General features: G+C 45.7%; 51 protein-coding genes, 1 riboswitch and 1 other annotated feature (1 of these 53 only partly in view). Of the genes, 45 read left to right on the top strand and 6 right to left on the bottom strand.

The features are described 5' to 3' along the window. The first annotated feature begins 80 nt into the window (after positions 1 to 80). From A8708_RS18800 to A8708_RS18760, 9 genes are all read left to right on the top strand, one after another. Positions 81 to 842 carry a LamB/YcsF family protein gene (locus A8708_RS18800; protein ID WP_068666200.1) on the top strand — a complete coding sequence of 254 codons (762 nt, stop codon included), beginning with the start codon at positions 81 to 83 and terminating at the stop codon, positions 840 to 842. 986 nt (positions 843 to 1,828) lie between these two features. Beyond that, on the top strand, positions 1,829 to 2,116 hold the full coding sequence (locus tag A8708_RS18795; protein WP_065858955.1) for a CD3324 family protein: 288 nt from the start codon (positions 1,829 to 1,831) through the stop codon (positions 2,114 to 2,116). Positions 2,117 to 2,219: 103 nt separating this feature from the next. Then, positions 2,220 to 2,603: a gamma-glutamylcyclotransferase family protein gene (locus A8708_RS18790; RefSeq protein ID WP_068666198.1), complete on the top strand. Its 384-nt coding sequence runs from the start codon at positions 2,220 to 2,222 to the stop codon at positions 2,601 to 2,603. A 79-nt stretch (positions 2,604 to 2,682) separates the two neighbouring features. Next, positions 2,683 to 3,057, top strand: coding sequence for a response regulator (locus tag A8708_RS18785; protein WP_068666196.1), 375 nt, complete (start codon positions 2,683 to 2,685; stop codon positions 3,055 to 3,057). 59 nt (positions 3,058 to 3,116) lie between these two features. Next, positions 3,117 to 4,880, top strand: coding sequence for a GGDEF domain-containing response regulator (locus A8708_RS18780; protein ID WP_068666194.1), 1,764 nt, complete (start codon positions 3,117 to 3,119; stop codon positions 4,878 to 4,880). 201 nt (positions 4,881 to 5,081) lie between these two features. Next, a complete protein-coding gene (nikR, locus tag A8708_RS18775) occupies positions 5,082 to 5,573 on the top strand; it encodes a nickel-responsive transcriptional regulator NikR (protein ID WP_068666192.1) in 492 nt (163 codons plus the stop codon). Positions 5,574 to 5,628: 55 nt separating this feature from the next. After that, on the top strand, positions 5,629 to 6,033 hold the full coding sequence (locus A8708_RS18770; RefSeq protein ID WP_068666190.1) for a DUF2203 domain-containing protein: 405 nt from the start codon (positions 5,629 to 5,631) through the stop codon (positions 6,031 to 6,033). 13 nt (positions 6,034 to 6,046) lie between these two features. Further along, positions 6,047 to 7,699 (top strand): copper resistance CopC/CopD family protein, encoded by a 1,653-nt coding sequence (locus A8708_RS18765; protein WP_204787592.1) that lies wholly within the window; start codon positions 6,047 to 6,049, stop codon positions 7,697 to 7,699. Between the two features lie 45 nt (positions 7,700 to 7,744). Next, positions 7,745 to 7,930, top strand: a complete 186-nt coding sequence (locus A8708_RS18760) for a hypothetical protein (protein WP_068666188.1) — start codon at positions 7,745 to 7,747, stop codon at positions 7,928 to 7,930. An 86-nt stretch (positions 7,931 to 8,016) separates the two neighbouring features. On the opposite strand, the gene glsA is transcribed toward A8708_RS18760, so the two are convergent. Continuing rightward, positions 8,017 to 8,970 carry a glutaminase A gene (gene glsA / locus A8708_RS18755; RefSeq protein ID WP_068666186.1) on the bottom strand — a complete coding sequence of 318 codons (954 nt, stop codon included), beginning with the start codon at positions 8,968 to 8,970 and terminating at the stop codon, positions 8,017 to 8,019. Positions 8,971 to 8,994: 24 nt separating this feature from the next. Continuing rightward, complete coding sequence (locus A8708_RS18750; protein WP_068666184.1) at positions 8,995 to 9,915, bottom strand: aldo/keto reductase; 921 nt, start codon at positions 9,913 to 9,915, stop codon at positions 8,995 to 8,997. A 203-nt stretch (positions 9,916 to 10,118) separates the two neighbouring features. Here A8708_RS18750 and lepB point away from each other — a divergent pair, with 203 nt between their 5' ends. Further along, on the top strand, positions 10,119 to 10,646 hold the full coding sequence (gene lepB / locus A8708_RS18745) for a signal peptidase I (RefSeq protein ID WP_068666182.1): 528 nt from the start codon (positions 10,119 to 10,121) through the stop codon (positions 10,644 to 10,646). A 51-nt stretch (positions 10,647 to 10,697) separates the two neighbouring features. On the opposite strand, the gene A8708_RS18740 is transcribed toward lepB, so the two are convergent. Then, complete coding sequence (locus A8708_RS18740; RefSeq protein WP_082927624.1) at positions 10,698 to 12,344, bottom strand: MDR family MFS transporter; 1,647 nt, start codon at positions 12,342 to 12,344, stop codon at positions 10,698 to 10,700. Positions 12,345 to 12,374: 30 nt separating this feature from the next. Next, positions 12,375 to 12,803: a MarR family winged helix-turn-helix transcriptional regulator gene (locus A8708_RS18735; RefSeq protein ID WP_068666180.1), complete on the bottom strand. Its 429-nt coding sequence runs from the start codon at positions 12,801 to 12,803 to the stop codon at positions 12,375 to 12,377. Between the two features lie 208 nt (positions 12,804 to 13,011). Continuing rightward, positions 13,012 to 13,267: a binding site (T-box leader), on the top strand. Between the two features lie 70 nt (positions 13,268 to 13,337). On the opposite strand from A8708_RS18735, the gene pheS reads away from it, so the two are divergent. The 6 genes from pheS to A8708_RS18705 all read left to right on the top strand — a co-directional run bounded on the left by pheS (position 13,338) and on the right by A8708_RS18705 (position 21,413). Continuing rightward, the gene (gene pheS, locus A8708_RS18730; RefSeq protein WP_068666178.1) at positions 13,338 to 14,372 is read left to right on the top strand and encodes a phenylalanine--tRNA ligase subunit alpha; all 1,035 of its coding nucleotides are present in this window, start codon (positions 13,338 to 13,340) and stop codon (positions 14,370 to 14,372) included. 26 nt (positions 14,373 to 14,398) lie between these two features. Beyond that, positions 14,399 to 16,891, top strand: coding sequence for a phenylalanine--tRNA ligase subunit beta (pheT, locus tag A8708_RS18725; protein WP_068666176.1), 2,493 nt, complete (start codon positions 14,399 to 14,401; stop codon positions 16,889 to 16,891). Between the two features lie 94 nt (positions 16,892 to 16,985). Next, positions 16,986 to 19,454 carry a cell division protein ZapA gene (locus A8708_RS18720; RefSeq protein ID WP_068666174.1) on the top strand — a complete coding sequence of 823 codons (2,469 nt, stop codon included), beginning with the start codon at positions 16,986 to 16,988 and terminating at the stop codon, positions 19,452 to 19,454. Between the two features lie 6 nt (positions 19,455 to 19,460). Further along, positions 19,461 to 20,015, top strand: a complete 555-nt coding sequence (locus A8708_RS18715; protein WP_068666172.1) for a CvpA family protein — start codon at positions 19,461 to 19,463, stop codon at positions 20,013 to 20,015. Positions 20,016 to 20,480: 465 nt separating this feature from the next. Next, entirely contained in the window at positions 20,481 to 20,741 is a 261-nt protein-coding gene (locus tag A8708_RS18710; RefSeq protein ID WP_068666170.1) for a hypothetical protein, read from the top strand. 39 nt (positions 20,742 to 20,780) lie between these two features. Beyond that, positions 20,781 to 21,413 carry a transposase gene (locus A8708_RS18705; RefSeq protein ID WP_068666168.1) on the top strand — a complete coding sequence of 211 codons (633 nt, stop codon included), beginning with the start codon at positions 20,781 to 20,783 and terminating at the stop codon, positions 21,411 to 21,413. 59 nt (positions 21,414 to 21,472) lie between these two features. Here A8708_RS18705 and A8708_RS18700 read toward each other — a convergent pair whose 3' ends face one another. After that, positions 21,473 to 21,898 carry a cupredoxin domain-containing protein gene (locus A8708_RS18700; RefSeq protein WP_068666166.1) on the bottom strand — a complete coding sequence of 142 codons (426 nt, stop codon included), beginning with the start codon at positions 21,896 to 21,898 and terminating at the stop codon, positions 21,473 to 21,475. Between the two features lie 175 nt (positions 21,899 to 22,073). Further along, the gene (locus A8708_RS18695) at positions 22,074 to 22,442 is read right to left on the bottom strand and encodes a phage holin family protein (protein WP_068666164.1); all 369 of its coding nucleotides are present in this window, start codon (positions 22,440 to 22,442) and stop codon (positions 22,074 to 22,076) included. Between the two features lie 240 nt (positions 22,443 to 22,682). Here A8708_RS18695 and A8708_RS18690 point away from each other — a divergent pair, with 240 nt between their 5' ends. The 29 genes from A8708_RS18690 to A8708_RS18550 form a co-directional block, all read left to right on the top strand. Then, the gene (locus A8708_RS18690; protein ID WP_068666162.1) at positions 22,683 to 25,043 is read left to right on the top strand and encodes an endonuclease MutS2; all 2,361 of its coding nucleotides are present in this window, start codon (positions 22,683 to 22,685) and stop codon (positions 25,041 to 25,043) included. Positions 25,044 to 25,135: 92 nt separating this feature from the next. Then, on the top strand, positions 25,136 to 25,816 hold the full coding sequence (locus tag A8708_RS18685; RefSeq protein WP_068666160.1) for a PspA/IM30 family protein: 681 nt from the start codon (positions 25,136 to 25,138) through the stop codon (positions 25,814 to 25,816). Positions 25,817 to 25,934: 118 nt separating this feature from the next. After that, entirely contained in the window at positions 25,935 to 26,354 is a 420-nt protein-coding gene (locus tag A8708_RS18680) for a DUF350 domain-containing protein (RefSeq protein ID WP_068666158.1), read from the top strand. Between the two features lie 227 nt (positions 26,355 to 26,581). After that, complete coding sequence (locus A8708_RS18675; protein WP_068666156.1) at positions 26,582 to 27,082, top strand: hypothetical protein; 501 nt, start codon at positions 26,582 to 26,584, stop codon at positions 27,080 to 27,082. Positions 27,083 to 27,205: 123 nt separating this feature from the next. Continuing rightward, complete coding sequence (locus A8708_RS18670; protein WP_068666154.1) at positions 27,206 to 28,441, top strand: MFS transporter; 1,236 nt, start codon at positions 27,206 to 27,208, stop codon at positions 28,439 to 28,441. Positions 28,442 to 28,503: 62 nt separating this feature from the next. Next, positions 28,504 to 29,424, top strand: coding sequence for a cysteine synthase A (gene cysK / locus A8708_RS18665; protein WP_068666152.1), 921 nt, complete (start codon positions 28,504 to 28,506; stop codon positions 29,422 to 29,424). A gap of 198 nt (positions 29,425 to 29,622) precedes the next feature. Beyond that, positions 29,623 to 30,114: an Lrp/AsnC family transcriptional regulator gene (locus A8708_RS18660; RefSeq protein ID WP_068666149.1), complete on the top strand. Its 492-nt coding sequence runs from the start codon at positions 29,623 to 29,625 to the stop codon at positions 30,112 to 30,114. A gap of 15 nt (positions 30,115 to 30,129) precedes the next feature. Continuing rightward, on the top strand, positions 30,130 to 31,332 hold the full coding sequence (locus A8708_RS18655) for an aminotransferase class I/II-fold pyridoxal phosphate-dependent enzyme (protein ID WP_068666147.1): 1,203 nt from the start codon (positions 30,130 to 30,132) through the stop codon (positions 31,330 to 31,332). Positions 31,333 to 31,400: 68 nt separating this feature from the next. Further along, on the top strand, positions 31,401 to 31,667 hold the full coding sequence (locus A8708_RS18650) for an aspartyl-phosphate phosphatase Spo0E family protein (protein WP_068666145.1): 267 nt from the start codon (positions 31,401 to 31,403) through the stop codon (positions 31,665 to 31,667). Between the two features lie 62 nt (positions 31,668 to 31,729). Beyond that, the gene (locus A8708_RS18645; RefSeq protein ID WP_068666143.1) at positions 31,730 to 32,257 is read left to right on the top strand and encodes a hypothetical protein; all 528 of its coding nucleotides are present in this window, start codon (positions 31,730 to 31,732) and stop codon (positions 32,255 to 32,257) included. A gap of 37 nt (positions 32,258 to 32,294) precedes the next feature. Then, a riboswitch (cobalamin riboswitch) is annotated at positions 32,295 to 32,447 on the top strand. A 237-nt stretch (positions 32,448 to 32,684) separates the two neighbouring features. Further along, positions 32,685 to 33,695, top strand: a complete 1,011-nt coding sequence (locus A8708_RS18640; protein ID WP_068666141.1) for an ABC transporter substrate-binding protein — start codon at positions 32,685 to 32,687, stop codon at positions 33,693 to 33,695. Continuing rightward, positions 33,695 to 34,732: a FecCD family ABC transporter permease gene (locus A8708_RS18635; RefSeq protein WP_068666139.1), complete on the top strand. Its 1,038-nt coding sequence runs from the start codon at positions 33,695 to 33,697 to the stop codon at positions 34,730 to 34,732. Before A8708_RS18640 ends, A8708_RS18635 begins: the two co-directional genes overlap by 1 nt. 5 nt (positions 34,733 to 34,737) lie before the next feature. Next, the gene (locus A8708_RS18630; RefSeq protein WP_068666137.1) at positions 34,738 to 35,514 is read left to right on the top strand and encodes an ABC transporter ATP-binding protein; all 777 of its coding nucleotides are present in this window, start codon (positions 34,738 to 34,740) and stop codon (positions 35,512 to 35,514) included. Between the two features lie 23 nt (positions 35,515 to 35,537). Further along, entirely contained in the window at positions 35,538 to 36,638 is a 1,101-nt protein-coding gene (gene cobT, locus A8708_RS18625) for a nicotinate-nucleotide--dimethylbenzimidazole phosphoribosyltransferase (RefSeq protein ID WP_068666135.1), read from the top strand. Positions 36,639 to 36,664: 26 nt separating this feature from the next. After that, positions 36,665 to 37,219 carry a bifunctional adenosylcobinamide kinase/adenosylcobinamide-phosphate guanylyltransferase gene (gene cobU, locus A8708_RS18620; protein WP_068666133.1) on the top strand — a complete coding sequence of 185 codons (555 nt, stop codon included), beginning with the start codon at positions 36,665 to 36,667 and terminating at the stop codon, positions 37,217 to 37,219. Positions 37,220 to 37,769: 550 nt separating this feature from the next. After that, positions 37,770 to 38,771, top strand: coding sequence for an adenosylcobinamide-phosphate synthase CbiB (gene cbiB / locus A8708_RS18615; protein ID WP_068666131.1), 1,002 nt, complete (start codon positions 37,770 to 37,772; stop codon positions 38,769 to 38,771). Continuing rightward, positions 38,747 to 39,568, top strand: coding sequence for an adenosylcobinamide-GDP ribazoletransferase (cobS, locus tag A8708_RS18610; protein WP_068666129.1), 822 nt, complete (start codon positions 38,747 to 38,749; stop codon positions 39,566 to 39,568). Before cbiB ends, cobS begins: the two co-directional genes overlap by 25 nt. Positions 39,569 to 39,597: 29 nt before the next feature. After that, entirely contained in the window at positions 39,598 to 40,713 is a 1,116-nt protein-coding gene (cobD, locus tag A8708_RS36535; RefSeq protein ID WP_239696770.1) for a threonine-phosphate decarboxylase CobD, read from the top strand. Continuing rightward, positions 40,706 to 42,298, top strand: coding sequence for a cobyric acid synthase (locus A8708_RS36530; protein WP_068666125.1), 1,593 nt, complete (start codon positions 40,706 to 40,708; stop codon positions 42,296 to 42,298). Before cobD ends, A8708_RS36530 begins: the two co-directional genes overlap by 8 nt. A gap of 1 nt (position 42,299) precedes the next feature. Further along, positions 42,300 to 42,869, top strand: a complete 570-nt coding sequence (locus A8708_RS18595) for a cob(I)yrinic acid a,c-diamide adenosyltransferase (RefSeq protein WP_068666123.1) — start codon at positions 42,300 to 42,302, stop codon at positions 42,867 to 42,869. After that, entirely contained in the window at positions 42,866 to 43,807 is a 942-nt protein-coding gene (locus A8708_RS18590) for an RluA family pseudouridine synthase (protein ID WP_068666121.1), read from the top strand. Before A8708_RS18595 ends, A8708_RS18590 begins: the two co-directional genes overlap by 4 nt. Before the next feature lie 127 nt (positions 43,808 to 43,934). Beyond that, complete coding sequence (locus tag A8708_RS18585) at positions 43,935 to 44,300, top strand: arsenate reductase family protein (RefSeq protein WP_068666119.1); 366 nt, start codon at positions 43,935 to 43,937, stop codon at positions 44,298 to 44,300. A gap of 7 nt (positions 44,301 to 44,307) precedes the next feature. Then, complete coding sequence (locus A8708_RS18580; RefSeq protein ID WP_157264881.1) at positions 44,308 to 45,408, top strand: site-2 protease family protein; 1,101 nt, start codon at positions 44,308 to 44,310, stop codon at positions 45,406 to 45,408. A gap of 31 nt (positions 45,409 to 45,439) precedes the next feature. Next, positions 45,440 to 46,615, top strand: coding sequence for an aminotransferase class I/II-fold pyridoxal phosphate-dependent enzyme (locus A8708_RS18575; RefSeq protein ID WP_068666115.1), 1,176 nt, complete (start codon positions 45,440 to 45,442; stop codon positions 46,613 to 46,615). An 88-nt stretch (positions 46,616 to 46,703) separates the two neighbouring features. Then, entirely contained in the window at positions 46,704 to 47,870 is a 1,167-nt protein-coding gene (locus A8708_RS18570; RefSeq protein WP_068666113.1) for a DNA sulfur modification protein DndB, read from the top strand. Next, positions 47,870 to 49,045 (top strand): DNA sulfur modification protein DndB, encoded by a 1,176-nt coding sequence (locus A8708_RS18565; protein WP_068666111.1) that lies wholly within the window; start codon positions 47,870 to 47,872, stop codon positions 49,043 to 49,045. Before A8708_RS18570 ends, A8708_RS18565 begins: the two co-directional genes overlap by 1 nt. Positions 49,046 to 49,219: 174 nt before the next feature. Next, the gene (locus A8708_RS18560) at positions 49,220 to 49,411 is read left to right on the top strand and encodes a hypothetical protein (protein WP_068666109.1); all 192 of its coding nucleotides are present in this window, start codon (positions 49,220 to 49,222) and stop codon (positions 49,409 to 49,411) included. Between the two features lie 177 nt (positions 49,412 to 49,588). Beyond that, positions 49,589 to 49,816: a DUF7667 family protein gene (locus tag A8708_RS18555; protein ID WP_068666689.1), complete on the top strand. Its 228-nt coding sequence runs from the start codon at positions 49,589 to 49,591 to the stop codon at positions 49,814 to 49,816. 81 nt (positions 49,817 to 49,897) lie between these two features. Next, positions 49,898 to 51,122, top strand: partial view of a glycosyltransferase family 39 protein gene (locus A8708_RS18550; RefSeq protein ID WP_082927621.1) — the 5' portion only. Its footprint extends 2,021 nt past the window's final position; only the first 1,225 of its 3,246 coding nucleotides appear in the window; its start codon is at positions 49,898 to 49,900; its stop codon lies off the right edge, out of view.

Below are 51,122 nucleotides of genomic sequence, written 5' to 3'. Positions count from 1 at the left end.
GAGTAAAGAGTAAAGAGTAAAGAGTAAAGAGTAAAGAGTAAAGAGTAAAGAGTAAAGAGTAAAGAGGGAGTGAAAAAGTCATGCTGCGCATTGACTTGAATTGTGACATGGGCGAAGGCTTCGGCGCATATCGCCTAGGCCGTGATGCGGAGCTGCTCGACTACGTCAGCTCCGCCAACATCGCCTGCGGGTTCCACGCAGGCGACCCTGCAACCATGCGCAGCACAGTTCAGCTGTGCGTGCGCAAAGGCGTTGCGATCGGGGCCCATCCGGGCCTTCCCGATCTGCAGGGCTTCGGCCGGCGCGAGATCGCGATCACGCCGGCAGAGGCTTACGAGCTGACGTTGTATCAGCTCGGAGCGCTGCAGGCAATCGTCCACGCCGAAGGCGGACGCCTGCAGCACGTCAAGCCGCATGGCGCGCTCTACCACATGGCCGCGAAGCGCCATGAGATAGGCGCCGCGATTGCGGCTGCCACGGCCAGCGTCAGCTCCGCGCTGACGCTGTATGGCCCGCCCGGCAGCGAGCTGCTGCGGGCGGGCGCCGCCGCGGGGCTGCGAACCGCGAGCGAGGCTTTCGCGGACCGCAGCTACCAGCGGGACGGCTCTTTGACGCCCCGCGACCAGGCCGGGGCGCTGCTAGATAGCGCCGCCGAGGCTGCGGCGCAGGTGGAGCTGCTCGTCCGCGAAGGCAGGGTACTCTCCCGTGAGGGAGAGTACCTGAGCATGCGCGCGGACACGATCTGCATCCACGGCGATGGGAAGCACGCCGTAGAGTTCGCGCGCGATATCCGCGCGCTGTTAGAGAGAGGCGGCATCGCAGTAATGCCGCTGGGGACCTAGCGAATGCGCTAGGTCTTTGTATCAAGTACTCATCAACCCCACCACCATGCGCGTTAGCTCCAAACGGAATTCTCCCGCCAGTCATCACTAAATTTCTATTAATAGTAATTACGCCCCCTTACCACTCATCCCACTCATTGAGCTAGTTAGCAGGATCATTCTACGGATCCTTACCCCAACGAAGTGCTCTGAAAATAACAGGGCAAACGCCAGCAAATCAGAGTGTATTTCATGCATTTCGGGAAACCTGGATTTTCTGCAGCTAGCTATTAACCAGCTATTTTGCTCTTACCGACCTTTGTTGCGCCTAGCCTTCGCTCGCACTCCCTGCCTAGTGCTCCTTCCGCAATCATCGCTCACACCACACATGGGCTGCACACCGCTGGCGCTCTCTCTGCTCCCCGTCCTTCGCTCGCTGTCTTCACGTGGTTATCCTCACTTACAAGGAAAGAATTCCTATAACTATTCTTTCACTTGAGACCCCATCCGAAATATGAGTTAATAGGTATGTAGCCGGCCAGCTAATTCCTACGGAAAGGAGTGATCAAGGTGATTACAACGCAAACAGAGGTGATCTCTGCGTAAGCAGAGGTCACTGTTCCAAGCGGGGGCCGCTAGGCCCTCGCATAAATTTAACATACGAGTAGACAGCGAGAAGCTTTTTACATATAATGAAAAATGTGAACACGAAGTGAACACAACAATAAACTACGGTGAAGGGAGTGCTTTTTAATGAACACAATGACAATGACAGTAGCGATGAATGTTGCGGCCGCCGCAGAGGTACTCGTCTCCTAACTGAATATCATTCGTGGAATAACCGTTCACCTGAATTGTATAATTGCATATACAACCGACAGGCACGATTATGATCGTGTTTTTTTTATTCCATTTTTGAGAATGGTAGGAGGTTAAGGGGCGATGAAGATACTCTCTGCAAATCAGTCAAAGTTAAGCTTTGCGACAATTTGAGGAGGTTTTCATCCATGAGTTATAAGAACGGGAAAGATGTTCTTCCCCCTAACCTATTAAAACAATTACAAGAATATATCCAAGGCGAGATCGTGTATATCCCTAAGAAAGAGCAGAAACGTGCTGGTTGGGGAGAAAATAACGGCACTCGCATTATCATTGAGCGGAGAAATCGTGAGATTTTCCGTTTATATCAAACGGGCTCGACAGTGTTGGAACTGATCAAGGTGTTTCATTTGTCCGAAGACAGTATCCGCAAAATTATCGTCAAAACACGTGAACTAACAGCCAGTCAGGCATAGAAGCAGCATCCATCGTGATGCTGCTTCTTTTTTGTAGGAAATGTAAGATACCATGTAGAAATCATCCATACAACGGTTATAAATGCTTAGGAGGAGTAGAGAGATGATAGCTGTTTTTGTATATGGCACGTTACTGGTGGGGGAAAGCAATCATCATGTTGTCTCACCGTATCTAATGGAAGTGCAACCTGGTACGATCCATGGACGTTTATATGATGTAGGACCTTACCCTGCGTTAGTGAGAACAGACGATACACATGAGGTTGAGGGGGAATGGATTGAAGTTACCGAAGAGGGACTGGCTGCAATGGACATATTGGAAACCTATTTCGGTCCCCATCATGCAGACAATGAGTACGAGCGAATTTGGGTAAAGGATACCACTTCGGAGAAGGAAGGCTGGGTGTATTGTTATCCGAGCCCGCGTGGACTTCCGGCTATTCAGGGCTCCTCTTGGAAATCTCATCAGCGTAATAACCAGATGTGACTTTATTCGATTCTTTCCGACATTTTCTCAGATATGGTGCTATAATTAGTTCTAATTAATGGACTCGAGGAGAGAGAACATGTCATCTTACAGAATTTTGCTAGCCGATGATGAATTGGCACTTCGTTTTCTGCTGACGGAGACGTTATCGGATGAGGGGTATGTCATAACTGAGGTCGAGGACGGTCAACAAGCGATCGAGCAGTTAGGCAAGGAAGCCTACGATTTAATCATTCTGGATTACATGATGCCGGAACGCACAGGCGTAGAGGTGTGCTCCTGGTTGAGACAGAGCGATAATGTGAATAAGAACTTGCCAGTGATTCTACTGACAGCCAAAGCGCTGGAGAAAGATAAAGAGAAGGCGAAGGCAGCGGGAGTCACGACGTACATTGTTAAGCCTTTCAGTCCTCTTCAATTATTGGACACCGTCGGGCAGCTTTTACAGCGATAGATTGAATTGGGATGCGTTAGGATTTATTTGATTAAGCTTACAAAGGGTGATGGTCATCTATGAGCCATAGAAATATAGCGAGAGTCAAGGATTCAGCTTCTGAATCTGAGCGTGATATACGCATTCTCAAACAAGGAAGAAAGTTGTTTATTCGTGAATATGACAAGCAACTGCAACAGCTGCAGTCCTTGTTGACAGCGGTTCAGGAGAAGCCAATGCTTGAGGATTTGCAACAATGTTATCGGATTGCACACACACTCAAAGGGAGTGCGCCAGTCTTTGGGTATACGAGAATTGGTAAACTGGCAGAAGACATGGTGCGCAAATGGGAATGGACCTTAACCATGGAGAAGCAGGAACCTGAGCTGCTGCTTTCGACGAGCCCAGTATCTGAGAGCATTGGACGAACGGTTGAATTATTGTTTGAATTACAAATGGAGCTGGATATCGGCTTAACGGAAATTCAGATGGATGAGGAAAAGGATCCAGCCTCCGGTTCTCTGCTTCGAACCCTCAGAAGTCGTATTTTACTCGTTGATGATGACGATGCACTTCGTTCTTACTTGACGAGACGCTTGCAACTCGATGATTGTATTGTTGATGAAGCATCTGACGTGGAGTCAGCTCAGAAATTACTGCGTGAGCACACGTACGATCTTGTTACGTTAGATCTGATGATGCACCCTCATTCCGGCTACGAGTTGTTTGACTTTCTCAAAGAAGATCCTACGTTGAAATGGCTGCCGCTGATCGTGTTATCTGGTCGTGATGATCTTAGTGATAAAGTTCGTTGTTTTCATTTAGGGGCGGATGATTATGTGACGAAGCCATTTCAATATGAGGAATTGGCGGCGCGCATTTATGGTTTGCTAAAGCGTACCCGGAATTTTGAACAACTGGCATTTCGCGACCCACTGACAGGTGTGTTTAATCGCCGTTATTTTGATCTGCAAATTGGGTTAGAGTTACAGCGAATTGAGCGTTACCCAGCGCCGATTTCTCTCGTGTTTATCGATATTGACAGTTTCAAAAGCGTCAATGACACGTACGGACACCATGTAGGGGATTTGGTGCTCCAAGGATTAGCTCATCTGATGCAGGTTAATCTGCGCTCGACCGATTTATTGGCTCGTTTTGGCGGCGAAGAGTTCGTCATTGCACTCCCGAATACAACGGTGGATCAAGCTAGGGCGATCATGCAAGACATTTTGGACAAAGTTCATGTGAAGCCCGTAGCACAGAATGAGGGCCAAACGTTCTCCATTACGTTCTCAGCAGGCGTAGCCGAATGGCAGGTAGGGATGACAGTTGCCGAGTGGGTAGCGAAAGCCGACGATGCGATGTATCACGCCAAGCAGCAAGGCAAAAATCGTATTGTTCTGGCTGATTTAGAAGATGAGGGCGCACAATTCACCAAATTAGTTGCTCATGCGAACGCCCAGTTGCAGAAGAAAAAGCTCTTGATCGTTGACGATGATCCGATTCTTAGAGCGATTCTGATATCGCAATTGGAGCACTTGCCGATTGTGATTACGCAAGTCTCGGATGGTATTGCAGCATGGCAGCTATTGCGTGATCAAGCTTTCGATGCTTGTATTCTGGATGGTATCCTGCCTGGACTTGATGGTTTTACGATCTTAGAGAAGATCAAGACGGATGCCCAGGAACACTTCAAGGAACTGAAGGTGCTAATGCTTTCTGGTAAGAGGAAGGAAGCCGATGTGGCGAAGGGTCTCTTAATGGGAGCCGATGATTATATGACGAAGCCATTCTCGCTCGTGGAGTTGGAGAATCGCGTCAAACAGCTGATGAATCTTACCTAGCAAAGGAGGGGCTATGTCCTCTCCTTTTTCGTTTTTTTGCCATAGGAATGTGGTTTCTCTGGTTTCTCATCCTAAGAATTTTGCAATTTCGCCATATGATGGTTGTCTATGGTTCAATTTCCCTTGAAGGAGGTTTGCGACACCTGCACTTTCTGATACAGTAGAATCATAGAGGAAGTAACAGATAAAGGAGCAATAGGAATGTCAGAGAAAGACAATCTGGTACGTTTTGGAATTTCGATGCCGCAATCTCTAATCGATCAATTCGACCGGTTGATTGCCTTACAAGGGTATGATAATCGCTCGGAGGCAATTCGTGATCTGGCGCGCAAAGCGCTTTTGACCTCAAGTTCCATGCAACCAACAGAAATGGTCGCGGGCACAATTGTCATGGTGTACGACCACGATAGCCGCGATTTACCGATCACGCTTATGGATCTTCAGCATGACTTCCATCATGCGATCATCTCAACGATGCATATCCATTTAAACCATCAGCAATGCTTGGAAATACTCGTCGTTCGCGGCGAAGTACAGAAGCTCCGAGAGCTGCAGCAGCGTATACAAGTGTTAAAAGGCGTTGCCTATGCGGAGCTGTCTGTTACGCATGTGGACGAGCATGGTCAAAGTCATGGACACAGCCATCATCATGGGCATCATCATCACGTTCAGGATAAGGCTGAGACGGAGTAGAGGAATTCGTAGTGCGCCAATTTTTTTGCTAAAATAAAGGGTATGGAGGTGCGTTATGTCGGAAAAGAAATGGTTCTCTTTGGAAGAAGCTAATGGGTTATTGCCATTTGTTGATGGGGAATTGAAGAAGATGCAAGCTTTGAAACGTGAATTTGAGGAAAAATATATGGAGTTACGACATAAGAAGAATGAATATGCGTCAATGCCTAGCACGGAAAAGGATCCTTTTTTCGTCATGGAAGCCTCACTTGAATTTCTTCAAATTGAAGCGAGAGGGCTTCTTCAAAGCTTTCAAAAGACGGGCATTGAGCTAAAGGATATCGATATGGGACTTGTTGATTTCCCTGCAGTTAGGAATGGAGAAGAAGTGTTGCTGTGTTGGAAGCAAGGAGAGGATGGAATTCGTTATTATCACGGAGAGCAAGATGGGTTTGCTGGCCGTAGACCACTAACGGATTAGAGGGATACTCATGATGGGATACTTGCAAAAACGAACTAAAATGTGGTTCCTGCGACTGCCGATAGGCATGATTGCCCTGTTAGCGATCATGCTGATGAGTGCTGTCCTTGCGCCTCAAGCTGTCTCTGCGCATGCCTCATTAGTTGAAGCGACACCAGAAGCGGGAGCAAAGCTTGAAATCTCGCCTGCTGTTGTGTCCGTGACGTTCAATGAACAATTAGACAGCGGGCTCTTTTATATTAAGGTTTATGATCACAGCGGGGCTGAGGTAACGAAACGCAAAGCGATAATGAATAAGGATCAGATGGGCATTAAGCTGGATGTACCGAAGTTGGAAGAGGGCGTGTATTTAATTAGTTATCACGTTATCTCAGCGGATGGTCATCCTGTGGGTGGAAGCTATCCGATTACGGTCGGGAATCCGCCTCAGGAGGATTTGCTCGATGTACCATCTGCTCATACGGGACACGATCACAGCGCAGGGCCGCTAACGACGAAGGGGTTGCTGCAATACGCCTCTCGGGGCTTATGGTTTCTGATGCTGTTGGCTTTGACAGGGTGGGCATTCTGGTTACGCTTAGTCAAAACCCAAGGTGAAGAAGCGCAGAAATCGCTCTCTGCCTGGACGCTTAATCTGCAACGCGGACATATTGTTGCCCTATTGCTGCTCATTTTCACACATATTGAGGATCTATTGGGCGGCGGCGGTGTAGATGAAATATGGCAACTGCTAAGCGCGACCAATATCGGGATTTCGTGGGTACTGCTTCTTATATTATCTTTCTTAGGTTTTGTACTGCTGGGTAGGGTTGCATGGTTGGATGTATGTTGGGCTTTGGCTCTTCTGGCAGTCAAAAGCTTCAGCGGCCACGCAGCGTCCTTCTCACCATTATGGGCGACAATTGGGCTTGATTTCATTCATCTAGGTGCCGCGGCTTGTTGGGTTGGTGGATTAATTCTGCTGTATGTGAAATGGCGCCATAACAAGACAGGGCTTGGCAGTTATATGCAGAAGTTTTCCAAATTCGCACTGATTTCGATCCTTGTTTTAACCGTTTCAGGGATCCTCTCTGTTCTGCTTTTCTTGCCGAATTTGCGGTATTTAACGTACACAACTTGGGGTATACTCTTGCTAGTAAAAGTGGGCGTGGTGGTGCTTGTCGCCGTGCTGGGGTTCGTAATTCGACTCTTCCTTCGCAAAAAGCAAGTCAATCAATCGATCGTTTGGGTTAAGCTAGACCTATCGCTAATGGTCATCATAGTGGTACTTGTCGGACTGCTTACATACATGGCACCTATTCCTTCTAATGCGCCGCTTCAGTGGCACCAGATGGGAGAGAAAGTCCATGTTTCGGTTGATATTACGCCCAAAATTCCAGGTAATAACAACTTTGTCGCCAAAGTATGGCTGCCTGAAAAGTCAGGTCAACCTAAACAGGTTCTCTTGATTTTGCATAATAAAGATGATGAGCAGATAGCGCCGATTTCGATTCCGCTAACGATGTATACAGATAATAAGGAAGAGGAGTCTTACGGTTTTGCTAAATATAGTTACAAATCGGAAGGGCCTTACCTTCCGTTTATAGGCAATTGGGAACTAGAAATGCGCGTCATGGATACGGAAGACAATGAGACGGTGTATACTAAGGACTTCATTGTGTATTAAACCTGAAAAGGGAAGATTGCATGGTTACCTGTGAGGAGGCTAAACATGGCTTGGGTTCAAATTTTAGATAAAGACCATCTTTCGGTTAAGTTTGATAATAAAGATGATTCCGCTCTTCTTGAAATCAATGACGGCGGTATTTCACCGAACTATGTGACGATTCGATTGAATGAGCAAGAAGTGGATGAATTGATCGAAGCCCTCCAACGTATCAAACAATCAATGCAATAAACGTATACGCATAAGAAAGAACCTTCCACGAGACTTATCGAAAGTCAGAGGGGAAGGTTCTTTTTGTGCGCATGGAGGCAGTTGTGCTAGAACATGCTCCAGTCGAATTCCTGTGACAGAATGCCGAGAAGATGTACACCAGCCGTGCTGTTGCCTTTACGGTTTAACGCGGGGCCAACGATGCCGATGCCATACTGTCCCGGCACCATCGTCAGAATGCTGCCGGATACGCCGCTCTTCGCAGGTAACCCGACATTCAAGGCAAATTCGCCAGAGGCGTTGTACATCCCGCAGGTAAACATGAAGGTCTTGGCGATTTGTACGAAGCGCCGCGGAATAAGGCGTTGTTTGCGAATCGGATCTACGCCATTATGAGCGAGTACAAGAGCCATTCTGGCTAGATCCGTGCAATCCACCTCGATGGAGCAGTGGCTGAAGTACACCCGAAGGACATCGTCAACTTCCTGGTCCAAGACACCGTTATCCTTGAGGAAATAGGCTAAAGAACGATTGCGATGAGCGGTATCCGACTCGGATTTGAATACGTTCTGATTCACGGAAAGCGAAGGATTGTTCGCAATATCCCTGAAGAAATGCAGGATCCGTTCAATCTGTTCATCTGGACTTTGCCCAGCAATTAAAGAAGAAATGGCAATCGCTCCAGCATTGATTAGTGGATTGAAAGGAATGCCTGGCTCGATCAGCTCGAGCTTCAGCATCGAGTTGAAGTCATCCCCCGTCGGCTCCATCCCAACTTTGGAGAAGACAACGTCTTCGCCATTATCCATAAGTGCAAGAATGAGAGAAAAAACCTTCGAAATACTTTGCAAAGTGAAGCGAAAATTAGAATCACCGGATAGGATGGTTTGTCCTTCGCTATCCATCAGGCATATACCGAGAATATCTCCTGAAGCGTTAGCTAGCTCTGGGATATAGGAAGCGACATGACCTTCCAACGTATGTGTTTTACTAACAGCAACCCATTCGTCGATGTGCGTGTGAAGTGTCTTCCAAGTTTCATCGTGGGGTTGGAGAGGCATGCCAAGTCAGTCCTTCCTAGTTCTCTAAGCTTTCCAAGCTTGTGGATGATTGTCGCTGATCAGCTCAGTTGCCGCTGCATTCGCAATCACTTGCTCTGGGTTCTTGCAGCCAGGAATGACGGAAGTTACTGCATCATGCTTCAAGCACCAGGCTAATGCCCACTTCGCCATGTCCATGCCTTCAGGCACTTCATTTTGACTAATGCGCTCAACTTCTTCCAGCTTCTGTTTGACACTTTCCGCATCGTGACGATGACGGACGTCCGTGTTACTGAATACAGCTCCCGGCTTATATTTACCGCTTAAATACCCACTAGCTAGCGGTACACGTGCAAGAACACCAAGATCCTGCTCGATACAGGATTGGAACACTTGTTCTTCAGGCGCGCGTTCCAGTCGATTATAAACAACCTGAATCGCTTTGGAATTCACTTTTGTGGAAGCCGCAGTTTGATGGATATTGGCATTGCTGCCGATTGATGTGCCTAGGTGACGGATTTTGCCAGCTTGAACCTGTTTATCAAGGGTTGTCCATAGGTCATCGTTATCGAATAGAGCATCAGGCCCGGAATGGAATTGGTATAAGTCGATATAGTCCGTATGTAAAGCTTGTAGAGATGCGTCCAGCTGCTTAATGACGGATTCCGCGCTAAACTCATCGGTTCGTGTGAATAAGTCATGGAAATGATGGCCGAACTTCGTTGCTACAACCCATTTATCGCGATCGCGGCGGGATAAATAGTTACCGATAAAGGATTCGGAAAGGTGGTCACCATAGCATTCTGCCGTATCGATTAAGTTGATACCAAGCTCAGCAGCTTGATCGAGAATCGCATCCGCTTCTGCTTGCGTGTAGGTTAATCCCCACTCCCCGCCAAATTGCCAAGTGCCAACACCAACGATTGAAACTTTCAGGTCTGTTTTGCCAAGTCTACGATATTTCATCTTGTGCACTCTCCTTATTAGGGTATCCAAATTAATTATACACCAACATTTTATTTTACCACATTAGATCGCATTTGTTTTATTTTCGTAAACATCCTCGAATGACTTTGATAAAAGTTTATCTCATCTTAATGTAAGAATTTCTTAAATGGGTTACGGTGTAATTAGGAATAATTTAAGCCGAGAGGGTGTTGGTTCTTTTGATGAAGAAATATATGCTAAGCCTATTGAAAGAATGGGTGCCTACTATAGGGTTTGCTGTCATTATTGCGCTTGTAGTTAATACGTATGTTGCCCAAGCGATGACCGTTCCAACGGGATCCATGCTGCCGACGATTCAATTACAAGACGAGCTGATTGTTGAGAAAATGAAGCCATTAACCGACTTCGAGTTCGGGGATATCGTGGTGTTTTGGCCGCCAATTGAGGGAAATGAAGATCGCTATGTGAAGCGCCTGATTGGCCTGCCTGGCGATACAATTGAGGTCAAAGATGGTGCCCTGTACAGGAACGGAGCAAAGGTGGACGAGCCTTATCTTCAAGCACCAATGACCTACACTTTTCATCAGGTTACTGTGCCGGAAGGGAAGTATTTCTTCCTAGGCGATAATCGCAATGACAGCTACGATTCTCACTTGTGGTCAGCGACACCTTTTGTAGCAGAGAAAGATATTATTGGGAAAGTTGTGTTTCGCATTTTTCCTTTTAGTCAAATAGGTACCGTGGATTAATTATAAAGATGAACAGCTCCCAACCTCATTCTGAGGAAGGGAGCTTTTTCTTTAGTGAGCAAGATTAGGGGAAACTTGGTTCTCGTCTTCACCATCTTCTTTTTTCTTCGATTTCCGGTCGGAAAGCTTGATGTTTCCAACGAATAACGTAAGGATCGCGCCGAGTAGTACGAATACCAGACCATAGATAAACACTTGATGAAGAGAGGAAACAAGGGCATCTTTAATGATTGGCAATCTCTCCACTAATTCTTTTGGCAATTTAGCCAATGCCTCTGGACTTAAGAGGGAGGAATAGAGAGTTTGCGGATTCTTATGAATCATGTCAATTATCGGACTGCCTACTTCCGCGGGGAACTGTTTCACTACTGGCTCTAAATTTTGTTCAAGCAAAATCGTTGATTTATGATTCATAATAGCGCCGAGAATCGTCATTCCGAAGGTTCCACCGATTTGACGGAAGAATTGGCTGGATGACGTTACAACACCAAGCTCTGATTTTGGAAAGCTTTCTTGCAAAGCGAGCGTCAGGATCGGCATAACAAGACCCATTCCTAAACCAAGTAGAACCATGTAGCTAGAAGCTATCAACTTTGTCGTTGAAATACCCATTGTGCTAAGGAAAACAAAGCCAACAGCCATGACAATCATACCGATAAGCATTTGTCTGCGAACACCAATCTTATCAATCAATTGGCCTGAAACAACACTGGCAGCAATCATTGTAATCATGAGCGGTGTCATGACGGTTCCAGAAGCGGATGCACTTATACCGACAATTCCTTGCATGAAGAGAGGAACGAACATAATTGCACCGAACATACCAACCGCCATCAAGAAACCTACGCCGTTAATGGTGGAGAAAGTTCTATTTTTGAACAAACGAACTGGAAGGATGGGCTCATCAGCTTTGCTCTCAATAAATACGAAGCTAACTAACGACACTACAGCTAGTAAGAACAAGCCAATAATCTGCCAAGAACCCCATGCGTACTCACTACCGCCAAACGTGAGAGCAAGAAGTAAACTAACTACACCGACAATCATCGTGACGATGCCTGGGACATCAAACTTAACTTTCCCTACTGATTTATGCTTCGGCAAGGCAATAGAGATGAGAATAACAGCTAGGACACCAACAGGCAGGTTGATATAGAATACCCAGCGCCAGTCCCAAGCATCTACGATCCAACCGCCGACTTGCGGTCCGATAACAGAGGATAAACCAAAAATCGCTCCGAAAACGCCTTGCCATTTGGCACGCTGCTTACCTGTGAATAAATCCCCGATAATAATCATGGCCATTGGCATCATGATACCACCACCAAGACCTTGCAAGCCGCGGAATAAGATAAGTTCAGTCATGTTCTGAGACATTCCGCAAAGCGCTGAAGCAACGATGAAGATAATGAGACCTGTTACGTAAATGACTCGGCGACCCATTAAATCGGCCAGTTTACCAGCGATGGGTACGATAACTGTGGAAGTCAGCATGTAAGCTGTCGTTAACCATGTCATCAGCCCGAGTCCGCCGAATTCTCCGACGATGCGCGGCATAGCAGTTCCTACGATCGTGCCATCCAACGCTCCGAAAAGCATGGCGATGATCAAGCCGGTGAGTAGGAGACCTCGATTCTTCAGTTCTGGTGCAGCTCCTTCGGAGATTTCCTTAGGCGCTGCTTTTTGAATGTTTTCCATGGTGTGACCACTCCTTTGATGTGAGGAAAATTAATAAAATGAAGTGAATTTCTCAAATGCATTTACGAAAATATGAAGCTCATCCGGAGGGAGCTGAGATAAACCACGTGTGATTACGTTCTTTTGCACTTCATGAGCTTTAGCCAGCACTGCTGCCCCTTCTGCCGTGTTCTCGACGAGTACAATGCGACGATCTGTCTCGTGATGCTTACGTATCACATGCCCACTTTGGACAAGTCGATCAATCATAACAGTGATTGCACTTGGCTTAACGCCTAATTTATCAGCAAGTTGGGATTGCTTCGGACTATTCTCCTTGGCGATCATCGCTAACATAAATAATTGTGGTGCTGTTAATTCGGAATTGAGTTCACTGAGGACACTTTGCGAAATCTTACGGTGCGTCAGCTCGAATGATGTGCGGAAGCGATTGGTGTAATCGGTCAATTCATCTTCCATGCGATAACCTCCTAACGAAAATTATTAGAATTGTCTAATAATTAAATGATATAATAATTAAAATAGATAATAGTTAAACTATTTAAGTAAAATATAGACCTCTTAACGCATGAAGTCAATAGGGAGTTTCTGAAAATTTCAGAAAACCAAGGTGTGATGTACTTGCATATCCTTTGTATCTTGCATATAATTGTTGGTACATATACGTGGAAATGCTTTGACGGAGAAGAGTACGCAGTGCTTCTTGACAGGGAGGGAAAGCCAATGATTGAGAGCTGGCCCCGAGAATCAGGCTGTGGAAGTTCGCTCCCGAGCAGTCCTTTGAACAGAAAGCTTACCCAAGCTTCTCATTAGAGGGAACCGGACACATCGTCCGTTATCTGGAATGAAGTGAGATTCGTTTCTTTGTCATCTGGACATAGACGAATCTAATTAGGGTGGTACCACGGCTTTTCGTCCCTTGCGAGGGAGCGGGAAGTCTTTTTTGTGTTTGCATAAAGGGCGATTCAGAGGCCTAATTCAGGAGGGATTTCAATGAAAGAGCGGTTAGAGGCTTTGAAGCAAGAAGCGCTGCAGGAGCTTAGCGGCGTTGGAAGTCAGCAGGAGCTGAACGATTTAAGAGTTAAATATTTGGGCAAAAAAGGACCATTAACGGAAGTTCTTCGCGGCATGGGCGCATTAAGTGCAGAAGAGAGACCAGTTATCGGCCAAGTAGCGAATGATGTTCGCGCAGCAATTGAGTCTGTTATTGAAGAGAAACAAGCCGCATACACGAAGCAAGAGACAGAAAACAGACTTCGCGCTGAAATGATCGACGTTACTTTGCCAGGACGTCCTTCACAGCAAGGTGCTGTGCACCCTTTGAGCAAAGTCATTCAAGAAATTGAAGACATTTTCATTGGTATGGGCTACACCGTAGCTGAAGGACCAGAAGTCGAACAAGATTATTACAACTTCGAAGCGTTGAATTTGCCGAAAGATCACCCGGCTCGTGATATGCAAGATTCGTTCTATGTCACGGAAGAAATCTTGATGCGCACGCAAACATCCCCTGTTCAAGTAAGAACAATGGAGAAGCGCAAAGGTGAAGTTCCGATCAAAATCATCTGCCCAGGCAAAGTATACCGCCGCGATGACGACGATGCGACTCACTCTCACATGTTCCAACAAATTGAAGGTCTGGTCATTGACCGCAACGTGCGGATGAGTGATCTCAAAGGAACATTGCTTCAATTCGTACAAGAAATGTATGGCCCGGCGACCAAAATCCGGATGCGTCCTAGTTTCTTCCCGTTCACAGAGCCGAGCGTTGAAGTTGATGTGAGCTGTGCTATGTGTGGCGGTGAAGGTTGCCGTACATGTAAGCAAACAGGCTGGTTAGAGATTCTTGGAGCAGGGATGGTACATCCGCGAGTGCTTGAAATGGGTGGCTATGATCCGAAGGAATACACGGGATTCGCTTTCGGTATGGGTGTTGAACGTATCGCTATGTTGAAATACGGCATCGAAGATATTCGCCATTTCTATACGAATGATTTGCGTTTCTTAAAGCAATTTTTACATGTATAAACAGTAGGAAAAGGAGGGTAACAAGCATGAAAGTTTCTTATCAATGGTTATCGGAATATGTTGACGTTACAGGCTTCACAGCCGAAGAATTAGCAGAAAAATTAACCCGCAGCGGTATCGAAGTGGATATCGTGGAGGATCGGAATAAAGGTGTATCTAACGTTGTAGTTGGGTTTGTAAAATCCCGTGAAAAGCACCCTGATGCCGACAAACTAAGCGTTTGTGTGATCGATGCAGGGCAAGGGGAAGACTTGCAAATCGTGTGCGGTGCCAAAAATATTGATGCTGGACAAAAGGTTCCTGTCGCTATGATCGGTGCAGTCCTTCCGGGTGGACTGGAAATTAAACGTGCGAAGCTGCGCGGCGTGGAATCACAAGGCATGATTTGTTCCGCGAAAGAGCTAGGGCTTAACGACAAATTGCTGCCAAAAGAAATTCAAGAAGGTATTCTGGTATTGCCTGAGGATACGGAAATTGGCCAATCTATTCTAGATGTATTAGCGATTAGCGACAAAGTCATGGATCTTGACTTGACGCCGAATCGTTCCGATTGCTTGAGCATGCTCGGAGCGGCTTACGAAATCGCGGCGATCCTTGGCCGCGAAGTGAAGCTGCCTGATGCGGAAGCGGCACTTCAAGCGGCAGGCAATGCAGGCGTGAAAGCTGCTGACCGCATCAGCGTGAAGATCACAGCGGCGGAACAGTGCACGCACTACGCGGCTCGCCTGATCGAAGGCGTGCGCGTAGGCACTTCACCGCTGTGGATCCAGAACCGCTTGATGGCTGCGGGCATCCGCCCCATCAACAACATCGTTGACATCACGAACTTCGTGATGTTGGAGTACGGCCAGCCGCTTCACGCGTTCGACGCGGAGCAGTTGAATAACGGACACATCGACGTACGACTCGCTGAAGCTGCTGAGAAGCTCGTTACACTCGACGATGTGGAACGTATTTTAGAGCCGCACATGCTTCTCGTGACGGACGGCACGAAGCCTGTGGCGATTGCCGGAGTTATGGGCGGAGCCAACTCCGAAGTAACGGAGGGAACTTCGCGGATCCTGCTTGAATCAGCGAAGTTCGCTGGCAGTTCTGTGCGCCGCACATCGCGCCAGTTAGGTCTTCGCTCGGAAGCGAGCCTTCGCTTCGAGAAAGAAGTGAACCCGGAATCGGTGATTCCGGCGCTGAACCGTGCTGCTGCGCTGATTGCGCAATACGCAGGTGGTCTAGTCGCTGACGGCATCGTAGAAGCCGCTAGCGGAACGCACAAGTCGGTCAGTATCGAGCTTGGGGCTGACCGCGTGAACAACTATCTCGGCACAGCGCTTTCCTTGGCCGAGATGGGGCAAATTCTTTCGCGCTTGCATTTCACATTCGAGCAAGCTGGCGAAGGCAAGCTGCTCGTGCATGTGCCGAGCCGCCGCGGAGACATTACGCGTGATGTCGATTTGATCGAAGAAGTGGCACGTCTCTTCGGCTACGATAACATCCCGACGACTTTAATGACCGGCGTGACAACGCCAGGGTCGCTTTCCAAAGAGCAATCGATCCGCCGTATTACACGGAACATCTTGACGCAAAGCGGATTGAACGAAGTGATTACGTATTCCTTCACCAACCCGCGTTCACACGTTGGTACAGGTGCTGAAGTGAATGCACAAGCGCAAATTGATGCTATTCCTGGTTTATTCCCTAATGCGAAGCCAATTTCACTTGCAATGCCGATGAGCGAAGACCGCAGTCAGCTGCGCACCAGCTTAGTGCCGCATTTGCTTGATGTTGTTAGCTATAATCGCAATCGTACAATGGATGACGTCGCCATTTTTGAAATCGGAAAAGCTTTCATTACAGACGAATCAACACTTACGGCTTTGCCGCAAGAAAAGCTATTACTGTCCATCGTATTGACTGGCAAACGTCGTCAAGCTCACTGGGCTCAGAAGTCAGAGGCTGTTGATTTCTACGACATCAAAGGTATTTTCGATCGTTTAGTGGGTTACCTTGGGATAAAAGGTCTGACATACACATCAGCAGCACCAGAAGGTTTCCACCCGGGGCGTACAGCAGAGATCGTACTTCCTTCCGCTGAAGGTCCCAAAGTCATTGGCCATGTAGGTCAACTACATCCAACTGCCCAACAACAGCGTGATCTGGACGACACGTATGTGCTTGAAGTTGAACTAGCGCCAATCTTGGAAACGGCTGGAGAAGAGATTGTTTACAAGCTATTACCTCGTTATCCGTCTATCGGACGTGATATCGCGGTAGTGGTGAATACAAGCGTTCCTGTTGGACTTATGGAACAAGCGATTTCAGAAGTTGCAGGTGAATTGTTGGAGTCAATCCAAGTGTTTGATATCTATACAGGAGAGCGTCTTGGTACGAATCGGAAGAGTGTAGCAATCGCGCTTGTATACCGTCATGGGGACAGAACTTTGCTCGATGAAGAAGTAACTGAACTCCACGCCAAAGTTGTGGCAACACTCGAACAACAATTTGAGGCAGAGTTAAGAAAATAGTGTAACTTTCCTTATAGGTTGCAGGAATTCAGGCTGGTCTTATCGAAATTATTCTCGATAAGGCCAGCCTTTCATCTTAAGGGAGGATTTCAAATTGACTATAGAAGATAAAACAAGAATTACTGTTGATATATATGGACACCAATATAAGCTCAAAGCAGATACAAGCACGAATCATATGAAGCGTGTCGCTGAATATGTGAATGACCAAATGTTTCGTATTGCCAAAGGGTACCCCCGTCTAGATTCACAAAGAATCGCTGTTTTAGCCGCAGTAAACATGGCGGATGAGTGCTTCCGGATGAATGAAATCTTGGAAGAGCTTAGCAAAGTCCAGAAAGAGCAGGAAGCGACGAAAATCGCCTACGAAAAGCTCACATCACGGTATCACGAACTAAAGCAAGAAGATGACAAGAACCAAGCCATACTTGCCGAGCTTAACGAGAAACTGGATCAAATACCAGAACTTGAAAAACAACATAAGCAAGAAATACTAAAAGTAAGACAAGAACAAGAACAATCCAATCAGCAAATGCTGCAAATGAAACAAAAGTATGAACTCGGGAAACAACAACTAGACCAAGCGAGGCAACAAATTGAACAAGCGAAGCAGCAGCAAGTTCAAGCTAAACAACAGAGTGATCAAACGAAGCAACAACTAGACCAAGCCAAACAACAACTAGACCAAGCCAAACAACAACTAGACCAAACGAAACAGCAGCTAGACGAAGCGAAACAGCAACTAGAACAAGCTAATCAACAAAATGACCAAGCGAAACAACAAATAGACCAAGCCAAACAACAGAATGATCAAGTGAAACAACAACAAGAGCAAGTTCATAAACAAATAGATCAAATCAAGCAACAGCTTGATCAAGAGAAGCGCCAAAGCTTACAAGTAAAACAACAGCTTGAGCAAGAAAAGAAGCTCCATCAACAAAGCAAGCAACAGCTTGAGCAAGCGCAGCTGAATAAATCGCAGCAGCTTCTGAAATTAACGGAACAGCATAAAGTTGAGTTGGCCGCCATCGCAGAGGCGCATCGCTTAGAAAATGAAACTCTGCAACAACAATTGCAGGAAGAGAAACAATCGCTTATTCAGCTGCATGTACAAGATAAAGAAAACGTAGAACTGCAGCACCAAGAAGCATTGTCACTACTCTCTAAGCAAAGTGGATCTGATATCGATGTCATCCATAAGCAATACCAAGCGCAAATCAAATCCATAACCCTCCAACACCAGGAATTACAAGCTTCCATGGCGCGCGAACATGACTCTCAACTTGCGTCTTTGAGACAAGAGCATCAATCAGCAATTGGAACGCTGACAGAGGGGCATGAAGCAGCCATAGCGCTTTTGACAGAGGAACATCAATTTGCAATCGCACTCTTGAATGAAGAACATCAAGAAGCATTCGCAATCTTGAAGGAAGAAGAGAAAGAAACAATCGCAATCTTGAAGGAAGAAAAACAAGAAGCAATCGCGACTTTGAAAGAAGAACATCAAGAAGCAATCGCAGCCTTGAAAGAAGAACATCAAGAAGCAATTGCAGCCTTGAACGAAGAACAACAAGCAATTGCGATCTTAACAGAAGAACATCAAGAAGCAATTACAGTCTTGAAGGAAGAGCAGCAGCAAGTAATCGCACTTATGCTAGAAGATCATCAAGCCGAATTAGTAGCTATTTCCGATAGCCATCTCACTGAAATCGAATCCATTTCAGAAGAATACCAATCGGAGTTAACCGCAATTACGGATAAACTGCAAAGTGAATTGGCAAGCCAAATAGATGAGCACCATTTCGAAATTGCATCTTTGACAGAAAATCATCAGAAAGAGATTGATTCTCTTACCAAGCAACACCATATCGAATTAAGTACAATTTCTGAAAACCATCAAAATGAGCTGCACGCAATATCGGAAATGCACCAAGCAGAGTTGAGTGCACTTACTGAGAACCATCACAACGAAATGGAATCGCTCTCTAGGCAGCACCGGGAAGAATTAACATTGAACAATACGAAAAATCATAATGAAATAGCAGCCATCGTGCGTGGACACCATGCTGAAATTCATGCGATTAAGCAGAAGCATCAAGCTGAGTTAGAAGTTGCGGCTAGCGCTCATCAAGAAGATATCGACTCACTTGCGTTGTTATATCAGGAAGAAGAAGAAGCTAAAGCAAAACGGTTTGAAGAGGCAAAAGGCAATCTAGAAGGCCACTATCAGAAGCAACAAGCAACGTTCCAACAAATGCTTGAGGAGCAGAAGGCTGCGATCATTCAGCATTACCAAGGTAAGATTGAAGAATTACTTGCACAAATGCAGATAGAACGAGAAAGACGCGCACAAGAGTTTGAAGAAGAAAAAGAACTTATTTGGACGCAAGCTCAGCAGGAAAAGGAAGAATTATTACAGTTAAGTATGAACGACGAAGCGCAACAAGAAGAACTTCATGCCGTCAAAGAGGAATATCGTAAATTGCGTGAAGAATACGCTAAGCTTCAAATCGAATACAACGAATGGATTGAGCTTGTAGAAGCTGACAGTCCAGTTGGGTAGACTTAAGTGACAGTGAACCTTCTGGATTACGTCTTACTGTCGGTCATTGCTTTAGGACTGCTGATTGGTTACTTTAGAGGATTTATCTCTCAAATCGTTTCAATTTCGGGTATGATCCTCGCCTATCTAGTTGCCTTTTATTTTTACAAGGATCTAGCTCCGTTCCTCAAGAGTGCGATCTCATTGCCCACCTATCATAATTATCAAAAATACGAATTCATCGTAAAAGGACTTAATTTAGATACGTATATTCTAAATGCTATTGCCTTTGCTCTCCTGTTTTTTGGTGTGAAACTTGCACTATTGATCATTGGCAGAGCGTTGAACGTCCTTGCCAAAACCCCAGGACTAAGCACCATTAATCGTTGGAGCGGCGCATTGCTGGGTTTAGCGGAAGCCCTGCTCATCATCGTAATTGCTGTAAACGTGATGACCATCATTCCATCAGATGGCCCCCAGAAGCTGCTAGCAAGCTCATCTATCGCTCCGTATTTGATTAACGAGCTGCCGCAAGTTGCAGGAAAACTCCATGACCTGTGGAAACAAGGAATCTCCCTATAGAAACTACTGCCTTTTGAAAAAAAGCGGTAGTTTCTATTTGTTTTGCAGGAGAAGAGAGAAAAGAGCAAAGGGTGAAACGTATATGTGATCGGTGAAGATCGGTGGTTGAGAATGCAAATGAAGAGTGATACAAGAGGAGTGGAAAGAGAGGAGAAAGGAGAAAGGAGAAAGGAGAAGAGAGCGAAGGTAAGAGGGGATAGAGTATGACAGATAGGATATAGGTGGAAAGTGAAAAGAAAAGAAATAAGAGCCAAAATGTAAGAAATAAAAAGTAAGGTATGAGGTGAAAAGTAAGGGGGCAGAGGAAAGAAACAAGAGGCAATAGACAAGAGATAAGAGGCAAGAAGTAAGAAGTAAGGAGTAAGAGTTAAGAGATAAGAGATAAGAGATAAGAGATAAGAGATAAAGGGGGCAGATGTAAGAGGTAAGCGAAGTAAGAGAAGTAAGAGGTAAGAAGTATGGGAGATGCAAGAAGAGAAACAACCAGAGGAACCTACAGGAGCAACTACACCGCAAAAACTTTTTTCTGAGGTATCTACAACTCAAAATTACCCTGTTTTCCTCAACAGAATAACTCAGTTTCCAACATTAAGTAACATTATTATCATTTCGACAAAGTGGACTGCAAATATTGTAGTTATCTCAGAAAAGATAAAACTCCGGAAGTACTCTCGCAAAATAAACATTTTCTTCTTTACATGGAAACAATTGTTGGATATAATTTAAAAATAGGAACATGAGTTCTATTCGTGAGGTGGTTCTGTTATGGAAATGCATCTAATAAGTTCAATAGATCATGCATTCCAATCGGAGGAAGAGTGTGAGCAGTTCTTGATGTCAAGTCGCTGGGCCAATGGGTTCTCTTGTCCAAGATGTGATCATCATTCTTTTTATAAAGTGAAGACACGTAGCTTACTCGAATGTAAGGAGTGTAGGACTCAAATATCTATTACAGCTGGTACGGTCATGCATAAATCGAAGTTACCTTTATTACTCTGGTTCAAAGCCATTCGGATATTGATTCAAGATGAGATGAGTTACTCAATTCCAGCGTTTGCAAGTACGCTTGGTGTGAATTATCGGACTGCTAAGTTGATGCTTGAGAAAATTCTATTAGCTTTACACAAGCAATACGCTCGTATGGGGAAGTATAAGATAGAGAAACTAAACGAAGAGCCTGAGCCCGTAGTAGAGCCTTTAGTAGGCAAAATGGAGCGACAAATGAGTGAAGGGAAAAGCGTGCGAGTTAAGAGGAACACAAGTGTTGTAGAGAGGTTCCTTTTTAAGAATTCTAGAAATGTAAAATACGCCGAACAAGATATGTTTAGAAAATGGATGCATGCGTTCTTATCTGTGTTTTTGTATCCGCATTTTTTAAGGTATTTTCAAGTCATCTGAAAATAAAAAAACCTTATCACAGAAAATGTGAAAAGGTTTCATTGTGAAAAAGTTACATATTATTCAACGATAAGCGTCGTTTTCATACTTGCGTGACCAGATCCGCACATGATGGAACATGTAATGGGGAATGACCCAGCTTTATCTGGCGTGAAGGTAACGGTTTTATTGCCATTGTTGAGGTTAATGTTGAACTCTTTAATGGATGCACCGTGAATACCTTGAGAGTTCTCCAGTGTGATTGTGACTGACTCCCCTTTTTTGATGCGGTATTCGGTTTTGTCAAACTCAAAATTTGTAGCTTTTAGTACAACTTGTTGTCCACCGGTTGCAGCTTTCGTAGTAGCGGCTGGTGAAGCTGCAGACGTTGCAGCTGGCGCTGTAGTAGTTTGTGAAGTTGCTGTTGAGTTGGAGTCTTTGTTTCCACATGCTGTGATGGCAATAAGTACTGCTAGTCCCATCATAAGAATTGTAAGTTTTTTCATGGGTACCCCTCCGTATACATAATAATATCCTCATTATTGTACACGACCTATTACCAAATTACAGTGACAAACTAGTGAATCTACATAGAAAAGATCGGCCCGGCGATTGAGAACGCTGCAGGCCGATCTTTTTTTTGGGCTTTGCCTTAGCTATCAGCTATGGAAACTGATAAGTTTATCGACGATCTTCTCTGCCTGTTAGCCCTTGTTCGAAAGGGGTTTTCACAGGTATGAATAGGTCGATGATCCCGATGACTAAAGCTGCTAAAATGGCACCTATCATGCTCGTAGATACATCAGTCACAATAAATTGAGCGGCCCAAATGACTAATGCGCTCACTATAAAACCTACGATACCTCTGCCAAAAGGAGTGATTTGTTTGCCGAAGACTCCTTCAATGATCCAGGCCGCGATTGCAATGACGAGTGCCAAGAAAAAGGCACTCCAAAACCCGCCGACTGAGAACCCTGGAACTAACCAGCTTACAAACATTAAAACCAAAGCTGAAACAATAAACCTTACCAGATGTCCAAGAAGATGCATGTCGTGAACCTCCTTCTTTCTGTCATGGAATGTCACCATTGACAAGAAGCGATTTTTTGAGCAGAATGCTTTGATTGTGATGTTATACAATACCTTTTGGCAAAGGATTAGATGCACATCTTAGTGTAACCAACTTTGTAATATTTATGGCGGGCAGTATCTTCCATATAATGATTGTCTCCGTAGCTAATCAGGATCTATTTGGTTTATAATATAGGATAGAGAAAAGAGGTTGGAACATTGAATCCGAAAATAATAAAAACATTAGAATATCAGAAGATTTTACATAAAGTAGCTCATCACGCTTCGACTTCATTAGGCAAAGAGACAGCGGAGAAGCTGGAGCCTAAGGGGGATTTCGAACTTGTTAAGCTTCGCTTACAAGCTACTGATGAGGCGGTTAATGTAGAACGGTTAAAAGGCAATGCACCTTTCGGTGGCATCCGTGATATTCGTGCTCCTCTGCATAGAGCTAGAATTGGTGGCATGCTGAATCCAACAGAGTTGTTGGAAATTTCAACTACGATGTTTGGGTCGCGCAGATTGAAGCGATTTGTTCTAGCTGCCCATGAGGAATATACGATCCCCATGTTAAAGGCACAAGTGGAGTTGTTGACAGAAAATAAACAACTTGAAGATAAAATTAACTGCTGCATCGATGAAAATGCAGTTGTTGTTGATGGAGCAAGCCCTGAACTAGGACGTGTTCGAAGTGAGCTTCGCACTGGTGAAGGTAGAGTGCGCGAAAGATTGGAACAAATGATTCGTAATTCTTCTGTCCAGAAGATGCTGCAGGATGTGCTCATTACGATTCGGAATGATCGTTTCGTTATTCCAGTGAAATCGGAGTATCGTTCTAGCTTTGGTGGTATGATTCATGACCAGTCAGCTTCAGGTGCAACGCTGTATATTGAACCTGATGCAATTGTGCAATTAAATAATAAAATTCGCGAACTCAAATTTAAAGAAGAAGCTGAAATTGAGAAAATTTTGCGGGCATTGACGGAGCTAGTAGCTGAACAAGTGGAAGTGCTTGTCTTGGATGTGGATCTCCTGGCAGAGTTGGATTTTACATTTGCCAAAGCTGGTTTAGCTAGAGAATTAAAGGCTACGATGCCAAGATTGAATGATCGAGGTTTTATCAAGATTAAAAGAGGAAGACATCCGTTGATCGCGGCGGATGCGGTTGTGCCACTCGATCTAGAACTGGGAAACGATTACTCGCAAATCATCGTCACAGGTCCGAATACCGGAGGTAAGACGGTATCTCTTAAAACCGTTGGACTTCTGAGTTTGATGGCGATGTCTGGACTGTTTGTACCCGCCGAAGAAGGCACGCAACTTTGCGTATTCGATGCCATTTATGCGGATATTGGTGATGAACAAAGTATTGAGCAAAACTTAAGTACGTTTTCCAGTCATATGACGAATATCATCAGCATTTTACGTGATATGACACCGAAAAGCTTAGTATTGCTGGATGAGCTAGGCGCAGGTACCGATCCTGCAGAAGGTTCAGCACTGGCGATTTCGATTTTGGACTATATTCACCAAATTGGCTGCCGCATCATTGCTACAACGCATTATTCCGAATTGAAGGCATATGCTTATCAAAAACAAGGTACGATTAATGCGAGCATGGAGTTTGATATCCAAACGCTTAGCCCGACATATCGCTTGTTAGTCGGTGTCCCTGGGCGTAGTAATGCATTTGCTATTGCTGAGCGACTTGGTTTATCGCGTCGTATTATTGAACATGCTCGCACGCAGGTCGGAGAGGAAGATCAGCGCGTCGAGTCAATGATTGCATCCCTTGAGGAGAATCGTCTGATCGCAGAATCTGAGCGCTATGCTGCGGAAGAGCTGCGTAAAGAAGCTGATGCTATGCGCAAATCGCTTGAAGCTCAGCAACTCAAGTTTGACGAGCAACGTGACAAGCTGCTAGAGAAAGCGGAACGCGATGCACGTGAGGCTGTCGTCAAAGCACGCCGCGAAGCCGATGAAGTTATCGCGGATCTGCGCCGCATGGCACTGGAAGAAGCCGGCGGGGTCAAGGACCATAAGCTTGTTGAGGCGAAGCGTCGTCTGGATCAAGCGACACCGGAGCTGCGCAACAAGCAAGTACGTGCTTTGAAGAAACGTCCTGAGCGAATTGAAGCGGGTGATGAAGTCCGGGTCATCTCATTAGGGCAAAAAGGACACGTCGTTGAGCTTGTAGGAACAACCGAAGCCAATGTTCAATTGGGGATTATGAAAATGAAAGTTCAGATCTCTAACCTTGAGAAAACCGGTAATGCGCCACAGTCGAAGCAACCACAGAAAGTGGCTACGACGCTGAAGCGAACTCGCGATGATAATGTCAAAATGGAATTGGATATGCGCGGCATGAACATGGAAGAGGCTTTAATTGAGGCAGATCGGTTCTTAGATGAATCCTTCTTGAGTAATTTTGGCCAAGTGTATCTCATTCATGGTAAGGGCACTGGTGTGCTAAGAACGGGTATGCAAGAATATTTGCGTCGTCACAGACACGTGAAAAGTTATCGAATGGGCAATTACAATGAAGGCGGAGCTGGGGTTACGGTTGTCGAATTGAAATAACTGATAAATATTTAATCCTTTTTGAAACTCATTCTTCGGTAATGCGTATGAAATAGATATAAAAGAGTATGAAACCTTAGGAGGAATTTTAGATGGGAATTTTCAAAAGACTTCGTGATATGACAATGGCTTCAATTAATGATTTATTGGATAAGGCAGAAGATCCTGTCAAAATGTTAAATCAGTTTTTACGTGATATGGAAGAAGATATTTTGGAAGCCGAGTCAGCAGTAGCGAAGCAAATTGCAATCGAGAAGAAGTTCAAACTGCAAGTTGAAGAGTCCGAAGAGATGGTAACGAAACGTACAGAGCAGGCGATGAAAGCTCTTGAAGCTGGGAATGAAGATTTAGCACGCCGCGCCTTGGAAGATAAGAAAGAACATCAAGGTCGTTATGATGAACTGAAACGTCAATATGATCTAGCCAAAACGAATGCAGATCAACTTCGTGCACAGTTGACTGAGATGAAAGACGAGTTCACGAAAATGAAAAACAAAAAGGATTTGTTAATTGCTCGCGCTGAAACAGCAAAAGCACAAAAACAAATCAACCAAGCTATGTCGGGGTTTGGTACAGATAATGCTGCTAAAGGCTTCGATCGTATGAGTGAAAAAGTGTTGCAAATGGAAGCTGAAGCACAAGCAAGTGGAGAAATTCGCGCTAAAAACCGCAGCTTGGATGATGAACTAGACAGCTTAGGCGCAAGCAGCAGCGGAATCGATGATGAATTGGCAGCAATGAGAGCAAAGCTTGCTGAAAAAAAACAATCCTAATGTTATAATAGTTGTACCTGCGAGAGACTGAGTCATACTCAGTCTCTACTACCATATATAGGGAATAGGGGATTTCGTCAGAGTCTCTCTACTTGTGTAAAGGAAGGCAGGAGATGATATGAACGAAGAGGTGGATGTCTTGTTAAGTAATCCGTATTTAGCAACGCTTGCTTTTTTTGCTGTAGCAGTGGTCGCGCTTGTTGTTTTCCTTACCATCTTCGAAATGGTTACAAAGTATGATGACTGGGCTGAAATTAAAAAAGGAAATCTATCGGTCGCTATGGCAACTGGTGGGAAAATCTTTGGGATTTGCAACTTATTCCGCTTTGCCATCTTAAACAATGACACCATGATGCATTCTCTAATTTGGGCCGGATTTGGCTTCGTACTGTTGTTGGTTGCCTACTTTATTTTTGAGTTCTTGACGCCTTATTTCAAAATTGATGAGGAAATTAAGAATGATAATCGTGCAGTAGGTTTCTTATCCTTAACATTGTCTGTCTCCTTATCCTATGTGGTTGGAGCATGTGTAACTTAGTATCATAAAATATAGTATTTATTGTTTTACATAATAAATCGGCTATATTTCTTGATAAACGCACCGTCCTGGAAGTACGGTTAGTCGTTTATTTTGCATAATCTTGGAGGCTTGAACAATGAAATACCTGTGGGGTACCTTGTTTGCTATTGCGCTTGTGTTTGTAGCGGCAGGGGTTTATTATGTATGGAAATATGCATAGATGCAATTAGCTGGAGGATTTCGCAATGAGCAGTAATGAAGAAGTCGTATGTCCGTGGTGCCAAACCGAAATTGTTTGGGATCCCGAAATTGGGCCAGAGGATGAGTGCCCACATTGTTTCAATGAATTGAATGATTACCGTAGCATTGATTTGAAGGTTAAGCAGACAGGGCAGAAGCTTCGTTTCAATGAGCAGGAATATGCCGAATCCGATGAGGACTTATCATTGGCTTGGGAGGATTCTGATGAGCCACTTGATAAGTATGGCGAGAAGGTCCAACAATTAACAGATGAGCAGGAAGAAGCACCTGAGTGCTCAAGCTGTCATGAATTCTTGCTGCTTGCTGGAACTGAAGTGACAAGTGGCGCTTCCTTCACACCTACGATTCCCAAAACGTTGGGGAGCGCGTTCTTGACAGGCCCGTTCACGACGGATGTTTACGTGTGTCCATCCTGTTTCCGGGTTGAGAAAGTGCTCTCAGATACAGACCGTTTATTGATGGTTGAACGAATCAAATCGGAATAAGATCGTTGGTAGTAGAACCGAGTCCTCGTGGACTCGGTTTTTTGCGTACATGTGCCTCATATTTTCACTCCAAAGGGGAAGGTTAACAAAAGCCTATACTCGGTTTAAGTTAGGAGGAGGAGTATGCAAACGAAACAAACGAATCAAACGAATGTGAATAGCAAAGGGAAGTTAGATGCTCAAGCGATCCTATTGTTAGTTGTGCATGTACTATTCGGCGGAGCCAACGCACTGTCAGGTACGTTCGTCGGTGTTTACTTGTGGAAAGCCAAAAACGATTTTACATTAATCGGCTGGTTCACCTTAACGACTCATTTAACAATGGCCATTACCTTTTGGTTGGCTGGTAAGTGGGTGAAAGAGCACAATAAAATGAATTGCCTGCGTATTGGAGTATCTATATCTGCGTGTTTCTACATGCTGGTTCTATGGATGGGAACTAGCAGCGTCCATTATTTTGTATGGTTAGGTATGGTCCAAGGGATTTCTGTAGGTCTTTTCTGGATAGCGTTCAACGTCGTTTACTTTGAAGTGACAGATCCAGATAATCGAGATCGTTTTAACGGATGGGTTGGCTTATTAGGCGCAGGTGCAGGCATTATTGCTCCTTGGATATCTGGTCTACTGATCGTTAATTTGGGGGATGGAGCTGGATACCGCCTTATTTTCTCCATCTCACTAGGCATATTTCTATTGGGAGTTATTATTAGTTTTTTTCTGAAGAAGAGGAAACTGAGTGGCACCTACGAGTGGCTGTTGCCTCTACGAATCCTTAAGCAACCTCAAACACCATGGAAGAGAGTAAGTCTAGCTTTACTTTTTCAGGGCGTGCGTGAAGGTGTGTTTGGATTTATGATTGGATTGCTCGTATACATATCGACGTCAAGTGAAGCAAGTTTAGGTAATTTCGCTCTAATTACTTCATCCGTAGCGTTAGTTAGCTTCTGGGCAGCAGGGCGCTTCATTCGTCCTTCTTTTCGTAAAAAGAGTATGTTTATTGGTTCAGTGATGGTTGTTCTTGTGATATTGCCATTCTTTTGGGAAATGTCATTCAGCACCTTGCTGATATTCGGGATTGGTTCTGCACTCTTTTTTCCTATGTACTCCATTCCTATGGTGTCCGCAGTGTTTGATCTGATTGGCTCGGATGATGAGAGTGCCAAACAACGGGAAGAGTACATTGTTCTGCGTGAATTATCGTTGAATGTAGGGCGCGTATGCGGCGTACTTTTATTCATCTGTGTGATTTCATGGAGTAAGGAGCCGCTAGTTATCAATGTGCTATTACTCGTCATCGGAAGCTCAACATTCTTCTCATGGGTATTCATTAGAAATCAGTTGCCTGCAGCTAAGTCTTGACAAAGGCTAGGTTTCCGCATGAGAATGTGAATACATGCGTATGAGATGAGGAGGGGGCACCAATGCCGCCAAAAATGGTGAATAGCATCACAGAGCTGATCGGAGATACCCCCGCGGTGCGAGTAAATCGCTTGTTGGAGCCGGAAGCTGCTGAACTGTATGTGAAATTGGAATATTTCAATCCGAGCGGAAGCGTGAAGGACCGGGCGGCATGGAATCTTATCGATCAGGCTGAGAAGTCAGGACAACTTAAGCCAGGAGCCACGATTATTGAACCAACCAGCGGCAACACGGGAATCGGACTAGCGATGAACGCGGCGGCCAAGGGATATAAGGCCATTTTGATTATGCCGGATAATATGAGTAAGGAACGCATAAATATTCTGAAAGCCTACGGCGCCGAAGTCGTTCTAACTCCAGCTGCATTGCGGATGCCTGGTGCCATTGCGAAGGCTGTGGAGATAAGGGATCGAATACCTGGCAGCTTTATCCCGCAGCAGTTTGAAAACCCGGCGAACCCAAGTATTCACCGAGTGACGACAGCTCCTGAAATTATTCAGCAGATGGAGGGGCGGTTAGATGCATTTGTCGCGACCTCAGGTACGGGCGGTACGATTACGGGGACGGGTGAGGTACTCCGTGAACACTTGCCGAATATCCAAATTTACGTGGTAGAGCCTAAGGGTTCGCCTGTACTTTCTGGTGGAAGTCCTGGGCCGCATAAACTTGTAGGAACAAGTCCTGGTTTCGTACCAGCCATTCTGAACACAAGTATCTATGATGAGATTGTACAAGTGGCAGATGAGGATGCCATCCAAACGATGAAGGATTTGGCAAGCAAGGAAGGCATTCTTGTTGGTCCTTCTGCTGGAGCCTCCGTATGGACCGGAATGCAGGTGGCAAGAAAGCTCGGAGCAGGAAAACGAGTGTTATGCATTGCACCAGACACAGGTGAGCGCTATTTGAGTATGGATTTGTTTTAACCTTGTACGAGGTGAATTTAGACGTATGAGCTACTTTGGATGGTTATCCAGTGGCTTTTTTTTATGCCAGTCAAAGTGGAATTTTTGAATATAGTTAAATATTCTGGATTCTTTCACGATCAACAATTGAATTAGGACAGCAATTCATTGTAAGATGAATGGATGAATGAAACATATCTCAGAAAGGTAGGTTTAACCATGGATACTTTGAAGCTTAAAATTCTCGATTTACTAAAGGAAGATGCCCGCAGGAGCGCGGATCTGATCGCCACCATGTTAGGAACGGCGGAGGCCGAAGTTGCGCGAGCGATAAGCGAGATGGAAGCGGATAAGGTCATCGTCAAATATGCGACAGTTGTGAACTGGAGTAAAGTAGCTGACGAAAAGGTTACCGCCCTAATTGAAGTTCAAATTACACCGGAACGCGGACGCGGGTTTGATGCGATTGCGGAACGGATCTATTTATATCCGGAAGTCAAATCGGTTTATCTCATGTCTGGCGCCTATGATTTGCTTGTGGAGATTGAAGGAAACTCACTCAAACAGGTGGCTTCATTCGTTTCCAACAAGTTATCGCCAATCGATCGTGTGCTTTCTACAAAAACGAATTTTATTTTGAAAAAATACAAACAAGACGGCATTATTTTTGAAGATCAGGAAGATGATCACCGAATGCTTGTTTCGCCATAAGGGAGAGGTAGCGCTATGATCAAGGATGAGACTACGATGCAATCTAGCAAAAAATCAATGAAAGACTACCTAGCTCCTGCGGTGCGTGAAATGAAGCCGTCGGGGATTCGGAAATTTTTTGATCTCGTAAGCAATAGTAAAGAGGACATCATCTCGCTGGGTGTTGGCGAACCTGACTTTTCGACACCTTGGCACGTTCGTGAAGCTGCTGTACATTCATTGGAGCGCGGCAGAACGAAATACACGCCAAACTCCGGTATTCCTGAGCTTCGCGAAGCGATTGCGAACTATTTGTATACCTCTTTTAAAGTGAAATATGAGCCATCGAACGAGGTACTCGTCACGGTAGGCGGCAGTGAAGCTATTGATCTCGCGTTGCGTTCCCTGATTACACCTGGGGATGAGATTCTGATTCCTGAGCCTTGTTATATTTCGTACTCGCCAATCACAGCCATTAGTGGTGGTGTGCCAGTGGGGATCGAAACGTTTGCAAAGGACCAGTTCAAACTGACGGAGAAGGCGCTTCGCGATGCGATTACGCCCAAATCCAAAATATTAATTCTATGCTATCCTAGTAATCCAACTGGCGGTATTATGACGTATGAAGATTGGCTGCCGATTGCTAAAGTTGTAGAAGAGCATGATCTGATCGTTATTTCCGATGAAATCTATGCGGAACTGACGTATGGTCAGAAACATGTGAGCTTCGCAGCAGTGCCCGGGATGCAGGATCGGACGATCCTTGTTAGCGGATTCTCTAAGGCTTTCGCGATGACTGGCTGGCGGATGGGGTATGCTTGTGGTCACAGAGAGTTAATCTCGGCTATGACGAAGATTCACCAATATACGGTCATGTGTGCACCTGTTATGGGGCAAGTCGCTGCACATGAAGCGTTGACGAATGGACTGGAAGAGAAAGATCGGATGATTGAGTCCTATAATCAACGGAGAAGGTTGGTTGTCAAAGGCTTCCGTGAAGTCGGGCTTGAGTGTCATGAGCCGCAAGGCGCTTTCTACGCGTTCCCAAGTATTGTGGCTACAGGGTTAACGTCTGATGAATTTGCGCAGCGTCTATTGTACGAATCTAAGGTTGCAGCTGTGCCGGGCGATGTGTTTGGATTAGGTGGCGAAGGTTTTCTACGGTGCTCTTACGCTTATAGTGTTTCCCAACTAAATGAAGCCTTAGAGAGAATCGGTAATTTCCTGAGGAAATTATAATATTCTTAATAAATTCATATGTTCATAGGAGACGAAAACTGGTATTCTAAGAGTAAGGAGGGATGAGCATGGCTTTTATGGAATATCAGCTTACTAACTTTCAGAAGCAATTTCAAATTCGAGAGCAAGATTTCGGACAGCGTTGGCTGACCAGAAATGCCAAGAAGCAAAATTCCCTAGCTCTACTTGAAGAAGAGATTCATTCGTTGAGGCGAAAAATGGAACAGATGGTCATGGAAGGTCATGAAATGACATCTGATGCGGTTGTTGAATTAAGTACGATGCTGGATCACAAAATAAATGAATATATGACAGCAGGAAAGAAAAGTCGGTGAAAACCGACTTTTCTGGCGAGTATCGATAAAGAGAGTGTATTGACGGAGGGAATTACATACACATGAAAGCAAAATGGTTATTCGTTGTTATGCTAGGAATGATTTTGATGCTTACAGCTTGTGGTGGACCGAAGCCAGATGTATCGGTATTTATGATGGGACCTAATGGGTTTCCGAGTGAAGCGGCAGAGAAATTGGAAGTATCTTTGAAATCCAAGGTAGGCGAAATTCCTACTGTGAAGCTGAATACCTCACCTATTTTTTCATTGGAAAAAATGATTGTTGAACTTGCTGCCGGTGGGAATGGCATCTTCATCTTGGGAGAAGAACAGTTCAAAGGCTTAAGCAATCAAGCGGGATTTGTTTCATTGGATAACATTATCAATCCTAAGGATTATCCAGATGGGGTTATCGAGATCAAAGAAGAAGGTAAGGCTGCGGAGAAGCACTTGTATGGCATTCCACTTAATGGGAATAAATGGATGAAAGAACAAGGCTTTGAAGGTAAAGGATTATTCGCTTTCATTCCTCAGAATGCTCCGAAAATGGACGAGGCTATGAAAGTCATGCAAATTATTGCACAGAAGTAAGGGTTCAACTCTAATCGACAAATAGCGTGAATGTATAATTTAATTTGCAACGATAGGTACTAGTAGGGTTCCAATGGGACCTTAATTAGTTAAGGGGAAGCCGGTTCAAATCCGGCACGGTCCCGCCACTGTAATTCAGTCTTGCGAGAGTCTGGAGAGTCAGGATACCTGCCTATTGTGCTGTTACAACATCCTTCGAGGAAAAGGATCGCGTTAAATCAGGAAGCAGAGTATGATGTGCGCTGCCCAATACCGCGATTTATCGTCTCCTTCGTTCCTAGTGAACAAGGGGATTTTTTATTTTGATGAAGATATCGCACGCTTCGGTGCCAACCACATGGCGTCCTGGCCAAGTGAATGAATAACTGGATTTTCTGCAGCTAAATCAAGAGGTAGATCCATACTAAGTGAAAAGAGGGTTTAAGTGATGAAACAGAGCAATTTCAAAAGAGGGCTTATTCTTACATTAGCGGTTGCGACCGCGATTTCGTTAGCGGCATGTGCGAAGAAGGAAACGGAAATGACAGATCCATCGAAATTAGGTGGTACAGGGACGAAGGCTCCAGTAGCATCGGTAACTCCAGCAACTACGAAGAAAACGACCTATCCTTTGAAAGTCAAAGATGCGACAGGTAAAGAGTTTACATTCGACAAAGCACCAGAGCGAATCGCATCCGTGTCTCCATCAGAGACAGAAACGCTGTTTGCCATTGGACTCGAAGCCAATATTGTCGGAGTGTCGGATTTTGATGATTATCCAGAAAGCGCCAAATCGAAGCCAAAGCTAGGCAGCATTACCAAGCCTAACACGGAGGCTGTCATTGCAACGAATGCGAATGTTGTCTTCACTGGTGTTTCCATGGATGCTGCTACTGTCGAGAACCTACGTAAGGTGAATATTAACGTATTTAAAGTAGATCCCAAAACATTAGATGATGCAATGAACAATATTCTAACATTTGGACAAATTATGGATCATCAAGAGCAGGCCGAAAAAGTCGTTGCCAAAATGAAAGCGGATCGTCAGAAGGTTGTTGATGCCGTGAAAGATGTGAAGCAGGAGAACAAGAAAAAAGTATACATCGAGTTTGCACCAGGTTGGACTGTAGGAAGCGGCGTGTTCATGGATGAACTGATAACCCTATCTGGTGGGATTAACGTGGCTGCCGATAAAGCTGGCTGGTATGAGATCAGTGAAGAGAAGATCATTCAGCAAAATCCGAATGTCATCTTATTCGCCAATGGTATTGTCGATTTTAAAAGTAAAAAACCGTTAGAGGATATTATTCGTACACGCGGAGGCTGGGATGCCATTGATGCGGTAAAAAATAAACGTGTGGTCGGTCTCGACCAGAATTCCGTAAGTCGCCCAGGTCCAAGATTGACGGAGGGGCTGCTGGAAATAGCGAAAGGGATTTATCCTGAATTGGTGAAATAATGAAAAGAAAATTAATGCTAGGGGGAGGAGTGGGAGTTATACTCCTTCTTCTTTCTATTGTGGTGAGTTTATCCATTGGGTCGGCTCAACTCCCTATTACACATATCGTGGGGATACTGGCGAAGCATCTTCCTTGGATAGGCAGTCACATTGAAGTGAACTGGCCGCAATCTTCGGAACAGATCATCAATAAAGTAAGAATTCCTCGCTTGTTACTGGGTATTCTTGTGGGAGCCGTGCTTTCGATAGCTGGCGCTGGGTTTCAAGGCGTTTTGCGCAATCCGCTAGCCGACCCCTACTCTCTTGGCGTATCTTCGGGAGCTTCTGTCGGTGCAGCATTTCTTATTTATTTCGGGTTACAATTCGCCTGGTTCGGGCAATGGTCGATCCCTATTGTAGCATTCGCAACTGGCCTAATTTCCCTATTCTTAGTCTTAAGGCTGGCGCTGATTGATGGGAAGTTGAAAATGGAAACGTTGATACTGTCCGGTGTTGTCATGCAAGCATTTCTAGGTGCGATTGTATCGTTTCTAGTCGCGATATCGAATCAAACGATTAATGAAATTATTTTCTGGCTAATGGGTAGTCTATCGATGCGCGGATGGTCATATACGTATATGATTTTACCTTATCTCGTAATAGGGATCGTGATTCTGTTAAGCTATGCGAGATCGTTAAATCTACTGGTACTAGGAGAGCGTCAAGCTGCGCATCTCGGAGTTCATGTGGAGCGTACGAAACTGATCGTACTGATTGCTTCGACTTTGATCACTGCGGCTGCTGTATCTGTGGCCGGGGTGATTGGCTTTGTTGGACTGATCGTGCCGCACCTTGTACGGCTGTTGGTAGGGCCGGATTATCGGTTAATTATTCCTCTATCGGCAATCGGTGGTGGGATTTATGTGTTATGGGCAGATACGTTGGCTCGAACTCTTCTGAGTCCTACGGAAATTCCTCTCGGAGTGGTTACGGCTTTTCTGGGTGCACCATTCTTTGCCTATCTACTCCATAAAGATAAGAAAACGTTGAGAGGTTGATCACGATGATTGGAGTCGAGGGGCTTTATCAGAGCTTTCGAGAGCAACAAGTACTGAACAATATGAGCTTTGAGGTTGGGCAGGGGGAGTTTTTTGGGATCATTGGTCCCAATGGCAGCGGCAAATCTACCCTGCTTCGACTACTTTCAGGCATGGATCCTGTGATACATGGAAAAGTGTGTGTAAACGGAAACCCGATATCCTCATATACGCGCAAAGAGCTTGCTAAATGGCTCGCGGTTCTTCAGCAAGATGCTTTGCCCCCAGTTGGCTTCACGGTGCGTGAAGTCGTGGAGATGGGACGCTATCCATTCCAGAATTGGCTTGGGGAAGATTCGGCGGAATCAGAGGGGCTGATTGATGCGATTATTACAAAGCTTGAGTTAGACGGACTCGTAGATCGAACGATTGAACGTCTAAGCGGCGGGGAGCGTCAACGTGTTGCACTAGCCAAAGTGATGGCACAGCAACCAAGCTTGCTCATGCTCGATGAGCCGACGACTTTTCTAGATATTGGGTATCAGATACAGATGATGGATTACATTCGTTCCTGGCAGCAGGAGTCGGAATTGACGGTGATTGCGGTTTTGCATGATTTGAATCTGGCAGCGCAGTATTGTACGAGATTGATGATCGTTCATGAAGGACGAGTCGTCACAATTGGAACACCGGCAGAAATTATTACGAGTACACAAATAGCTGACGTATATGGAACAGAGCCAATTGTGCTGAAGCATCCTGTTAGTGAAGTACCGCAGATTTTATTACAACCTGGGAAATAAAGTGGGTTCGGAGGATGGAGATAATGAACGCTCTACAACAGTTAATGGATAGGATTAAACCTGCTAATCAGGAGGCTGCTCGTCAAGCTAATGAACATTTGGACCAATTGACGAAGCCGCAAGGAAGCTTGGGAAAGCTTGAGGATATTGCACGCCAAGTCGCAGGAATTACAGGTGAAGTGATGCCTACTTTTGAAAAGAAAGCGGTCATTGTCATGGCTGGCGACCATGGTGTGTGTGAGGAAGGCATCAGTGCTTTCCCAGCGGCTGTGACACCGCAAATGGTGCTCAATTTCCTGTATGGCGGGGCTGCAGTTAATGTCCTCGCGAGACATGCCGGAGCTGACGTGGTTTGTGTGGATATGGGGGTTAATGCTGATTTGGAGCATCCTAATCTCGTCTCTCGCAAAGTTAGAAAAGGCACGCGCAACATGGCGAAGGAAGCGGCTCTTACCCTGGATGAGACGACCCAAGCGATTCTAGCAGGTAGTGAAATTGTTGATGATTTGGTGGCAAAAGGGTACCGACTTTTCGCAACGGGTGAAATGGGGATTGGCAATACGACGGCGAGTGCAGCGATTGTGTGTGCGTTGACAGGAGTAGACGCTGAACTTGCTGTAGGCCGTGGTACGGGTATTGATGATGCGACTTGGCTGCATAAGCAGTCGGTTGTGAATAGGGCGCTTAGAGTGAATGGGTTGCTCGGACGTGGGTTGGAAGTGAGTGCAAGTGCAAGTGCTGGAGACACCTTAAGCGCTGAGTACGCGCTTGAGGTGATGAGTAAGGTCGGCGGATTGGAGATTGCCGGACTCGTTGGGGTGATTCTGGGCGCAGCAAAGCACCGCTGCCCGGTTGTTGTCGACGGCTTCATCTCGTCGACCGCAGCGCTCGTGGCGAGCCGATTAGCTCCGCTAAGCACGTCCTACATGCTCGCATCGCACTTATCGCAGGAGCAGGGACATAAGAAGGTGCTCGAGTCGGTTGGCCTCGCAGCGATGCTGCAAATGGACATGCGACTGGGCGAAGGCACAGGTGCTGTGCTTGTATTCAATTTGATCGATGCCGCAGGCAAGATCATGAAGGAAATGGCGACCTTCGAAAGCGCAGGCATTTCGAGGGAGTAACAGACAGAGAGACGGAGGCGAACACGATGGCGGTTCTGGTAACGGGCGGGGCGCGCAGCGGCAAGAGCTCCTTCGCAGAGAAGCTGGCGATGCATCGCGGCAAGCGAGGGATTTATATCGCGACCTCCCACATCTACGATGAGGAAATGAGGGAGCGGGTTGGGCTGCACCAGCAGATGAGGGTTCAATCGGGTTTCCCTTGGGAAACCCGAGAGGAGCCGTATGCGCTGAAAGACTGTCTTACGCAGCTTGAAGAAAGCAGCGAGGGTGCAGTGGTGTTAATCGACTGCCTAACACTATGGCTGACGAACTGGCTGCTCTACTATGAGCAGGAGAGCGATGCAGGGCAACTCGTATCCAACCGAATTGACGAGCTTGTGAATGCCGTGTCCTCCTATAGTGGACAACTTATCTTCGTTACGAATGAAGTTGGCGACGGGATTGTGCCAGAATACCCGCTTGGCCGTCAATTCAGAGATTTGGCAGGACGGATGAATCAGCGTGTGGCTGAAGTGTGTCAGCAGGTTTTCCTGGTTACAGTCGGTATTCCGATCGAATTGAAAAGCAGAGCTTATATGTAAAGAATGGATATGTTTGGGTGGTTTGGGCTTCGTGAAGATGGGAGTGCAAGATGCTGGTGATGAGTGTAGTCCGATATTTGTGAATGTCGATTAATGAAAAGGTGCATCGCATGCAAGTTGAAATAAGGTTCTGAAATAACGCTATTTGCTCTATATGCATGTTCTACGAATAAATAGCACTACGAAATAACGCTATTCTGATCAAAATGAGTGAAATTCTCCCATTTAGGTCGGTATAGCGCTGTGTCATAACGCTATTCTTTCGAATTCTCTACCAGACGAGCAAATAAGATGATTTCATAATGTTATTGTTGCGAATGAGGCTCTGTTCCATGGCATGAATCGAAAAGTTGGTGCTAGGATATCACAATAATTTGTTAAGCGACTGTCTCTCATTTCGGACTAATGGGGATAGTTAGAGAAAGTTGGCAGATGAAGGACGGCATAGCTTTGCAATAAAAACGATATCTAAAACGTGGTCGCATATCCTCGAAGGACCTCGAGAGAAGTTACTCTCAAAGACAAGTAAGTACGGAATGGTGAAGCTCTTATGTGGATATATACATGGCAGGAAATCGTCTGGATGACGGTTGCTGCAATAGCATTAGACTGGTTCATTGGTGATCCGAAATGGCCCACGCATCCCGTCATACTCATTGGACGCTGGATCCGCTGGGTTGAAGATAGACTGCATCCTAGAGAATTGGCGACACCGGCTGCCCCAGTAGATCGGCACCCCAAGTGGCTGCGCATGAAGGGTGTCTTGCTGACGTTTTCCACAATCACACTGAGTTTTACTGTGGTGCTGGTGCTCGTACACTTCGCCAATGATATTCATCCTTGGCTAGGGTACGCAGTCTCAACCTGGCTTATCTCCACGACAGTGGCGATCAAAGGACTAAAGGACGCCGCGTATTTGGTTTACAATCCGCTGCGCAAGGGCCATCTCGCGGATGCTCGCAAGTATACCGGCTACATCGTTGGCCGGGATACGGATGCGCTCCACGAGGAGGAGCTCACGCGAGCCGTCGTGGAGACGGTCGCGGAGAACATTGTGGACGCGGTCATCGCGCCTTTGTTCTATGCGCTCATCGGCGGTGCTCCGCTGGCAATGCTCTACCGTGCATCGAATACGCTGGATTCGATGGTTGGGTACCGAAATGACAGATACCGTCATTTCGGTACCGCGTCGGCCCGCTGGGACGACGCCCTGAACTGGATCCCGGCGAGGATCACCGGGATCTTATTGATCCTCGTGGCCCTGGCGAAGCCGGGCCTCTCAGCTCCGCGCGCGGCGGCGGCGATCCGCCGCTTCGCGCATCTACACCCCAGCCCGAACAGCGGGATCCCGGAGTCGGCGGTAGCCGGAGCACTCGGGATCGAGCTTGGCGGGCTGAACGTCTATGGCGGCGCGGCGAGTGAGCGCGCCCGCCTGGGATGGCCGCTGCGTCCGCGAACGCAGCGAGACATTGTGAACGCCGTGAGTATGCTCTACGGCGTCAGTTATGTAGTGATGGGAGGACTCCTGTGCATCGCACTCATACTTTATTAGACTGGCTGCGAGCCTGTTTAGCCGCATTTCAATTCCTAACGCGTCTGCCGATTCCGGTGCAGATTGATTATACCGAGCGTGTGTTTCAACGCAGCTCTATATTTTACCCGTTGGTTGGCTTCGTTATCGGATTGCTTCTCCTGTTAGCAGGAGAAGGGCTCTCTCACGTGCTGCCAACCATGCCTGCAGCCATCCTGCTCTTAGCGATCTGGATTATGCTCACAGGCGGACTGCATTTGGATGGTCTTATGGATACCGCAGATGGAATCCTTAGTCACCGTCCACGCGAGCAAATGCTTGAGATTATGAAGGATAGCCGTGTTGGTGCAATGGGTGTGATCGTGTGTGTTCTACATGTATTGCTAAAATTTTCCTTGCTCTATACCATGCTGGATACCAACCATGCAGGGGGACAAGGAAGTCCGCTGCTCCTATTGATTATCGTGCCGATCTGGAGTCGTTGGTTCATGGTTGCAGCTATACGAATATGGCCTTATGCAAGGCCGACTTCGGGGTTAGGCAGTCTGTTCCGTGGCGTTAACAGCAAGCATGTCTCCGTATCTCTTTTAGTAGCCCTATTAACAACTACGCTTTGTATAGGCAACAACGGAATAACGACCCTACCTAGCTGGGGAATCGTTTTAGGTTTTGCAGCCATCACGACGCTAGTTGGAAGTGGAATTGCCGCTTACATCTCCTCCAAGCTTGGTGGACTTACAGGAGATACATACGGTGCTTTAAATGAGCTGCTGGAGAGTATGCTATTGCTAGCCGTCATCATCTTCCTGGGTAGATAGGGAGGGTTTGTCATCTTTTTAGGAAAGGAATGAGCTTGATGTTAGAGCGTTACGGACACGGAGGGGATCTCTGGTCAGCGGAGGAAGTTTGGAATCGGCCTAAGGAGCTCTTCCTGGACTACAGCTCAAATATGAATCCCCTGGGACCACCAGAGGTAGTTAAGGAAATTCTAGCAGCAAGCTGGCGAGACATCGTCAAATATCCAGATCCTGCTGTGCGTGAGCTACGCCGAAAACTAGCTCAGAAATACGAGATTGATCCTGAGAGTATTTTAGTAGGAAATGGTGCTGCCGAGCTGATCGATTTGATCATCCGTGTAGTACAACCAAGTATGACTGGACTTGCTAGGCCGTCTTTTAGCGAGTACGAGGAAGCGGTTCACAAAACGGGAGGAAGGCTAACCAACATCCCATTAAGCCCTCAGCATCTGTTCGAACTACAATGGCCGGATGTTGAAGCGGTGCTGCCAGATGTCGACTTATTTTTCCTTGGGCATCCTAATAATCCGACAGGCAAGCTCATTCCTCGCAATGTTTTGAACAATTTGGTACAGAGTCAGCGTAAGATAGTGCTAGATGAGGCTTTTATGGACTTTGTTCCCCAAGAATCAGAACATTCGCTGCTGAAGCTTGCATCAACAAGCGCTAATCTAATCGTGATCCGTTCGATGACGAAGTTTTATTCAATTCCAGGTATTCGTTTAGGTTTCATGGTGGCTCACCCTGAGCTGATCCAACGACTGCGTCAGCAGCAGGTACAGTGGAGTGTGAATTACCTCGCACAACAGATGGGGGTTGCCGTGTTAGACGATGACGGTTTTGAGCAGTCTACGAGAGAATGGCTGCGTGTTGAGAAGCCTTGGCTGGTGGAACAGCTGCGACATATGGGCTTGGAAGTTGTTCCGAGTGATGTGAATTTCCTGCTGTTTTCATTCCCGGTCGCAAGCGGAATTACGGTTAAACAGGCTCAACAATATATGGGTCATCAAGGGATTCTGATTCGGGATGCTTCCTTATTCCAAGGACTGAATGAACGATATTGCCGTGTAGCCATACGACTTCGCGAGGACAATGAGCGGTTAGTGCAAGCCCTAAGCCAAATGATGAACGATTTAACGAAGAGCGGAGGTAGAGGTCATGCGTGAATCCCGTTCAGCGGTTCTCATGATTCAAGGCACAGCTTCCGATGTGGGCAAAAGTATTCTTACGGCAGCCTTATGCCGTATTTTCGTAGGGGACGGCTGGCAGACAGCGCCTTTCAAATCGCAGAACATGTCACTCAATTCTTATATCACTTTCGATGGCAAAGAGATCGGTAGGGCGCAAGGCGTGCAAGCAGATGCTTGCCGAATCGTCGCAACGACGGATATGAACCCTATTCTACTGAAGCCTAAGCAAGATATGGTTGCACAAGTTGTTGTCCATGGTAAACCGTATGCAGATTTGGATGCAAGGACGTATAGGGAATCCTATTTGCCACGAGCGGAAGTGATTGTGAAAGATGCTTTAGAACGTCTGCGCAGCGAGTATGACATTGTCGTTCTGGAAGGGGCGGGAAGTCCGGCGGAGGTCAATCTGAAGGATCGCGACATCGTCAATATGCGTCTGGCTGGCTGGGCGGATTCACCGGTGCTGCTCGTTGCTGATATTGATCGTGGCGGTGTTTTTGCTTCGATTGTAGGTACGCTTGAAATCTTGACTCCAGAGGAAAGAGATCGCGTGAGAGGATTCATTATTAATAAATTTCGTGGGGATGTTAGTCTCTTGAAGCCAGGTTTGGATTGGCTGGAAGAGCGGACAGGGAAGCCTGTTCTTGGCGTCATTCCCTACTTGCAGCAGTTGGGTATTGAGGACGAGGATTCGGCATCGCTCGATTCCAAACGTGCCCAAACTAGAAGATCATCGAACAATCAAGGTAAATTAAGTGATCAATTGGACGTTGCTGTCATTCGCTTGCCTCGTCTTTCGAACTTCACGGATTTCGATCCGCTGCAAGAAGAAGCCGATGTTCATTTCCGATATATCGATTCGATATCTGACTGGGGGAAGCCCGACGTTGTTTTGCTTCCAGGGAGTAAGAATACGATGGAAGATTTATTTTACCTGAAGGAAGCAGGATTAGCTGAGAGGCTTATTTCTTATGCTCATGAAGAAAAAGGGTGGATCGTTGGTATCTGTGCGGGTTACCAGATGTTAGGTGTTACACTTTCAGATTCTGGTGGGTACGAATCGTCACATGCTGAGCTTGAAGGCTTAGGGCTCCTTCCGACAGAAACAGTGTTCACACCAGAGAAACGAACGGTAAGAGTACAAGGTGTCAGCACGCTTTACGACACGAATGCTGTTATTGATGGCTATGAAATTCATATGGGTAGGACGCAGTATATCCATGAAATCGTACCACCTTTCCAAATCGCTCCTCACTTAAGCACAGATTCAGGAGAATCTATTGAAACTTCCCTGCATCCAGACGGAGCAGCCTCGCTAGATGGGCGTGTGTGGGGAACGTACATTCATGGCATTTTGCACAATGATGATTTCCGTAGAGTGTGGTTAAATGAGATTCGAATAGATAAGGGTTTATCTCCAATCTTAGAAGGACTTCGCTATAAGGAGCGCCGAGAAGCTGCGTTTGATCGATTAGCTGACCATGTACGAGCTCACTTGGATATGAAGCGAATTTATGAGATGATGGGAGTAACGTATCCTAAGAAACGGGAGGGATTCTAAGATGAAAATATATACGCGTACGGGAGATGCTGGTCAAACTGGTGTAATTGGTGGTCGTGTGGACAAAGATGACGATCGCGTCGAGGCCTATGGCACGACTGATGAGCTGAATAGCTTCCTAGGTCAAGCGATGAGCTTCATGGATCCGCAGAAATACCCGGATTTACTGCCAGATTTGCTGCAGATTCAGCATGAATTGTTTGATTGTGGTGGAGATCTCGCACTACTGAAGCAGGAGTTGCGCCCCTATAAAGTAACGGCAGACATGGTGGATGCACTAGAACCTTTGATTGATAAATACGATGCAGAGACGCCAGATATTACGCGCTTTATTTTGCCTGGAGGCGGGACGGTATCTTCTACATTGCATGTTTGCCGTACGGTGTGCCGTAGAGCTGAACGACTTGTCGTTACTCTTGCACGCACACAGGAAATCAATCCCGAAGTGCGCCGATACTTGAACCGGCTGTCGGACTTTTTCTTCACAATTGCTCGCACAGCGAACTTCCGTGAGGGAATTGCTGATGTAGAATATATACGCAGTGCTGAGGTGTTTAAACGTAAATCATGAACTACTATGAACCATTAGTATACATTGTCCCGTCAGAGGAAGAAGGCTTCATTCTCAAGACGGTGCTGCAAAAAAGATTGATGGTCTCACGGAAATTGTTATCCCGCATCAAGCTTACCGAGCGCGGGATTACGGTGAACGGGGAAAGGCAGTACATCAATATCAAAGTAAAAGCTGGCGACCGTGTTGAAATTCGGATGGAAGAGGAACAATCAGAGGATATACTTCCTCAAGATCTTCCACTGCATATTCTGCACGAAGATGAGCATTTGCTCATTCTAGCTAAGGATGCAGGAATCATCGTCCATCCAACGCATGGTCATTACATGAATACCATTGCGAATGGTGTTGTGTACCATTGGCAGCAAGCAGGGATTACGTGCCGTTTCCGTCCGGTGCATCGATTGGATCAAGAAACTTCGGGGGTCCTGGCAATTGCCAAAACCCCCTATGTTCATCAGCAAATTTCCGAGCAAATGATTCAGCATCTCGTGAAAAAAGAGTACCTCGCATTCGTCTGGGGGACGGTAGTATCGCCATCTGGGACGATTAATGAGCCTATTGATCGTGACCCTGAGCAGCCTCATGTACGCATCGTACGATGCGATGGATACCATGCGGTGACGCATTACGAGGTGGTAAGGCAATTTGATCAGGGAGCACTCGTTCGAATATGGCTGGAAACCGGGCGTACGCATCAAATTCGTGTGCATATGCGCCATTTGGGCCATCCGCTCTTGGGGGATAAGATGTACACCCTGCCTCAGTTCGAGTCGAATGCGGATGAACTTGAAGCCAGCGGTCGGTTACATCGTCAAGCATTGCACGCGTTTAAACTGGCCTTTGTGCATCCAGGGACCAAGGAATGGACCGAATTTAACGCACCCTTACCTGCTGATTTATCTGAACTCCAGCACTGGTTAGCTGATAAAAGGTAAAAAATCCAAAACCAATCCAATTTATGGATGGTTTTTCTTTGCAATTACTTGACTTTCCTTGGCAATTAGCCCAAAATTTTAAGTAGTTCTATTTGATCATCATACGGCATAAAGGAGTTATTACAACGTGGGCGTTAAAGTGTATGGTTACGATAAATGTGGGACATGCCGGAGTACTGTAAAATGGCTGAAAGGACACAACATTGACATTACAGATTCCATTGCTTTATTTGAAACGCCGCCCTCAGCGAAGGAACTGGCGGATTTGCTTCAGCTTAGTGGTTTGGAAATTAAGAAGTTTTTCAATACATCAGGCGAAGTTTACAAAGAGATGAATTTGAAAGACAAACTGCCAAGTATGTCGCAAGAACAAATGCTGGATCTACTTGCCTCGAATGGGCGATTAATTAAACGTCCTATTGTAACGGATGGACATAAAGTGACCGTTGGTTTCAAAGAGGATGTGTTCGAGGACGTTTGGGCGAAGGGGTGATAGGGACGTGGGAGACAATCAGAAACCAACACGCAAGAAGTCACCACTAGCGATTGGCGGATTCATCGCTGTCCTCTTATCACAAGGCAAGCTGCTGCTTGCCGCTTTGAAGTTTGGGAAAGTTGGCGGCGCTGTCATCTCCATGTTCATCACGATCTGGGCTTACGCGTACTTAGCCCCATTGCCATTTGCGATTGGCCTGGTCCTTATGATCCTCATCCATGAGTTAGGACATGTGCTTGCGGCGAAGATGAAGGGGTTGCCCGTTTCAGCACCGGTCTTCATCCCATTCCTCGGTGCATTGATTACGATGAAGAAAAATCCAAGGGATGCAGCAACAGAAGCGTTCATAGGCATTGGGGGTCCTATTTTAGGAACTCTTGGTGGCGTTGCCGCTTTCGGTGTGGGTGTGTATTTGGATTCAGCTGTAATCGTTTCTGTTGCTTACGCTGCATTTTATCTGAATTTGATCAACTTACTTCCTATACATCCCCTTGACGGCGGAAGAATCTCTACAGCCGTAACACGCTGGTTATGGTTAGTTGGTTTAATTGGTGGACTCATTCTCATCGTGTACATCGATAGTTATTTTACTAGTAAAATTATTTTCTTGCTCATCTGGGCGATGTTTGCATGGGATTTGTACAAGAAATATGTGCGATATCGTCATAAAGAAGAGCGCGTAACGGTCGCTACACGATTCGAATTTCCAGCCAATCATTTGTTGCAACAAGAGTATATGATTCCTGGAGAGAGCCATACACGTGATTTGGATTACATCACCTATTCAGAATTGCAAGGACCGGGTGCGGGCCGGCAAACCATTCATATGTCTTGGCCAGCGATTGGATTTGAAGGGCACGCCTATTTGCCTGTGCAAGCGATTGTGAAGAGAGTGCAATTGGTGAAAGCAGAACGCATGAATAAAGAGGACGGCTTACACCTGGGTCTTCAGGTTCAAGTGGAATATTCCCCGCTAGGCATGCAAGAAAGCTATTACGAAGTTCCCGTTAAGACTCGCTGGAAGTTTGGGATCTCGTACCTGGTATTAATCTTATTTTTACTCTATATGATAAAACTCGTCCATCAGGTTGGTATCATTTCCTAACAACACATTTCACACAATGAGGAAGCTATTCATGACATTTAAAGGATCCAAACGGCTGCAACAGTTAGGCTCGGCTATTTTTTCGGAAGTAGCGGAATGGAAGAGAGAGGTTATGAACCAAGGGGTAGACGTCATAGATTTAGGTATAGGAAGTCCTGACCTGCCCCCCTCTAATCGAATTTTGGAAGCTATGGCGGAGGCTGTTCGCAATCCTGCACATTACGGATACCCAACATCGGAAGGTAGTTTGGCCTTTCGGGAAGCGGTAGCCAAATGGTATGATTATCGATTCGGTGTCCAGCTCAACGCTGAAACAGAAATTTTAACGTTAATGGGCTCACAAGATGGGCTTGCTCACTTAGCGCTTTCTCTCTGTGATCCTGGGGATATCGCCATTGTCCCTGATCCAGGTTATCCTATATATTCGGCAAGTCTTGTCTTGGCAGGCGTTGAACCTTATTTACTTCCGCTGCGCGCAGCAAATCATTTTTTACCCCAACTAGAGGACATTCCAGATGACGTGGCTGCTAAGGCGAAATTCATCTTGCTTAACTATCCGAGCAATCCGTTGTCTGCTGTTGCAGATCGTGCCTTCTTTGAGTATTTGATCTCGTATGCGAAGAAGCACGATTTGCTTGTAGTACATGATCTTGCCTATTCCGAAATGGCTTTTGATGGTTATAAGCCCATAAGTATTTTGGAGATTGAAGGTGCTAAGGAGGTTGCTATTGAATTCCATTCTTTATCCAAAAGCTTCAATATGGCAGGCTGTCGTATCGCATTTCTAACTGGTCATGGAGATGCAGTCAGGGCGCTCAAGACGCTGAAATCAAATATTGATTATGGTGTATTCGGAGCTATACAAGCAGCAGGCATTGCAGCATTAGAAGAAGATATGGAAAGCGATCATTCTGTCTCAAGTAGGTATGAGAAAAGGCGAAATTCATTTATTTCGGCATTAAATGATGCGGGGTGGATCATTCCACCACCGAAAGCAACCATGTTTATTTGGGCGGAGATACCGAAAGGCTGGACATCTCGACAAATTTCCCGGGAAATGTTGTTTCAGACAGGGGTTGTTGTTATTCCCGGCGATGCATTTGGTGCTGAAGGTGAAGGATTTGTTCGTATTGCTTTAGTGCAAGAAGAAGCTCGATTACTTGAGGCAGCAAGGCGATTAGGAGATTGGCTTCGGACCTTAGAATGAAAGTTAGAGATTTTGGTAAAAATAGGAGAATGAGAGACATATTCAGGTATAAGATTAAGAAAATTTATACGTTGAAAGGGGTAAGTATATGGATGCCATTTCTTCACTATCGGAACTGTTAGCTGAGCAGAAGCCGTCATCGTACGTAGAGATTCCCGGAATTTTAGGACAGACGTTCGGTCAAGCGACTATCGCTGCTACATTACCTATTAGCAAATTATTTTCTATTTTTGAGGTGGATTTAGAAGTACAACGTGCGATTATTCCGCGGAACCTCTCGAAGTTAATTGACTATGTGAATTTATATTTAGAAGATCGCCAGCCGATCTATTTCCCAGGCATCATTTTCTCAGCACGAGGCGCAGGACATTATGATGAGGAAAACCAAGCACTACGACTGCAACCCATTGAAAAATTGTATGTCGTTGATGGTCAGCATCGCTTGGCTGCTTTCCAACGGATTATGGAAACGCTGCAAAGTCAAATGGCGCGAGCCAAAGATCGCCGCGAATATGACAAAATGGATGAGATTACAGAAAAGCTGCGCCGTCTATACGCCTTCCCAATCTCCACAATGACCTATCTGGATATCAACGCACGCCAAGAACGTCAATTGTTCTCTGATATTAACAAGCTTCCTCGTAAGCTAGGCGGCAACTTGGCTGTCCTTCGTGATCAACGCCGGTTCTACCATGTGGCAGCTACAGAACTAGCAGCGAAAGCACCTGCTATGCAGAAGCTAACTGTTGATATGTTCTCAGAACGCGGCAAATCACCGGAGTATTTGTTCTCCTACCACTTATTGATTGAGATCCTAGTAGGATTGTTTGAAGGGCGCATGAAATCTGCTGCTCGTAATAACAACTATCAATATGCCGATAAAGATTTGCAGGAGCTTATTTCGCTAGCAGGCGGCTATTTCAATGGATTATTGACACACCTGCCATCACCGACCAAAGGTGAAATCGTATGGTCTGAGAATATCCAAATTGCGTTAGCCCTCTTCATGCATGAAGAAGCAACGAAAACAGGCAGCTTTAACCGCTATGCACTTGAACATGCCCTGAAAATATTGCCGCATGTCAACTGGAATAGCATTTATGCTGGAGAAGAGAAAGATCGTCTGCCAAGACGCACACGTATCATGAAAGCTTACAATCACATTAAGAGCTTCTACCAAGATCAGAACGCATTCTTAATCAGTGATGCAGATGACTATAAAGCTAGTTTTGCGAATAAGGAGGACGTGAGCTAATGGAAGGATTACGCCTGAAAATGACTATCCATCCTTTCTGCGAAAGGTTCGGTCTCGCGACTGTAGCTTTGCGCGTTCAGGATCTGCTGAACTATACGATGATCGATCCCATGGTTCAACGGAAGCTGAGTAATATGCAGCGCCGGAAGATTTCGACTTATTTGCAAGAACGCGAATTGGACCATGTGTTCTTCGGACCAGTAACCTTATCGCTTCGCGAGGTGAACCAACTTTCTAAGGGAGCGAAGGAATTCCTTCTACGTCATGGATCGAAACTGTCGATTCTTGATGGGCAGCATCGGATTCTAGCACTTGGTTACGTGAATGATCAGATGCAGAAAGAAGTTCGACGCTTTGAGAAGAAGCTGGCTCTGCTGAAGATTAAACAACGGAAGTTTAGTGATGATGCGGAGATTAAGCAAGAGGTTGAAGAAACGGAAGGTACGATTAATCAACTTGAAGGTAGACGGTTGGACCTGATGGAAACACAGCTTGCCGTGCAGATTTATATTGGCCTAACAGAGGAAGAAGAGCAACAGTTATTTGGCGACATCAACTCCAAAGTGCAGTTGGTTAGTAAAGAACTCGGCCATTCCTTTGATTCCATTGATCCGCTTAATCTGGTTATTCAACAAGTCGTGGATCACAATGTGTATCTGAAGGCAGCGGGTGTGGAGAGACGCAGCAACTTGACCTCTTTTAACCGTAACTTTACTTGTTTCAGCTGGTTGTATGCAACGGCGACGATGCTCTTCTCAGGTAGAATGCAGCCGTCCTATGAACTACAACGTAAAATTCGACATGACCCATCGACGTATGTGGAAATTCTGCATCAATTCTTTAATACGATTCTACCGATGATGCCAGAGCAGCCAGGATTGGCCCAATATACATCCGCGAATCGTGTGATTCAGGAAAGTATTGCGCTGTATGCGAATCGTTTCTTATTCCCTAATGGCGAATATAACGATGAGTGGACACAGTCCTTACAATTGCTAGAAGGCTTCGATTGGTCCCATGACAATGAAGAGTTAATCTATGTATTTGGCTCATTGGATAATGGTAAAATCAACCTCATCCATGAGAAATCGTTGAAAAAACATGCCAAACTTGTGCAATTCTTCTTAGAGGGCACGGATTCCGCAAACGACTCCGAAGAAGTATCCTCTGCCTAGTTGTAAACCCAATAACCCTTTCTATTTCAATGAGAATTGAGATAGAAGGGGTTATTTTTATTATGCGCTAGATCACTATTCTCAAAAAATACGCACTCTAGTATTCATTTGTCTATACCAAAAATAAAGAGCATGCATAAGATATCATATAAAGTTTGAAGGGAGGAAAACACAATGAGTTGCTCCGTATATGCTACTTTGGCTCATGTTGGACTTGGAACAGTTATCACTATTCATGCAGGTACTACACCCAATCATACAGGTAGATTTCTAGGTATCCAAAATGGTAATGTTGTTATCGCGAATAACGCTGGTACTGTCTTCTATTTCCCAGTTGATAAAATTGCTGTCGTTCATATTCCTTAATAATCGTACTCAACTGAAAGAATTTCAAATAGCAAGAGAGCGGACGAGCTCTCTTGCTTTCTTCCTTTTCATATCAATAGCCATGACGACAAATAGAGTAGGATACTGTTTCGAGTCTCCTATCTTTGTCCATACTAGCTAATGAAAGCGACTCCACAGAGCAGGGGGCTATGAATGATGTTAGCCGTTCATCAACGTATGGCGGAACTATGGACACTACGCAGAGCCAGAGAGCTAACTCGAGGCGAACAAGAAGAATTAATGCTATGCATGGAAGCGAATGCGACGTATGTATGGAATCGATTAAAACTAGAAAACTTGTCACTCTGCGCCTCCCAGACAGGGGATTACGAGTGGTTGCATGACATTTGTGAACGTATCGAAAAGATTGAACCTAAGCACTGACTATTGTCGGTGCTTTTTTCCTTTTCTGTATGAGTGTGGAGGGGTATAATAAGGATAGTTCAAAGCTAAGGAGATGCCCGCATGGTCAGCTGGTTCAAGCAACGGGGAGTAGCTCCCTATACATTTTATCTTCTAGGATTCATACTTCTGATTGCCTTCCTACTTAGACTAGTTTTGGCCCCCATTTGGGTAGGCTATGATACGGATGTACGAACATTCATGGCGTGGGCGGATCGCGCTTATACGGTAGGATTAAAGGACTTATATACGAATGCCAAAGATTATTTTCTAGATTACCCACCTGGTTACATGTATGTCCTATACGTTGTGGGCTTTGTCCATCATAAGCTATCTATTCCTTGGGAAAGTGGCAGTTCCTTACTCATCCTGAAGCTGCCTGCCATCCTTGCCGATCTTGGTACGGTTTATCTATTATTCCGGCTAGCGTTCAGCAAGCACGAAGGGGCACGTACCTGGAAGGCGGCACTCTCAATTGCTGCCCTATTTGCCTTCAACCCAGCCATTTGGGCGAATTCCGCAGTATGGGGACAGGTTGATTCTTTCTTTATGTTGTTTATTGTAGCGACATTGTTAATGCAGATGAAGGGCAAACTGCCACAAGCTGCGTTCTTTATTGCACTTGCGCTTTTACTTAAGCCACAGGCGCTGCTGTTTGGCATCTTCTTATTAATTGATGTGATACGAGCACGCAATGTGATGGTCTGGCTGTTAAGCGTATTGACAGGCATAGCTACGATGGTCGTACTCGCATTTCCTTTTGCAGTGGGCAGAGGCTATGGTTGGATGTTCGAATTGTATACGGGTACGTTAGCTTCTTATCCCTATGCGTCACTCAACGCCTTTAATCTGTTCGCGCTTCTTGGCGGTAACTTCATCGATATCAATAGTGGATTCTGGCATATGTCTTATAAATGGATGGGACTTGTCTTCATGGTTCTGTCGATCCTATATGTTTGTCTACTGTATTGGCTCGGAAAGAAACGTCGCGGTGCCGTCTTATACATATCGTTCTTGTTTATCACGGCTATGTTTATGTGTATGACCAAAATGCATGAGCGCTACTTGCACTATGGCTTACTGTTAGCTTTAAAAAGTTTTATTTACTTGAAAGATCGCAGAATCCTATGGCTATTTATCGGTTTCAGTATCACGCATTTTATCAATATTGGGGATGTGCTCTTGCGGAGTTTTCATCAGGACTACCACATTCCGCGGTATAATCCTTTGATGCTGACGGTTTCGGCAATCAATGTTATGATGTTTGTCTATGCTTGTATATTGGGAT

It is taken from the genome of Paenibacillus oryzisoli, assembly GCF_001653565.1.
Classification (GTDB): domain Bacteria; phylum Bacillota; class Bacilli; order Paenibacillales; family NBRC-103111; genus Paenibacillus_E; species Paenibacillus_E oryzisoli.
This window is presented reverse-complemented; position numbering and strand designations above follow the sequence as displayed.

Bases quoted from the DNA above. Each gene is read 5' to 3' on its own strand.
- A8708_RS18800 (WP_068666200.1), top strand. From the start codon at position 81: ATGCTGCGCATTGACTTGAATTGTGACATGGGCGAAGGCTTCGGCGCA.
- A8708_RS18795 (WP_065858955.1), top strand. From the start codon at position 1,829: ATGAGTTATAAGAACGGGAAAGATGTTCTTCCCCCTAACCTATTAAAA.
- A8708_RS18790 (WP_068666198.1), top strand. From the start codon at position 2,220: ATGATAGCTGTTTTTGTATATGGCACGTTACTGGTGGGGGAAAGCAAT.
- A8708_RS18785 (WP_068666196.1), top strand. From the start codon at position 2,683: ATGTCATCTTACAGAATTTTGCTAGCCGATGATGAATTGGCACTTCGT.
- A8708_RS18780 (WP_068666194.1), top strand. From the start codon at position 3,117: ATGAGCCATAGAAATATAGCGAGAGTCAAGGATTCAGCTTCTGAATCT.
- nikR (WP_068666192.1), top strand. From the start codon at position 5,082: ATGTCAGAGAAAGACAATCTGGTACGTTTTGGAATTTCGATGCCGCAA.
- A8708_RS18770 (WP_068666190.1), top strand. From the start codon at position 5,629: ATGTCGGAAAAGAAATGGTTCTCTTTGGAAGAAGCTAATGGGTTATTG.
- A8708_RS18765 (WP_204787592.1), top strand. From the start codon at position 6,047: ATGGGATACTTGCAAAAACGAACTAAAATGTGGTTCCTGCGACTGCCG.
- A8708_RS18760 (WP_068666188.1), top strand. From the start codon at position 7,745: ATGGCTTGGGTTCAAATTTTAGATAAAGACCATCTTTCGGTTAAGTTT.
- glsA (WP_068666186.1), bottom strand. From the start codon at position 8,970: ATGCCTCTCCAACCCCACGATGAAACTTGGAAGACACTTCACACGCAC.
- A8708_RS18750 (WP_068666184.1), bottom strand. From the start codon at position 9,915: ATGAAATATCGTAGACTTGGCAAAACAGACCTGAAAGTTTCAATCGTT.
- lepB (WP_068666182.1), top strand. From the start codon at position 10,119: ATGAAGAAATATATGCTAAGCCTATTGAAAGAATGGGTGCCTACTATA.
- A8708_RS18740 (WP_082927624.1), bottom strand. From the start codon at position 12,344: ATGGAAAACATTCAAAAAGCAGCGCCTAAGGAAATCTCCGAAGGAGCT.
- A8708_RS18735 (WP_068666180.1), bottom strand. From the start codon at position 12,803: ATGGAAGATGAATTGACCGATTACACCAATCGCTTCCGCACATCATTC.
- pheS (WP_068666178.1), top strand. From the start codon at position 13,338: ATGAAAGAGCGGTTAGAGGCTTTGAAGCAAGAAGCGCTGCAGGAGCTT.
- pheT (WP_068666176.1), top strand. From the start codon at position 14,399: ATGAAAGTTTCTTATCAATGGTTATCGGAATATGTTGACGTTACAGGC.
- A8708_RS18710 (WP_068666170.1), top strand. From the start codon at position 20,481: ATGCAAGAAGAGAAACAACCAGAGGAACCTACAGGAGCAACTACACCG.
- A8708_RS18705 (WP_068666168.1), top strand. From the start codon at position 20,781: ATGGAAATGCATCTAATAAGTTCAATAGATCATGCATTCCAATCGGAG.
- A8708_RS18700 (WP_068666166.1), bottom strand. From the start codon at position 21,898: ATGAAAAAACTTACAATTCTTATGATGGGACTAGCAGTACTTATTGCC.
- A8708_RS18695 (WP_068666164.1), bottom strand. From the start codon at position 22,442: ATGCATCTTCTTGGACATCTGGTAAGGTTTATTGTTTCAGCTTTGGTT.
- A8708_RS18685 (WP_068666160.1), top strand. From the start codon at position 25,136: ATGGGAATTTTCAAAAGACTTCGTGATATGACAATGGCTTCAATTAAT.
- A8708_RS18680 (WP_068666158.1), top strand. From the start codon at position 25,935: ATGAACGAAGAGGTGGATGTCTTGTTAAGTAATCCGTATTTAGCAACG.
- A8708_RS18675 (WP_068666156.1), top strand. From the start codon at position 26,582: ATGAGCAGTAATGAAGAAGTCGTATGTCCGTGGTGCCAAACCGAAATT.
- A8708_RS18670 (WP_068666154.1), top strand. From the start codon at position 27,206: ATGCAAACGAAACAAACGAATCAAACGAATGTGAATAGCAAAGGGAAG.
- cysK (WP_068666152.1), top strand. From the start codon at position 28,504: ATGCCGCCAAAAATGGTGAATAGCATCACAGAGCTGATCGGAGATACC.
- A8708_RS18660 (WP_068666149.1), top strand. From the start codon at position 29,623: ATGGATACTTTGAAGCTTAAAATTCTCGATTTACTAAAGGAAGATGCC.
- A8708_RS18655 (WP_068666147.1), top strand. From the start codon at position 30,130: ATGATCAAGGATGAGACTACGATGCAATCTAGCAAAAAATCAATGAAA.
- A8708_RS18650 (WP_068666145.1), top strand. From the start codon at position 31,401: ATGGCTTTTATGGAATATCAGCTTACTAACTTTCAGAAGCAATTTCAA.
- A8708_RS18645 (WP_068666143.1), top strand. From the start codon at position 31,730: ATGAAAGCAAAATGGTTATTCGTTGTTATGCTAGGAATGATTTTGATG.
- A8708_RS18640 (WP_068666141.1), top strand. From the start codon at position 32,685: ATGAAACAGAGCAATTTCAAAAGAGGGCTTATTCTTACATTAGCGGTT.
- A8708_RS18635 (WP_068666139.1), top strand. From the start codon at position 33,695: ATGAAAAGAAAATTAATGCTAGGGGGAGGAGTGGGAGTTATACTCCTT.
- A8708_RS18630 (WP_068666137.1), top strand. From the start codon at position 34,738: ATGATTGGAGTCGAGGGGCTTTATCAGAGCTTTCGAGAGCAACAAGTA.
- cobT (WP_068666135.1), top strand. From the start codon at position 35,538: ATGAACGCTCTACAACAGTTAATGGATAGGATTAAACCTGCTAATCAG.
- cobU (WP_068666133.1), top strand. From the start codon at position 36,665: ATGGCGGTTCTGGTAACGGGCGGGGCGCGCAGCGGCAAGAGCTCCTTC.
- cbiB (WP_068666131.1), top strand. From the start codon at position 37,770: ATGTGGATATATACATGGCAGGAAATCGTCTGGATGACGGTTGCTGCA.
- cobD (WP_239696770.1), top strand. From the start codon at position 39,598: ATGAGCTTGATGTTAGAGCGTTACGGACACGGAGGGGATCTCTGGTCA.
- A8708_RS36530 (WP_068666125.1), top strand. From the start codon at position 40,706: ATGCGTGAATCCCGTTCAGCGGTTCTCATGATTCAAGGCACAGCTTCC.
- A8708_RS18595 (WP_068666123.1), top strand. From the start codon at position 42,300: ATGAAAATATATACGCGTACGGGAGATGCTGGTCAAACTGGTGTAATT.
- A8708_RS18590 (WP_068666121.1), top strand. From the start codon at position 42,866: ATGAACTACTATGAACCATTAGTATACATTGTCCCGTCAGAGGAAGAA.
- A8708_RS18575 (WP_068666115.1), top strand. From the start codon at position 45,440: ATGACATTTAAAGGATCCAAACGGCTGCAACAGTTAGGCTCGGCTATT.
- A8708_RS18570 (WP_068666113.1), top strand. From the start codon at position 46,704: ATGGATGCCATTTCTTCACTATCGGAACTGTTAGCTGAGCAGAAGCCG.
- A8708_RS18565 (WP_068666111.1), top strand. From the start codon at position 47,870: ATGGAAGGATTACGCCTGAAAATGACTATCCATCCTTTCTGCGAAAGG.
- A8708_RS18560 (WP_068666109.1), top strand. From the start codon at position 49,220: ATGAGTTGCTCCGTATATGCTACTTTGGCTCATGTTGGACTTGGAACA.
- A8708_RS18555 (WP_068666689.1), top strand. From the start codon at position 49,589: ATGTTAGCCGTTCATCAACGTATGGCGGAACTATGGACACTACGCAGA.